Here is a 57,068-nt window from a genome sequence, read left to right on the forward strand (position 1 = left end):
TGGCGTTAGCGGAAAAGAGGGCGAAGTTTACGCCCAGCCCGTCCCAGGTCGCGCCCAGAGGCACCGGTAATCCTTCACGCACCCGCGTGGTGTGCCCGGAATCAAAGCTGCGGACAATTTCGCCCTCACTGTAGGGATGAATAATACGCACGCCAAATTCGTCTACGGCGATATCGACCTGTGTGTGGGATGGGATCGGATGAACGTCTTCCGTTTTTGCAGCGGGTTTACTTATTTTACCTGACCGGGCCTTTGCCATACTCGACTTTGCTCCATTTCAGTGAAATCTGACAAAAAATGCGAAAGCATGCTATCTGCGCAGCACAGACCATATCAACGAGTGTAGACCGGACTTGGGAACTTCACTCGGAAACCGCCGAAAAGCTGTACAAGCTGGGGGGCATCGCCGATAGTGAAAACGAAAAAAATTAGCCTGCAAGTTATTATGACTCTTCATCCAAAGGAACCCTCATGACCATCGCGTTACTCAGCCATGTTGAACTTGATGCTGGCTACCCTGACCGGTTAGAAGCCGCCGGGTATTCCCTGCATTTCGCCACCACGCCGGAACAACGTGTCAACCTTGATCCGCAAATCGCCCGGACAATTCGCGCCATCCTGACCATCGGCACAATCGGAGTGAGTGCAGCGGAAATCGCCGCATTGCCTGCGCTGGAAATCATCTGTGCGCAAGGGGTTGGCTTTGAACATATCGACACGGTGGCGGCAAAGCAGCGCGGTATTCAGGTGACGCACGGGCCGGGCACTAACAGCTCTTCGGTGGTGGATCATACGCTGGCATTGATGCTGGCGATTACCCGTCGAATTCCACAGTTTGATGCCGCCGTTCGTGCCGGAGAATGGAAAAAAACGCGCTGGAACGTGGACGGAATGTCAGGCAAACGGCTTGGGATTATCGGGCTGGGAAACATCGGTGCGCAGATTGCACGCCGCGCGGCTGGCGGGTTTGACATGGAAGTGGGGTATCACAACCGTCGTCCGCAGGAAAACAGCCCGTACCATTATTTCGACAGCGTTGCCGGGCTGGCCGCCTGGGCTGATTATCTTGTCGTCGCCACACCTGGCGGTGCTAATACCACGCGGCTGGTGAATGCGGAGGTTTTGAAAGCGCTGGGGGAAAGCGGTTATCTGATTAATATTTCGCGGGGCAGCGTGGTAGACAGCGATGCGCTGATCGCCAGCCTGCAACGTCGTGAAATCGCCGGTGCCGCATTGGACGTGGTGGACGGAGAACCGAAAGTCCCTGCAGAAATGCTGGCGCTGGATAATCTGGTGCTGACCCCGCATGTTGCCGGACGCTCGCCGGAGTCGGTGGAGAACATGATGACGCTGGTGTTATCAAACCTCGGGGCACACTTTTCCGGAAAACCGGTGATGACGCCGGTGCCTGAATAATTTTTTCGCTGATATTAATATGATGTTTTAAAACGCCACTCGCTGGCGTTTTTTTATGGTGGCGAAATGCAGAGCGCTTCCACCTATAGTCATAAAAAGCATAAGTAACCGTTTTTTCGTATTTGTCTGGCATAGCAACAGATCGTAACAATAGGGTTTTCGGTAAGCTAAGAGGCAGACAGCGGTGAACTTTCAACAACTCAAAATTATACGGGAATCAGCACGGTGCAATTATAACCTGACTGAAGTCTCGAACATGCTATTCACATCGCAGTCGGGCGTCAGCCGCCATATCCGTGAACTGGAAGATGAACTGGGCGTAGAGATCTTTATCCGCCGTGGAAAGCGCTTACTGGGGCTGACGGAGCCGGGTAAAGAGTTGCTGGCAGTTGCCGAGCGGATCCTCAATGAAGCGCAAAACATCCGTCGTCTGGCCGACGTTTTTTCAAAAGAAGACGCGGGTGTGCTGACTATTGCGACCACGCATACGCAGGCGCGTTACAGCCTGCCGAAAGTGATCAAAGCCTTCCGGGCGATTTATCCGGGCGTGCGGCTGGAACTTCATCAGGGCTCGCCCCAGGAAGTGCTGGCCATGCTGCTGAGCGGGCAGGCGGATGTGGGGATCGCCAGTGAAAAGCTGATGAATGATCCCTCTGTGGCTGCGTTTACATATTACCGGTGGCATCACGCAGTTGTCGTGCCACCGGGACACCCGCTGACGTTGCAACATCCGCTGACGTTGCAGCACCTCAGCGAACAGCCGCTGATCACCTATCGTCAGGGGATTACCGGGCGCTCGCGTCTGGATGATGCGTTCACCCGTGCGGCGCTCAACGCGGATATTGTTCTCAGCGCGCAGGATTCAGACGTGATTAAAACGTATGTAGAGCTGGGATTAGGCGTCGGGATCCTGGCGGATAAAGCCTATGATCCTGTCCGTGATACTGGCCTTCAGCTGATTAATGCCGAGCATTTATTTGAAGGTAATACGGTCTGGCTGGGGCTTAAAAAAGCGCAACTGCAGAGAAACTACGTGTGGCGATTTATCGAATTATGTAATCCGGGGTTATCCGTGAACGACATCAAGGAGAAGGTGTTTGCGGTGGGGGATGAGCCGGTGATCGACTATCAAATTTGAGTGTATGAGGCGTTATACGGACGCCTCATCACTTCAACTTTTCAGAGGTTACAACCGTTTTCACGGCACCAGTACGATTTTCCCGACGTTCAGGCCGTCTTCCATACGTTTATGCGCGGCTGCGGCGTCGGCGAGCGGGAATACGCTGTCGATAATGGGCGTCAGGCCATCTTCGCCGAAATGCGCTAACCAGCGTTCTTTAAAGCGGCGGGACATGTCGTGTTTGACCTCCTGCGTGCGGGATTTCATTACTGTGCCAATAATCTGCAAATGGCGGTACAGCAGGCGATCCAGCGGGATTTTTGCATTTTCTATGCCGCCCATAATCCCTATCTGAACCAGCCTGCCACCGAAGTTGAGCGCGTTAACGTTGCGTTCAAAGTACGGCGCCCCGATGAAGTCGAGAATAACGTCCACGCCGCGGCCACCGGTCAGGCGGGAAACTTCTTCTGCAAAATCTTCATTCACGTAATCAATCGCGTGGTCGGCACCCATACGGCGGACCAGTTCGTGGGCGGATGCCTGTGCGGTGGTGATCACCGTTGCACCAAGGGCGTGAGCGAGTTGTACCGCTGCGCCGCCTACACCTCCTGCTCCGGCGTGGATCAAAACGGTTTCGCCGGTTTGCAGTTTGCCCAGATGAATCAGCGCCTCATTGGCGGTGACAAAAACTTCAGTAACCGCGGCGGCATGAATGTAGTCCAGGCCTTCAGGAACGGGCATTGCCATACGGTAATCAATACGGGAAATTTCCGCGTAAGCACCACCGCCGACGATCCCCATCACGCGGTCTCCCACGGCGTAGCCCTGCACTTTTTCGCCGATGGCAATGACATCACCGGCAATTTCCAGACCCATGATCGTGGAATCCCCAAAGTCTGGCCGTCCGTAACCGCCTTTACGGTGCGTGAGGTCAGCGCGGTTAACGCCTGCCGCGCGGGTGCGGACGAGCAGGTCGTAAGGGCGAACTTCCGGTACGGGAGTTTCGCTGAGTTTCAGGACATCTGCTGCGCCGAACTGGTCAAAAGTGATCGCTTTCATACTGTGTTATCTCCAAAAAATTGAAAAAGGTCGCCGCCGGGCGTAATGCAAAAACCCGGCGGCGGGAAATCAGGCGGTCTGGTCGTCCGCAAGCGTGGCGTTGGCATAAGCGGACGCCGTGATTGCTGCCGGGAAACCGGCGTAAAACGCCAGATGCGTGATGACTTCGCTCAGTTCGGCCTGAGTCAGGCCATTCTCAATACCACGACGCAGATGAGCGGGCAGTTCGTTAGCATGATTCAGCGCAATCAGGCAGGCGATGGTGATCAGGCTGCGGTCACGCGGTGCCAGGCTGGCATCCGCCCAGACATCCGAATACAACGGCTGCTCGACAAAATCCGCCAGTTTTGGTGTGAAAGGGCGAGCCGCCGCGCGAGGGCTGGTGAAATCGATTGTTTTCATGATGTTTTCCTTTTTGTTATTAACTCAGATCTGGCTGATGAATTTGTTTGTCAGGTAATGACCAATGCCCTCGGTACCGCCTTCGGAGCCGTGGCCGCTCTCTTTCATGCCGCCGAACGGCAGTTCGGTGGCAATAATCCGGTACTGGTTGATGCCGATCATGCCCGCTTCCAGACGGTCGCCGACATCAATGGCGGTGCGTGCATCGCGGGTAAAGGCATAAGCGGAAAGGGCGTATGGCAGGCGGTTTGCCTCAGCGAGCCCGTCTTCTTGCGTGTCGAACGGGCGCATGACGGCTATCGGGCCAAACGGCTCTTCATGCATGATACGGGCAGTCATCGGGACGTCGGCAAGCACGGTGGGTTCGAAGAAAAAGCCCGGCCTGTCGATACGTTTGCCGCCGGTCAGCACTTTCGCGCCTTGTGCGACGGCATCGGCGACCAGCGACGCCATTTTGTCCAGCTGGCGCTGACTGGCTAACGGCCCGACCTGCGTCCCTTCTTCCAGACCGTCGCCGATGATTAATTTTTCGGTGGCCGCGACAAACAGCTCAACAAAGCGGTCATACGCGTCGCGCTGGATCAGGAAACGGGTGGATGAGATGCAAATCTGGCCCGTTCCGCGGAAACGGTTGGCTGCGCCGCCTGTCGCTGCTGCTTCGATGTCAGCATCTTCAAAGACCAGTACCGGGCCGTGGCCGCCGAGTTCGAGGGTGATCGGCTTGACGCCTGCGGCGGCGCGTTCTGAAAGCAGACGTCCGACGGGGATTGAACCGGTGAATGCGACTTTGCGGATAACCGGCGAGGCAATCAGTTTGGCGGAGACTTTATCCGGCACGCCGAAGACAATCTGAAGTACGCCTTTTGGCAGACCTGCGTCGTCGAGGCAGCGGGCAAGCGCCAGCGCGGTGGCCGGGCTTTCTTCACCGGGTTTGAGAATGACGCTGCAACCGGCGGCCAGCGCGGCAGAAAGTTTACGGGCCGGGGTGATCGCCGGGAAATTCCAAGGAGTAAATGCGGCGACCGGGCCGATGGCCTGTTTTTTTACCATCTGCAATACACCGGGGCGATTTGCCGGTACGACGCGACCGTTGATGCGACGTGCCTCCTCGGCGAACCATTCGAAGTATTCTGCGGCGCGCAGAACTTCATCGCGGCTTTCGGCCAGCGGTTTGCCTTCTTCGAGCGTCATTAATGTGGCGATGTGTTCAGCGCGTTCACGCATCAGTGCGGCGGCATTTTTCATTATCCGGGCGCGTTCAGCCGGAACCGTGTTACGCCAGATTTCAAAGCTGTCGCGTGCAACATCGAGCGCCAGATCCAAATCTGCGTCGGTTGCCAGCGGCAATCTGCCGAGCGTTGTGCCGTTAGCCGGGTTGATGACGGCCACGGTATCGCGGTCGCCAGCCGTCACATTTGTGCCATTGATGAACAGGTAAAGCGGGTCGTAAGTGAAAGTTTTCATGTTCTTCTTCTCCGGGTTAATCGTGTCTGTAGACTTGCTGTGAGAAGAATATTAGGGTGAGAGCGCATGGCTGATAAGACAGATTCTCCCCACAACCGCTATGCAAGGAATGCACAAATGCAATCAGAAAAATTCGCGGAGTTCCTGGGTGTTTTCGTTGATGTGGCGCGTGAGAACAGTTTCTCCGGTGCCGGACGGCGGCGGGGGCGCACGCCATCGTCCATCGGGCGTCAGATTGATGCGCTGGAGGATTATCTTGATACGCCGCTGTTTTTGCGTTCGACCCGGCATCTGACGCTGACCGACGCGGGCGAAGCGTTGCTGATCCGCGCCAGACAAATTCTTGATTCACTGGCCGATGCCCGGCAGGAGCTGGCGTCAATGAAAGGCGCCGTCACCGGTATTCTGCGCATTGCCTGTTACCCGACATTTGGCAAACGTTATGTATTACCGGCGATGGCGCAGCTTTCGCGTTTGCACCCGGAGTTACGGCTGGAGCTGGATCTGACCGAACGTCTGGCTGACCCGGTAGCTGAACGGCTGGATCTGGTGATCCGTATCGGGGATATAGCGGACAGCACGCTGATCGGCAGCCGCATTGCTGTACAAAAGCGGGTGTTATGCGCCAGCCCCGTATATCTGGAACAGGCAGGAGTGCCCGCTTCGCAGGCGGATATGGTCACACATCGTCTGATCGACAAGCTCCACGGTTCCGACTTGTTGGGTTGGTCGGATGTGCTCGGGCACCCGACCCGCGTCGCCAGCCTTCCGCCGGTATTTGGCTGTGATGATTTCGAAGGTATGCGGCAGGCCGCAGTGGAAGGATTCGGTATCGCGTGGCTCCCGGATTGGGTGGTCGGGCAGGATGTAAAAGCAGGGCTGTTGCGGCAGATTTCGCCGGTGTGGTCGTCGCAGGCGCAGGCCATGACCGATATTCACGCCCTGCGGGCGCTGAGGCATCCGCCCGCGAGAGTCACCGAGTTTCTCAATGTATTGAGGGGTTATATAGGGAACCCGGCGATATGGGAGGTTGAGTGATGGATGTCTTTTAAATTCAAGTTCAAGGTCGTGGGCGTCGGCCCACACCGACTTGGGGGGCGGCCTATCGCCGCCACCCCCCAAGACCCCCCGGGCTCTTTCACTGCGCGCTGCCGCTCGCTGGCTATGTTTCAGTTACGACCGCTATTGCCGCGAAAACTTGCCGCTGCGCGGTTCCTTCGTTTCGGTCTTCGAGCCCACGGTCTCGAAACTCTCACTCAGCAAGCTTTCTGAAAGCGGCTGGAGGCTTATTTAAATTCAACGGCATTTTTGACATTTTTGAATAACAATCAGCAGTGAGGTTTTGAACTAAAAAGCTCATGGCCGCTTTCAAAACGACGTCGAGTGAGTGGTGAGAAACAGCGAGAGTCTTTTTTCGAGCAGGTTCGAACCCGAGGCGAGAGAACCGCGAAGCGGCGGCGTTTGCGGCACTAGCGGGCGTTTCTGAAACATAGCCAGCGAGCGATAGCGCGCAGTTAAAGAGCCCGGGATTTTCAAGGGGTGCGGCGATAGGCGCCCCTTGAAGCCGGTTTGGGTGGCAACCCAAGGTTTTGACCTTAAAGTCCCCAAGGTTTTGACCTTAAAGCTCCCAAGGTTTTGACCTTAAAACCCCAAGGTCCTGACCTGAGCGATCACTGCAAGTGAAAAACCGCCAGATGTCCGGTCTGACATCAGATCCCCGCTAGATACCCTCCATCCACATATAACACCTGTCCGGTGATATACCGCGCCGCCTCGCTGCTTAAAAACACTGCCGCACCGGTCAGGTCGTCGAGTTCTCCGAAACGTCCGAGCGGGATTTTCCCCTGCATTTGCTGGCACCAGTCGGCGTTTTCGTAAAACTCAGCCGTCAGGTCGGTTTTGAAATACCCCGGGCCGATGCCGTTAACGCGGATGTTTTTCGCGGCCCATTCCGTTGCCAGCGTGCGGGTCAGACCGGCCATGGCGGACTTCGATGCGCCGTAAGCTGCGGCACCCGGAACGCCGACCTGGCTGGTGAGCGAGCAGAGGTTGAGGATACTGCCGCCGCCGTTTTCGGCCATCAGCCGTGCGGCGGCCTGCGCGCAGAAAAACGCGCCTTTGAGGTTGGTGGTGAGAATGGTGTCCCAGAGCGCTTCGTCAACGTCCATCGACGGGCAAAGGTGTTCAGTTCCGGCGTTGTTGACCAGCACATCAGGCGGTGCGGGCAGGGAAGCCAGCGCGGCGGCGAAGGTGGCGGGTTGCGTGACGTCGAGCACCAGCGGAAAAGCCTCCGCGCCAAGTTGACGGATTTCCCCGCAGACGGCGGTTATCGTGACGTTGTCACGCCCGCTGACGATCACGCTGGCACCGGCTTTTGCCATGCCGATCGCCAGCGCTTTACCGATGCCGCGTGAGCTGCCGGTGATCAGCACCCGTTTGCCTTGCAGCGAGAACTGATCAGTCATTAGCTTTCTCCGCCGGGCTGATCCCGGCCAGCCACTGGCTGAATTCGTCGAGATCTTCTACCGGCTGGCTGCCCAGCATGACGGACATCGCCAGACCGAGGGCGGAGCTGGTGGGGGTATGCCCGCTGAAACCGCCTGCGCGGAGATCCAGAACCAGCGTCGGGCAGCAGAACATGGCGAGGCGGAAAATCCGCTGCCAGTGCGGGGGCAGCCAGCCACGACGGGCGAGCTGGGCCAGTAACGGCTGCCAGTATTCCTCGCCTTTGTCGCGCAGGAAGGCGGCGCGCAGCGGCGTCAGCTGCCAGTTGTGATCGACATACAGCGTATCGCCGCGGCGCATCACCGTGACTTTGTACAGTTCGCCGCAGCGCGCGGGTTCGTACAACCACAGCGGATGCGCAAAAATGTTGTGAAAGGTGGCTTTGATTTCCGCCAGCAGCGCCGGAATGTTGCGCCCGGCGAACGCGGGGTCGAAACTTACCAGTTGCGGGATTTCATCGGACGTGTCGTACCAGACGTTGGCGTTGTGCGCGTCGCCGTGTGCGGTGATGACGCCGTGATCGGCCAGTGCGGCGGGCGCGAGGCGCGTTCCCGCTTCGGCGAATAATTGCCGCAAGCTGTGTTCATACGCCACACCGTTGATGACCCAGCGCAGGTTGCTCAGCGTTTGCCATTCCAGCTGTTCGTCTTCGAGCTGGAAGGTTTTACCGACGTAAAAACGCGCGACGCGGCCACCGAAACCGGCGGGGATCTCCGGGTTTTCCGGGGAAACCAGCCTGTGATGGAACAGCTGGTGAATGGGTTCTGCGGAAACGGCGTCGACCGAACCGGCTTTCAGCGTCGGTAACGTATAGGTGAGGATATCGCGGTCAGCGCGGCGCTGGGCTTCTTCGATTTCGGCTTCTTGATCCCACGCCTGCTGCTGTTCGATATCGCGGCAGACATCCGCCATGCGCCGGTCGTGGCGCAGGGTATACATCAGAATCTGCCGCCCCGGTTCGCCGCAGGCATACACCGGCACATCAACCCGAAAGCCGCTTTCACGCAGCAATTCGGCGTTGTAATACTCTTCGATGGTTTTATCTTCGCCTTCTTCATTGTGATATTTGAAGAACAGGGCGCGGCCATCGTCGAGCGTCACCGTACCGTTGAGGGAATTCAGGCTGTACTGGTCACGGTTGATGGTCAGCTGACCGGCCTTCACGCCGGTGACTTCGCCAATCAGCTGGCGCAGCGCATCCGCCGCTTTTTGCCATTTTCCCGCGTGGACTAACTGACGCGCCTGCGCGGCCAGCGGTTCACTGCCCGTCAAATTGCTCATCGTTATTGGCCTTTCTTGTTGAGGATCTCAGTGCGTAATGCCGATACCGCCAGCGCGTGGCCGGGGAAGCCCTCGTACAGTGCGAACGCGTGGGCTTTTTCAGCCAGCGGCGCGTAGCCTTCGCGGGTCACGTAGCCGACTGAAATGCGTTTCATGTAATCGAAAACGGACAGCGGGCCGACGGTTTTCGCCGCGCCGTTGGTGGGCAGGACGGCGTTCGGGCCGAGCACGAAATTCCCCAATGTGATCGGCGTGTAGTTGCCGAGCAGGATTTCTCCGGCGTTGCGGATTTTGCCCATCACGGCCATCGGTTCTTCGGCAAGGATTTCCAGATGTTCCGGCGCGTACTGGTTAACAAATTCAACCGCAGTGTCGAAATCGGGCGTCAGCACCACGCCGCCGTGCGTACCGCATAACACAGCCTGCGAGAAACCGGCGCGCTTTTCGCCGATTTGCGCCCAGTAGCCGGGCAAGGCGGCAATGGCTTCTTCGGCCACGCGGCGGCTGTTTGTTACCAGATAAGCCGAGGAATCCGGCCCGTGTTCGGATTCTATAATGAGATCTAAGGCCGCCAGCGCGCCGTCCACGCTGTCATCGGCCAGAATTAAGCTTTCGCTGGGCCCGGCGGGAATGCCCGGATCGATAAGGTTTGATAACTGGCGTTTAGCCGCCACAACCCAGGGGCTGCCCGGCCCGACGATTTTCAGGCATTTCGGCACGGTTTCGGTGCCGAATGCCACGGCCGCCACGCCCTGTGCGCCGCCGCATTTATACACTTCGGTGATGCCCACCAGCCTTGCGGCGACCAGCGTGGCGTCGTCGACTTTGCCGTCCGGCCCCGGCGGGGTGATGACAATGGCGCGTTTGACGCCAGCCACCACCGCCGGGATCGTGGTCATCAGAAAAACGCTGGGGAACGAGCCCTTGCCGCGCGGCACGTAGCAGGCGACGGAGTCAATTGGCACATGGCGGTCACCGGCAAATGCGCCGGGGCGGATTTCTTTCATCCACATGTCTTCGGGTTTCTGCGCTTCGTGGAATGCGCGGATGTTTTCAACCGAGAAACGGATGGATTCGATAACCTGCGGATCAAGACGTTCAAACGCCGTGGCGAACTCGGAATCTTCCGCCATGATGCTCATCTCCGGCGCGGTGACCGCGTCGAAATCGCGGGCAAAGCGTTGCAGGGCGGCGTCGCCTTCGGTGCGTACGGCGTCGATAATCGGTGCCACACGCTCAATGAAAAAGGATAAATCCGCTTCTGTGCGCTGGAATAATGCCGGTGGCAGGTCGGTCGAATCGCTCAGGTCATGAAAAGTCACAGCTTGAAAAGGTGCAGACATGGTAAATCTCCGGTGATCAGGCCAGCGCGGCGCGGGTGTGGCCGCTGCGGATAGTGTGGAGAACCTGACGTTGCAGGTCAGTGAATTCAGGGCTGGCGGTCAGCTCTTCGCGGCGCGGGCGCGGCAACGGCACATCAAACGTTGCCTGAATCGTGCCCGGTCCCATCACCACGATGCGGTCGGAAAGATAAACCGCTTCCTCGATATCGTGGGTGACGAACATCACCGTCAGCCGGTGCTGTTCCCAGATACCGGTGAGCAGTTCCTGCATCTGGTGGCGCGTCATGGCGTCGAGCGCGCCGAAAGGTTCATCCATCAGCAATATTTTCGGGCGATAGGACAACGCACGCGCAATCGCCACGCGTTGTTTCATGCCGCCGGAAAGCTCGGACGGCCAGGCGTCGGCAAACGCCGTCAGCTGAACCAGTTCGAGATGCTGATCGGCTTTTTCGCGGCATTCCGCCCGGCTGAATCCGGCGGCTTTCAGCGCAAATTCGATGTTCTGCCGTGCTGTCAGCCAGGGTAATAAAGTATAGGACTGAAACACCACGCCACGGTCGATGCCCGCACCGCGGATGGTTTGCCCGTCAACCTGCACGTCGCCGCTGTCGTAATCCTCAAGGCCTGCCGCGATGGACAGAAGGGTGCTTTTGCCGCAGCCCGACGTGCCGACGACCGAGACAAATTCGTTGTCCGCCAGCGTCAGGCTGATGTCGTGCAGAACTTCGCGCGTCTGCTTGCCGACCTGAAAACTTTTGTGCAAATGAGAGATGGTTAAAACCGACATCACGCACGCCTCTTGTTGTAGCGGAAAAGTACGCGCTCGGCGGCACGCATAATCTGGTCGCTGATTAACCCCAAAATCCCCAGCAGCAGGATGTAACCGATGATGGTGTCGGTCTGGAAGAAGCGCTGGGAAACGACGATGCGGTAACCCAGCCCGGAAGTGGAAGCGACCAGTTCGGCCAGCACCAGCCACGTCCACGCCCAGCCGAGGCTGATGCGCAGTGCGTCCCAGATGCCCGGCAGCGCGCCCGGTAAAACGATGCGAAAGAGGATTTTGCGATCCGGCATGCCGAGCGTGCGGCCTAAACCGACGAAATCACCCGGCACGCGTTTCACGGCGTCGATCACCATTAACACCTGCTGGAAGAAGGTGCCGATCCAGATAATCAGGAATTTCTGCACGTCGTCGGTGCCGGTCCATAAAATGGTCAGCGGCACGAACGCCACCACCGGCATGTAGCGAATGAAATCCACCAGCGGTTCGGTCAGGGCTTTGAAGAAACCGTAACAACCTGCCAGCACGCCAATCACAATCGACATCACCGAGGAAATGGCGAACGCAATACTGATGCGGTAGAGGCTGCTTTTAACGTCACTCCACAGCGTGCCGTCCTGCGCCAGTGACACCATTTTCAGCCACACGTCGGTGAGTTTTGGCAGAAAAATCGGCGGAATGGCGCCGCTGCGGGTCGCCAGCCCCCACGCCAGAAACAGGACAACGAACAGCGCTACGGCGATGCCGACGAACAATTTGCGCGACGGCAGGCGGCCAATCACCATCAGGTTGAGCGGTTTACGGCGCGAACTCATGGCAGGCTGTTCACAAAGCTGGCGTCAATCACCTGCGCGGCGGTGACTGGTTTTGGGATCAGCCCGGCGGCGGTGGCGGCTTTCAGCACATGCGCAAACGTCTGGTCGGAGAACGAATGGCTGAGCACCTGTTTGTTTTCGGCCAGTGAATAATATTTCACGCCGTCAAACGCTGATTCTAAATCAGCCGGTGTGGCACCCACGGCTTTGGCAATCAGGGCGCGGTCGGCGGTGGTGTTGGCCTGATAATGGGTCAGGGCGGCGTCCCAGCTTTTAATCAGCGCGGCAATCTGGCCCGGTTTTTCTTTCAATACGGAATCGCGAACCACCAGCACGTCGCCGATCAGGCCCGGATCGGAAGAGCCGCTGTAGAGCATTTTCAGCGACGGATCCTGTTTTCTGGCGGCAGAAATGTACGGCTCGTAAGTCACGGCGGCGGTGACGCGTTTGGCAATCAGCGCGCTGCCTGCGGAATCAGCAGGCATCGGCACCGGCGTGATATCACTCCATTTCAGCCCGGCAGAGTTGACGGCGCTGTGCAGCAGGATGTCGCTGGTGGTGCCTTCTTCGAACGCCACCTGTTTGCCTTTCAGGTCTTTCAGCGTGGCGATATCTTTACCGACCAGCAGCGCATCGGCGGTTTCACTCTGATCGAGCAGAAGGACGACTTTCACCGGTAATCCGGCGGAAACCATCGCCATCGCGGTGTGCGTGGCGATGTTTGCGCCGTCAATCTGCCCGCTGGCTAATGCGGCATTGATGTCTTTGTCTTCGGCGAAGTTAACGATATCGACCTTTTCCAGCCCCTGCTGTTTAAAAATGCCCTGACTTTGTGCGACGTGCCACTGGCCGTAGCCCAGCCAAGGTTCGATACCCATTTTGAAGGTACCGGCTTCCGGCGCTGTCGTTGCCGCGCCCGCACTCAGGCTGAACGTCGTGAGCGCGCCAAGGCAGCAGGCCAGCGCAACTTTGTTTTTTAAGGCGTTTAAGGTCTGAGTAGGTGACATGGTGATCCTCGCATGGTGTTGAAAGAGAGAAAGACGGCTAATAGAAATCCTAATGTGCAACCCTGTATAGACAAGTGAGTCAAGCAATTACTACGCCACAGTTGAAATCACGGAAGGAAATCAGGCAGGGCATTGATGTTATACATTTTTGGATAATTAATGAGAAGGAGGTAAACGAATTTATAATTAAAAGTGATAACCTGCACCACAATATGACTTTCATTGCTCTGCTGCGGTGCAGGAGATCCACAAAGTGAATATATCCGCTTAACCGGATCAGCTGGCTTTCGCTTCAGGGCGTGGAATAAGTGCCTGTTTGAGGGCACTGAAAAATAAATTCAGCACGGAGTTAAACGGTGCCCCTTTTTTTACCACCAGGCTGAAGGGGGTGGCGATTTCTATATTATCCGGCATCAGCGCTCTGAGTTTATTTCCGCCCATGAACGCGCTGGCATAATGTTCAGGTAAAAAACCGAGATAATTACCGGTCATCAGCAACATGGTGACAGCTTCAACCTGCACGGCAATGGCATGCGGAGTAGTGACGCCGGAGAAAATATTTTTCTTACTGTGATTGGCGTAAAAGTGATTCACCATTTGCGAAGATTTGATGTGTGACTCTTTAATTTCCTGCGCGGGTACAGAGAAGAACGGGTGTTTATCGCCGCAATAAAGATAGGCCATTTCGTGATACAGAAAAAAGTAATCGAATTCCGGTTTTTCCTGATACACCGGCATGATGCCGCAGGTAAAACGGCCATCAATGACACCGCGTTCGATCTCGTCGAGCTGGGTGGCGTGCAGGCGGATGTTGACCTTCGGCGCCTGGCGGTAAACCTCACCTAAGCCACAGATGACGGGTGATTGCGGATCGGTAATGGTGTTGTCGATAATGCCAATATTCAGCTCGCCGAACAGTTCATGGCGCGCATGATTGAGTTTGTCGCGAAAGAGATTGATGGAAGAAAATAAATCCAGACAGGCCTGATAGGCGACTTTGCCGTGCTCGGTTAAATAAAACCCCTCACGCCCGCGTGTGCACAGTTTCATTCCGAAGCGGATCTCCAGATCGGAGATTTGTTTACTGATTGCCGCCAGGCCAATATTCAGTTCATTACAGGCTGCGGTAAATCCACCGGCTTCGACCACGGTTTTAAAGACGCGCAAAAGTTTTAAATCTGCGACGCCAAGGCTGTGCTGGTTAATATCGCTTTTTGCGGGTGATGTGTTTCCTGATTTGGAAAGTGGACTTTCCATAATAAATATTTACCCCCGCTATAAAAATCTACAACATCAAATTCACTTAGCCTCACTCGTTATTACGCTGTAAGCCTCAGATTGTTCAGTGTCATTCGAAATACTGTCGGTAAGAGTTTATTTTTCGCCGTCAGACATTCCGCTGAATTCAGGTTTGCAACATCTATGCCATAAAAGGAAACGAACATGTCACAGCAGCCAGAACTTCTTTGGGGAGCCCGCTTCAAACACGGGCCAGCCGCGGCGTTGAGCGCTTTATCACGCAGCCCGGAATATTATTTCTCTCTTGCTGAATACGACCTGGAAGGCTGCCGGGCGCATGCTTATGAATTGCAACGCGCCGGTCTGCTTGATGAAAACGAAACCCTGCGGATGGTGGCGGCAATTAAACAGCTGGCGGCTGACTTTCGGGCAGGCAGCATCCAGCCCATTCAGGGCGACGAAGATGTTCATACGTTTATCGAACGCAGCCTGACAGAGCGCCTCGGCGAACTCGGTGGGAAATTGCGGGCGGGACGTTCACGTAACGATCAGACGGCCAACGATCTGCGTCTCTATTTGCGCGATAACGCCCGCAAAATTGTGGCCGCGCTGCTTGAGTTGCAGACCGCGCTGGTGAAACAGGCGCAGTTACATATCCACACGCTGGCACCCGGCTTTACCCACCTGCAACAGGCACAGCCGATTGTGTTTGGTCATCAGCTGATGGCGCACGCACAGTCGTTTTCCCGCGATGTTGAGCGTTTTCAGGACTGGGACAAACGCTGCGCACTTTCCCCGCTCGGCGCGGCGGCAATGGCCGGTTCTGCCATCGCAATGCACCCGGAATTATCCGCTAAAGATCTGGGCTACGACGGTGCCTGTGAAAACTCCATTGACGCCGTTGCCAGCCGTGACCACGTCGCTGAATTCCTGTTTGCCGGCAGCATGCTGAGCGTCAATTTGTCGCGCATCAGCGAAGAAGTCTGCCTGTGGGCATCACGCCAGTTCCGCTGGGTCAGCCTTGATGACGGCTATGCCACCGGCAGTTCCATCATGCCGCAGAAGAAAAACCCCGATATTGCCGAGCTGACGCGCGGCAAAAGCGGACGCCTGATCGGCAACGTGACCGCCATGTTAGCCACCATGAAAAGTCTGCCGCTTTCGTATAACCGTGACCTGATTGAAGACAAACGTAACGCGATGGACACCGTTGAACAGTTGCTGCTGGTGCTGCCAGCGATGGCCGGAATGATTGAAACCATGACGGTTAACGTTGAGCGTTTACGTGAGCAGGCACCGGAAGGTTTCACGCTGGCGACCGAAGTGGCCGACTGGCTGTCCCGTCGCGGCGTACCGTTTAAAGAAGCACACGAAATCACCGGCAAGCTGGTGCAGGTCTGTGAGCAACATAATGTGGCGCTGCACGAAGTCAGCGACGCGCAATTGCTGGAGGTCGACAGCCGTCTGAGCGCCGACGTTCGCGAATGTCTGACGCTGGAAGCGGCGATTAATGCCCGCAGCGGCTGGGGCGGAACCTCTCCGGTACGCGTAGCTGAACAGATTGAGCGGCTGAAAATCCGTCTCGAAGCGCAGGCCGTCTGGGTCGGCAGCTACACCGGCTTGTCTTTATAACTCTGCGGGGAAGGGCTTATGACCACTTATCAGAAAACGTCAGAAGGCGGAAAAAACGCTGAGATTGATCTGAGCGAATACCACTACGTGCCGCAGCGTTATTACGGCCGGATTTTTGCCTCGGTGGTGATCCTGGTGCTGCTGGCCTTGCTGGTGAATGCCTTTGCGCACGGCAAAATCGAATGGCAGTACGTGGCGCAGTTTCTGACCGCCAAAGCCATTTTGTTCGGGCTGGGCAACACCATTGTGATGTCGGTGCTGGCGATGGCGCTGGGGATTGTGTTCGGGGTGATTATCGCGGTGATGCGCATGTCGCAAAACCCGGTGCTGCGCAGCGTAGCGATGGGCTATACGTGGATTTTTCGCGGTACGCCGCTGATTTTGCAACTGTTGCTGTGGTTCAACCTGGCACTGATTTTCCCGACTATTTCTATTCCCGGCCTGTTCAGTATTCAGACCGTGGACATCATGACGCCATTCACCGCCGCTCTGCTCGGCCTGAGCATTAATCAGGGCGCGTACACCTCGGAAGTCGTGCGTGCCGGGCTGATTTCGGTGGATCTCGGGCAATACGAGGCAGCGAAATCCATCGGCATGACGCGTCTGCATGCGCTGCGGCGGATCATTTTGCCGCAGGCGATGCGGGTGATTATTCCGCCTATTGGCAACGAATTCATCAGCATGGTCAAAACCACCAGTTTGGCCAGCATGATCCAGTATTCCGAAGTGCTTTATAACGCGCAGACCATTTACTTCGCCAACGCGCGGGTGATGGAACTGCTGTTTGTTGCCGGTATCTGGTACCTGGTGGTGGTGACGGTGTTGTCGCTCGGGCAGAACCGTCTGGAACGCTATTTCGGCCGTGGCACCCGCCGCCGCACCAGCCACTGAGGAGCCTGACCATGAAAAGCATTATCAAAGCTGTCAACGTCAATAAGTACTTTGACCAGTTTCAGGCACTGAAAAACATCAATCTTGAGGTTAAACACGGCGAAGTAATGTGCATCATCGGGCCATCCGGCTCGGGGAAAAGTACGTTTCTGCGCTGTATTAATCAGCTTGAACGCATAGACAGCGGCGGCGTCTGGGTGGATGACGAACTGGTCGGTTACCGCATGGACGGCAAGAAACTTTACCCGCTCAATGACCGCCAGATTGCCCGCCAGCGGCTGAAAACCGGCATGGTTTTCCAGCGTTTCAATCTGTTCCCGGATAAAACCGCGCTGGAAAACATTATCGAAGGGCCGTGTCAGGTTCTGCTGCGGCCGGTGAAAGAGGCGACGCAGGAAGCCATGGCGCTGCTCGAGCGCGTCGGGCTGGCACATAAACGTGATGCTTATCCGCTTGAGCTTTCCGGCGGTCAGCAACAGCGCGTGGCGATTGCCCGCGCGCTGGCGATGAAACCCAAAGTGATGCTGTTTGATGAACCGACGTCGGCGCTCGATCCGGAAATGGTCGGCGAAGTGCTGGCGGTGATGCGCGGCCTGGCCGCAGAAGGGATGACCATGATTGTGGTCACGCATGAATTAGGTTTCGCGCGGGAAGTCGCTAACCGCGTGGTCTTCATGGATGAGGGCGGAATTATAGAAAGTGGTAATCCGGAAGACATTTTGCTTAATCCACAAAACCCCCGGACGCAGAACTTTATCTCTGCCGTCCTCATTTGACCCGTTTGCCGTTAACTTTTGACTATGGGAATGCCTTCATGAAAAAAACACTGTTGTCCCTCATTACTGCGGCTGTTCTGTTGCAGGGCACGGTTTCTGTCGCCAGCGCTGCTGAGCTGAAACAAAAAGACGAAATCAAAGTGGCGATGATGCCGAACTATCCTCCGCTGGAATTCAAAGACCCGGCCTCTGGTCAGCTGACCGGCATGGATTACGATCTGGGCATGGAACTCGGTAAGCGCCTGAACCGCAAAATCAGCTGGCAGGAAATCGGCTTCGAACAGATGGTGAACGCCGTCGCGACTAAGCGCGTGGACATGATCCTCTCCGGCATGACCGACACCAAACCCCGCCAGGATATCGCCACGTTTGTCGATTACTACAACAGCGGGCCGCAGTTCTATACCACCGTCGCGCACAAAGAAATCAACACCATGTTAGATCTCTGCGGCAAAAAAGTGGGCACCAGCCGCCGCACCACATTCCCGGCTGAAATCGCCGCCTGGAGCGAAGCGAACTGCGCTCCGGCAGGCAAACCGGCCATCGTGGTGATTGGCGCGGAAGGCACGGCGGATGCGCGTACCCAGCTGCGTCAGGGGCGAATTGAAGGCGTTGTGCAGGGCAGCGAAACCCTCCCGTACATCATGAATCTGGAAAAAGACACCTATAAACCGCTGGGCAAAGCCTTTGCATATCAGGTCACCGGCATGGGGATCAGCAAAGACGATCAGCCGCTGATTGATGCGGTGAAAGGCGCGCTGACCGGCATGATTGCCGACGGAACCTATCTGAAAATCCTCACCAAATGGGGCCTGCAGGATGGTGCAATTCAGGAAGTCACCATCAACAAAGGCAAATAACCTCAGGTAACGGACTGACTCATGACGATTTCAGCACAACACCCGGCCAGTTTATGGCCGGAAGGTAAACGCGGCTGCATGGCGCTGGCGTTTGATCTCGACGGCCCGACCGGCGATGCAATGCTTAACGGCACAATCTGGCAGAAAGCGGATTACTTTACCTTTGGCGCTTACGGCCCTTACCGGGCGCTGGGGCGGATCCTCGATTTGCTCAGTAAGCATCAACTTCCGGCAACGTTTTTCATTCCCGCGTGGGTGGTGGAAAACTGGCCGAAACAGTGTCAGGCGATTGCCGAACGCGGCCATGAAGTGGCCTATCACGGTTATCGTCATGAGTCTTTTTACGCCATCAGCGCCGAAAAACAGCGCTGGGTGATGGAGAAATCCCGCGAGATTTTCTGGCAGGTTTTAGGGATACGCGCCGAAGGTTTCCGCACGCCGTCCGGCGACTGGCACAAGGAAACACCGGCAATGCTGCTCGACGCGGGCGTGACGTATTCCAGCAGCATGCGCGGCGATGACCGGCCTTATCTGATTACCGTGCCCGGCCATGAACGGCCGCTGGTGGAAATCCCCGGCCGCTGGGAAATGGACGATTACGCGTCTCTGGCCTACACCCGCGAACCGAATTTCCCGTCGGGGCTGGATCGCACCGCCAGTTATGCGCTGACGCTCGACAACTGGTGCCGTGAATACGACGGCGCGATGAATGAAGGGCTGAGCCTGACCACGTTGTTCCATCCCAAAATCAGCGGAAAACCGGGGCGCATCATGCTGCTTGATCAATTTTTCAGCCACCTGAAAGCGCGTGATGACGTGTGGTTTGCGCGCTGCCGCGACGTGGCGCACTGGTGGATGCAGGAGCACGCCAATGACTAATCAAAACTGGCCGCAGGGCTATCGCTGCGCGGTGATTATCACCGTGGATTTCAACGATATTCACGGCATTCTCAGCCAGGTTCCCGCCGTGGCAGGGCGTGAAAAAACGCTGTCGGTCTGGCGATACGGCACGCTGCGCGGCATCGACCGTTTGCTGGCGATGCTGGATGAAAAAAACCTGCGCAGCGCCTGGTGTGTGCCGGGCATCGTGGCGGACGAAAACCCGGAGAAGATCCGCGAAATCGACCGCGCCGGTCACGAGCTGGCGACCTGTGGTTATGAATTTGCGCATTTTGACGGGCTGACGCTGGCGCAGCAAACTGACAGCCTGCAACGGGGCAAGGCGGCGTTAAAAGCCCTGACCGGCAAGGTGCCGCGCGGTTTTCGTCTGCCCGCCGGAAACTGGGCACCGGGTTTTGCCGATGTGCTGACGGATGAAGGTTTCAGCTGGACCTCCGGCTGGCGCGGCGATGATTTGCCGTATTTCCAGCCGATGCAGGATGGCTTGCCGTCGCGGCTGGTGGAACTGCCGCTGCACTATGAGATGGAGGACGAGCCGTATTTCGCCTTTAACCTCAGCCCGGCGGTGCCCCCGGCGCAGTCACGTATTGCGTCCTACAGCCAGACGCTGGGCAACATGAAGATGGATTTCGACGGTTTCTACCGCTTTGGCCTGTGCTATGTGCTTCGGCTACATCCGGAAGTGATCGGCACCGCCGGACGCATTGGCGTGCTGGCTGAACTGCTGGATTACATCACCTCAAAACCGGATGTCTGGGTCGCCAGCGCCAGCGAGGTGGCCGACTGGTGGTCACAGAACCAGCCGCAAAATGAGGCGTCGCATCCGGCGCAGGTCTGGATGCAACACACCGCGCCGGGAGTCAGCCATGAGTAATCTTTCGCAGCAGCAAATTCTGAGCGAATTTGTAGTGAATACCCATTTCGACGATTTGCCGCCACGGCTGGTAGAGCGCACCAAACGGCACATTCTCGATACGATTGGCGCGGGGCTGGTGGGTGCTACCAGCGACGTGGCCAAAGACGTGGCCGCGATGATCCTTGGCGAAGGCGCGCTGCCGCTTTCACCGGTCTGGGGCTACCGCGAGCTGACGTCTGCGCGCAACGCCGCGCTGCTCAACGGCGTGGCGGCGCACGCGCTGGAACTCGACGACACCGGCGGCTGCGATCATTCCGGCGCGGTGGTCATCCCCGCATTGCTGGCGGTGTTACCTCTGTGCCCGCAACCGGTCAGCGGCAAAGCGTTTATCACGGCAGTCGTAATTGGTTACGACGTGGCGCGCCGCGTGCTGGAAGCCTGCGGGGGCTATTCTCCGCACAACCGCGCGGGCTGGCATTCCACGTCAACCTGCGGCGTATTTGGCGCAGTGGCGGCCGCGGGGAAAATTCTCGGCCTGAGCACAGGGCAGATCAGCTCAGCACTGGGCATTTCCGGCAGTTTCAGCGGCGGCCTGTGGGCGTTTATCCATGACGGTTCGCAGAGCAAAAAGCTGCACGCAGGCCGCGCCGCAGAAGGCGGAGTACTCGCCGCGCTCAGCGCCCGGCAGGGTATCAGCGGGCCTGCGCAGTTATTTGAAGACAAGTGGGGCGGATTCCTCTCAACGCTGGCACCGCAAAGCGCAATGCCCGAGGCGCTGACGGCCAGCCTGGGTGAAATCTGGAAGCTGGAGCGTTGTTCCATCAAGCCTTACGCCTCGTGCCGTGGTACGCATTCCGCCATCGACGCGACCGGTATTTTGCTTGAGGAAATGCACGCGACCGCCGGTGATATTGAAAGAATCGTCGTCCGTTTGTGCCCGTTCCTCAACGGTATGTGTGGAGATAATGAAATCGCCACGCTGGCGGCGGCGCAGATGAGCCTGCGTTACGCCATCGCGGCGCGTGTCGTTTTCGGCCACGCCGGGCTGGATGCTTACGGCGCGGCGCAACGGCAGGATCCGGATTTGCTGGCGATGATCGCCCGGATCGTGCTGACGGAGGATGCCGCGATGAGCCCTGACGGCGAGCCGGATGTCACGATTTTCACCCGAACCGGCGAATCAAAAACTTTACGTGTGGATGTCGCGCTGGGCGCGCCGGGCAATCCGGTGTCGGATGAGCAACTTAAGGAGAAGTTTGTGTCGCTGGCGACCCGGGTGATTTCGGTGGCGGGTGCGCAGAGGATGTGGGTAAGCGGGATGGAGATGGAAACCTTGCCGGATGTACAGGGGGTGTTTGGGCGGTGAGGGTGGGGTGAAATTGGAAAATTTCGGATTCAAATTCAAATTCAAATTCAACTTCAAGACCTTGGGCTCGCCGCCCAAACTGGCCCAAAGGGCGCGTTAACGCGCGCGCCCTCTGGACTCCCGCGCTTTTTAACTGCGCGCTATCGCTAGTAAAGTATGTTTCAGATGCCGCAGCTATTGCCGCAAACGCCGCCGCTGCGCGGTTCTCTCGCCTCGGGTTTGAACCTGCTCGAAAAAAGACTCTCGCCGTTTCTCACCACTCACTCGACGTCGTTTTGATAGCGGCTGGAAACTGTCTAATTCACAACCTCACTGCTGCTGATCAAAAATGCAGCCTGATTTTATCTTTTTAGAAAGCCTCCAGCCGCTTTCAGAAAGCTTGCTGAGTGAGTGTTTCGAGACCGTGGGCTCGAAGACCGAAAAGAAGGAACCGCGAAGCGGCAAGTTTTCGCGGCAATAATTGTGGTACCTGAAACATTGCCAGCGAGCGGAGCGCGTGTTGTAAAAAGACGTGGAGATTCCAAAGAGGCCCCGTCCTGGGCCTCTTTGGTCGGTTTCGGCACGGTCAGTAAAGTGATCACAGTTATTGAGAAACCGAAACTTTCTCGATCCAGGTAAAACCCCGTTTGGGCGGGGAGCCCAAGGCCCTGTTGGCCCGAACCAAATTTTTACTTGTCCCGCTCTGTAAGCTGGTGTCAAATCAGGTGATTAGCGTCCTGACGGGCAAGACCGTTAAACAGAGGAAAATCACATGTCTCAGTCTCTCCGCGTTGGCCTTGTCGGTTATGGCTTCGCCAGTAAAACCTTTCATTCTCCGTTAATCGACGGTACGCCGGGCCTCGACCTGGCGGTGGTTTCCAGCAGTGATGCGGGTAAAGTTCACGCAGACTGGCCGAATGTCGCGGTAGTTGATTCACCGGAAAAACTCTTTGCCGATGCGTCAATTGATCTCGTCGTGATCCCCACGCCGAATACCACGCATTTCCCGCTGGCAAAGCTGGCGCTGGAAGCCGGTAAACATGTCATTGTCGATAAGCCTTTTACCGTCACACTGGCAGAAGCCCGTGAGCTGGACGCGCTGGCGCGTGCCAGAGGCAAAGTGCTTTCTGTGTTCCATAACCGGCGCTGGGATTCGGATTTCCTCACGGTGAAGGCGCTGATTAATGAAGGCTCACTCGGTGAGATCGTTTATTTTGAATCCCACTACGATCGCTATAAACCACAGGTGCAGGTTCGCTGGCGTGAAAGTGATGCGCCCGGCAGCGGCATCTGGTTTGATCTGGGTTCTCATCTGTTAGATCAGGCACTGCAACTGTTTGGCATGCCGGAGACTTTGCAGGCTGACCTCGCCGTACTGCGCCCGGGCGGTAAAGCCGTGGATTATTTCAATGCCGTGCTGACGTACCCGCGCCGCCGCGTGGTATTGCACAGTACCGTCTACGCCGCGGCGGAAACGGCGCGTTTTATCGTGCAGGGCGAAAACGGCAGCTACGTGAAGTTTGGGCTGGATCCGCAGGAAGATCGCCTGAAAGCCGGTGAGCGTTTGCCGCAGGCTGACTGGGGATACGACAAACGTGACGGCGTGATTACGCTGAGCCATGAAGGTCTGCTGGCAGAAAAATCCCTGCTGACCCTTCCGGGGAACTATCCTGCGTATTACTCCGGTGTACGTGATGCGATTAACGGGCAGGGCGAAAATCCGGTTCCGGCCTCAGACGCTATCCGCGTGATGGAAATGATCGAACTGGGTATGCAGTCATCAGAACAGCAGGCAACGCTGAAAGTCATCAGCCACTGATCTGTTGTCCGCGATTTTCAGTGTCACTGAGGTGACACTGCGTTGTTTCATCTGTTGTTCACTTTGCAAGGAAGGTTCATGTCCTGGTTAAAAATCGATAAATTTTTGCTGATTCTGGTTTGTGTCGTCGTGCTGGCTTCGTTCTTTCCTTGTGAAGGTATCTACAAGACGCTTTTCGGCTATCTGACCACCGCGGCTATCGCGCTGCTGTTTTTCATGCACGGCGCGAAGCTGTCGCGTGAGGCGATTATGGCGGGGATCGGCCACTGGCGTTTGCATGTTGTGGTTTTCCTCAGCACGTTTGCGCTGTTCCCGCTGCTGGGGCTGGGCATGAAATGGCTGGTGCCGGTCGGTATTCTGACACCAACGCTGTATTACGGTTTTCTGTATCTGTGTGCGCTGCCGGCTACCGTGCAGTCTGCGATTGCCTATACGTCGGTGGCGGGCGGAAATATCCCGGCGGCGATTTGCAGCGCGTCGGCGTCCAGTATTCTCGGCGTGTTTTTGTCGCCGGTGCTGGTTGGTTTGCTGATGCATACGCAGGGCGGCACCAGCGATACGCTGCACGCGATCGGTTCAATTGTTTTGCAACTGATGGTGCCGTTTATCATCGGGCATTTGTGTCGTCCTCTGATTGGCGGCTGGGTGCAGCGTCATAAGAAGATCGTGAATATTACAGACCGTTCATCGATTCTTCTGGTGGTGTACGTGGCGTTCAGCGCGGCAGTGGTGGAAGGTATCTGGCATCAGATTGATGGCTGGTCACTGCTGGCGGTGCTGGGTTGTTCGATTGTGCTGCTGACCATTGTGCTGATCATCAATACGTTTGTGGCGCGGCTGTTTGGTTTCAATACCAAAGACGAAATCACCATTGTCTTCTGTGGTTCTAAGAAGAGTCTGGCGAACGGTATTCCGATGGCGAACGTGCTGTTCCCGGCGGCAGCGGTGGGTGCGATGGTATTACCGCTGATGATTTTCCATCAGATCCAGCTGATGGTGTGCGCGGTTCTGGCGTCGCGTTACGCGAAACGTGTCGCGCGTGAAGAAGCCGCTAAGTTGGCCGTAAAAGAAGAAATCAAATCGGCATAACGGATTGATTGAAAAGAAAAGGGCGGGAATAAATCTCGCCCTTTTTTATTGCTCTCAGATTGCGGTTCTCAGAAAACGTTAAGCAGACACTTTGTCGCGGATCGCTTGTTTTTCTGCACCAGTCAGGAAGGCCATTGTCAGGCCGTTTTCCTGCGCTTTGCGGATTTCATTCTGAGTCAGACCGGCGGCAGGTGCGGCAACGTTGTATTCATTGGCAATTTCGATGCCCTGAACGGCCGGATCGTCGGTATTGATTGACGCCAGAACGCCATGACGCAGGAAGGTCGCCAGCGGATGTTGTTCAAACGAGGCGACGGTGCTGGTCTGAATATTCGACGTCAGACAAGATTCGATACCAATCTGATGTTTCGCCAGAAAATCCATCAGCGCCGGGTCTTGCGCGGCTTTCACGCCGTGACCAATACGCTCAGCCCCCAGCTCACGAATCGCCTGCCAGATGCTTTCCGGGCCAGCGGCTTCACCGGCGTGAACGGTGATGCGCCAGCCTGCGTCGCGCGCGCGGTTAAAGTGGCTGAGGAACAGGCTTCCCGGGAAACCAAGCTCATCACCGGCCAGATCCAGCGCGGTAATGCCGTCGCGGTGCGCCAGCAAACCTTCCAGCTCCTGCAGACACGCGTCTTCACCGAAAGTACGGCTCAGAATACCAATCAGACGCACGTCGATATCGTGATTTTTCTGGCCTTCACGGATGCCTTCGATCACGGCTTCCACCACGCCTGCGACCGGCAGTTTGTGGTTCATCGCCATGTAATAAGGGGAGAAACGCAGCTCGGTGTAGTGCAGACCGGCTCTGGCCGCGTCTTCAACGTTTTCTTTGGCAATGCGGCGGCAGGCATCGAGATCGCCCAGCACTTTGACGCCCCAGTCCAGTTTTTGCAAAAAACTCACCAGGTCGGGTTCTGTGTGCATAACCTGCACATGCGGGCGCAGGGCTTCAAGTTCACTGGCAGGCAACGTCAGGTTAAACTGGCGGCCTAAATCGAGAATCGTTTGAGCGCGGATGTTGCCATCAAGGTGGCGGTGAATGTCGGTCAGGGGAAGGCGTGTGTCGATCATGGTGTGCACTCGTTATTATTGAAATGTGCGGGGCATTATAACTGTATTTCGTTGCGCAACAAGAATGGTTTTATTTTTGCTCCCTCCCCTGCGAAGGGGAGGGTTGGGGTGGGGTATTAATGAAAAATCAAGGGGTTGAAGAATATTTAGATCTGATTCTCCTGCTAAACCCCCTCCCTGCCTCCCCCTTCGCAGGGGGAGGAGCTTACAGCAGGGTATTAATCGCCCGAATTAACGCCTGAACGCCAGCCTCCACTTTTGAACGCGGGCAACCGACGTTCAGACGCAGAAAACCTTCACCTTCCGTGCCGTAGGTATAGCCTGGCATGATCGCAACTTTTTGATGTTCGATCAGCTCTTTTTGCAGCAGTTTGTCGTCGATGTTTAAGGCACGCAAATCAATCCAGGCCAGATACGTTGATTGCGGCGGTTGCCAGTTCAGTTGCGGGAACGCGGCGTTCAGCTGTTCCGCCACATAGTGCAGATTCCCCTGCAAATATTCGCGTAACGCGTCCAGCCACGGTTCGCCAGCGTGATACGCCGCAACGTGCGCATGCACCGCCAGTACCGCCGGAGAAGATAAGCCGTCGCAGGCTTTCAGCTGATGCAGATACGCATCGCGCGGCGTTTTATGGCTGATAAAGCCGTAAGCGCCGGTCAGCGCGGGGATGTTGAAGCTTTTCGAGCCGGAGGTCAGCAGCGCCCATTCGCCGCGTGCCACCTCGTTCCACGGCGTATGTTTGTTCCCGCCCCAGACCATATCCATGTGGATTTCATCGCTGATCACCCGCACGCCGTGGCGCTCACAAAGCGCCGCAATCAGCGTCAGTTCTTCGCGCGTCCAGACCTTGCCGGTCGGATTGTGCGGGCTGCAAAGCAACAGCAGCGAACAGTCCGGTTGCGCCAGCAGGCTTTCCAGATTTTCGGCATCCAGCGACCAGTCGTTGCCGTGTTTAATCAGCGGGCAGGCCAGCAGGTTACGCTGATTGCCATCAACCACTTTAAAGAACGCGTCGTAGGCCGGGGTAAATGTCACCACGCCGTCACCCGGCTGGCTCCACTGGCGGATAAGCTGCGCCACCATGTAAATCACCGACGGGCCATACACCACCCAGTCGCGGTTGATATGGCTGTTAAATCGCTGCTGATACCAGTGTTCAACGACACCGAGAAAATCGTCATGATGCCAGCGGCTGTAGCCCAGTACGCCGTGTTGCAGGCGTTTTTGCAATGCGTCCAGAATGCACGGCGCGGTGGCGAAATCCATATCTGAAATAGTAAACGGCAGTAAATCAGCACTACCAAAACGGTCGGCGACGTAATCCCACTGAGTACACCAGGTTCCGTGACGATCAACGACGGTGGAGAAATCAAAAGAAGCTGAGGACATTTTCACTCCCTGAAGAAAGCAGAAAAGGGCGACACGACGTCGCCCTGTGGATTCAGTGTTTACACCATCGCCGGTTCGGGCGCGGGCTGATGAGCTGCCTCACGGATGAGGTAATCCAGCTCATCTTTCACCGACTGCACCTGAGGGCCGATCACCACTTGCAGGTTGTGTTCATTGAGATGAACCACGCCAATTGCACGGTTGGCTTTCAGCGTCGCATCGTCAACCAGCGACATATCTGCCACGGAAAGACGCAGACGGGTGATGCAGTTATCGAGTGAAACGATGTTACCGGCACCGCCCAGTGCGCTTAAGATCACCGGCACGTTGTAACCGGATTTGCTCGAAGACGGCACGGCGGCGGCTGGCATACTTTCAGATTCACGACCCGGTGTTTTGATATTAAAGCGCGTGATGGAGAAGCGGAAGATTGCGTAGTAAGCCGCGAACCAGATTGCTGCTACCAACGGCACCAGATACCACTTGGTGGCTGTGCCGTGCAGGATACCGAAGACCACGAAATCGATGATGTTACCGTCAGTATTCCCGATGGTGACGCCCAGTACCGACATAATGGTGAAGCCCAGACCGGTCAGAATTGCGTGGATCACATACAGAACCGGCGCAACGAACAGGAACAGGAATTCGATCGGTTCAGTGGTTCCGCCGACAACACAAGCGACCACGCCGGAAATCAGCAGGCCTTTAATTTTATGACGGTTTTCAGGTTTCGCGCAGTGGTACATCGCCAGCGCAGCACCCGGCAAACCGCCAAGGAATGCAGGCATTTTGCCCTGAGACAGGAACTGCGTCGCGCTTTCAGAGAAACCGTGCGTGGTCGGGCAGGAAAGTTGCGCCTGGAAGATGGTCAGCGCACCGCTGACTTCGCGGCCGCACACGTCCATTGTGCCACCGGCTTCGGTGAAGCGGATCAGCGCCACCAGAATGTGGTGCAGACCGAACGGTAACAGCAGACGTTCGCCGGAACCGAAAATCATCGGCCCGAATACGCCCGCGCCCTGAATCAGGCGGCCCAGACCGTTAATCCCGGCGGCGAAGAAGGGCCAGATTAACGGGATCAGCAGACCGACTAAACCGAGCACCACGGTGGTGACGATCGGCACAAAACGTGTGCCGCCGAAGAACGCCAGCGCATCCGGCAGGCGGATAGTGTTGTAACGCTCGTGCAGCATGTACACGATGATACCTACGATCACTGCGCCCAGAATACCGGTATCGATAGACTGGATACCGAGGATCATCTGGATGTTGTTGGCTTTCAGCACCAGAGGATCAACCGTTGGCAGGGTGCCGTTAGCGGTCAGGTAGAAGTTGATTGCCAGGTTCAGCACGGCAAAACCGACAAAACCGGAGAAGGCTGCAACGCCTTTGTTCTCACGCGCCATACCCAGCGGGATAGCGATGGCGAACATGACCGGCAGGAAGCTGAATGCAAATGAGCCGACTTTGCTCATCCACACGAAAATCAGCTGAAGAACAGGATTGCCGAGTGCAGGCAACAGCGTAACGACATCGTGGCTGCTTAAAGAGCTGCCGATGCCCAGCATAATGCCGCAAAACGACAACAACGCGACGGGCAACATGAAGGTTTTACCCAGGCTTTGGAAGAATTCCCAAAGTGTGACTTTTTGTTTTTTATTTGCAGGCATGACGGCTCCCTGAGTGGTTTGGTATTGGCTGTGTGGTAATGGCGGCTAAGATAAAACGTTTTACCAAAACAATACGTGTTGGAACTCACACTATTGAAAGGTGCCTGCACTATATAGGTGAAATGGAGGTTTAACGTTTTACTCAATAGTTGGAGTCGGGTATAACTGTTTGACCACACTGCAGATTTAAACGCTTTAGTCCGACGGGTGGGCCATAATCCTGCTTCATGGAGTCTGGAATGAACGACATAGCCTGATGAATCATAAAAAAATTACGATTATCGATGTTGCGCAGCACGCCGGTGTTTCGGTCACCACCGTTTCGCTGGTGCTCAGCGGCAAAGGGCGCATTTCCCTGAGCACTGCCGAACGGGTTAACCGTGCGGTGGATGAACTGGGGTTTGTGCGTAACCGGCAGGCCAGTACGCTGCGCGGCGGTGAGTCCGGCGTGGTGGGGCTGATTGTGCGTGATATCTGCGAACCGTTTTATGCGGAAATGACAGCCGGTCTCAGTGAGATGTTCGAGGCTCAGGGCAAAGTATTATTTCTGCTGCAAAGTGGCCCGTCAGGTAAAGGTCTGATGCGCTGTTTCGACACTTTGCTGACCCACGGCGTTGACGGCATTGTCATCGCGGGCGGTACTCACTCCATTTCCGGCCTGAAAGAAAAAGCCGATGAGCAGGGCGTCCCGCTGATTTGCGCCGCCCGTTCCGGCGGTATCGAAGGCGTCGACGTCGTCCGTCCGGACAATATGCTCGCCGCCAAAATGGCCACCGAATATCTTATCCGCCACGGCCACAAACAAATCGCTTACCTCGGCGGCCTCAGCAGTTCATTAACCCGCGCCGAACGTCTTGGCGGTTTCTGCGCGACCCTTGTGCAATATGGCCTGCCGTTTCGCAGCGAGTGGATTATCGAGTGTGATTACCAGCAGAAATGCGCTGCCGACGCTGCCGAAACGCTGCTGGCCCGTTACCCGAAAATCAGCGCCATCGTCTGCCATAAATCGTCCGTGGCGCTGGGGGCTTATTTCGGTGTATTGCGCACGGGTGCAGAAATCGGCGGCGGGGCGGTTGACAGCTTTTTCCAGCAGAAAGTGGCACTTATCGGCATGGAGGATGCACCGGAATCCGAGCTTACCGAACCGCCGCTGACGGCTATCGCCAACTCCGCGAGGGAGATCGGGCATGCGACGGCGAGACGGTTATTGCTGAGGATCGGGGGGCAGAATCTCGAGGCACAAAATATTATTGTTCCACCGGGGCTGGTAGAGAGAGAGTCGGCCTGAGAGCACCTTTGAGAAAGATGACAAGTTCAAGTTCAAGTTCAAAGTCGTGGGCGTCGGCCCACACCGACCAAAGACCCGGTAACGCGCGGGTCTCTGGACTCTGCGCTTTTTTAACTGCGCGCTGCCGCTCGCTGGCTATGTTTCAGAAATGCCTGCTAGTGCCGCAAACTCCGCCGCTGCGCGGTGCTCTCGTTTCGGATTCGAACCAGCGAGAAAAAAGACTCTCGCCGTTTCTCACCACTCACTCAACGTCGTTTTGAAAGCGGCCAGAGGCTATGTAATTCGAAAGATTGATGCTGGCTGGTTTTGATTTGCTCCTTCCCCTCTCACGAGGGGAAGGCTGGGATGGGGTGTTGGTTTTAGCGGCTCAGTGGCCTGCTAAACCCCCTCCCGGCCTCCCCCTTCGCAGGGGGAGGAGCAAACTAACCGCTCGTAAACGCTTGCAGAATGACATAGCCAGTGGCCGCTTTCAGAAAGCTTGCCGAGCGAAGTGTTTCGAGACCTATGGCTCGAAAACGAGTAAGGGAACCGCGCAGCGGCAAGTTTTCGCGGCAATCACTATTGTGTCTGAAACATAGCCAGCGAGCGGCAGCGCGCAGTTTAAGAGCCCGGGATTCTCAAGGGTGGTGGCGATAGACCACCCTTGAGGCCGGTTTGGGTGGCAACCCAAGGTCTTGATTTTGGCTTAAGGCCGGTTTGGGTGGCAACCCAAGGTCTTGACCTGGGTTGCGCGTTCACTGCAAGTGAAAAACCGAGACTTTCTCGATCAATTTAACCGTCCCGTGATATCCGGTCTGATATCACTGAGAATCCTGGCTTGTCCCCGTCTTAGGGCTCGACGCTGCCGAATCATCCGCACCCGTTGTCTTCGTGTAGATAATTTTCTGCGTATCATTCCCGCAATGCCCCACAACCTGACCACCGGCCTGATCAGCCTGATCGTTCGGGACGATATCCAGCTTAAAGCCTGATTCCGGCAAACCGTTGGCGACGATTTTCCGGGTGATATCCGCTTTCACGCTTTCGCAGGTAGCCGCCTGAACTGCCAGCGGCGCTAACATCATGACCGCAAGGCCAGCTAAGAGTGTCTTTTTCATCATTCATTCCTTTTATGAGAAACAGTGTATTAATTAGTTTAGCAGAGGGTGACAGCGGCAAAGCTTGCCGCTGTCTGGCAGGGAGGGGTGGAAAATTTTTATTACGGTGCCATCAGCTGACGGCCCGTGCGGCGGTCAAGGCAGCGCTGGGTGTTGTCTTCCCAGTAGGCGTTGATATTCTGGCTGGCGTTGCATTTATCGCGCAGATCGACAGAGTTATCGTATTTGGAATAATCCTTCTCGGCGCGTTGTGTTTTCATCGCGCGCAGACGCTGGGTTTCATTCCACTGTTCTTTGCTCTGACGGGCTTCTTCGTTAGACATGGCCTCATTGCCGCTTCCGCCAAAGACACAGGTTCCGCCCGCACAGTTGGTGGCCGCTTGAGCAGGAAGTTGCCAGGCTGCTGTCATTGCCAGCAAAGCGACAGGCAACATTCTGCGGGTCAGTCGGGTTATAAACGTTGTATTCATCAGCTAATCCTTTTAGTTTACACATCGCTCAGGCGAATCTTTTAAATTATAACATCCCTCTGATTGACGTCACCCTAAGCCTGCGTACTGGTTGATTTCTTATTGAACTACGGACTGTAAACCTGGCCCTTATTATGCTCAAAACGTCTTTACTGTTCTTTGCGACCGCGCTGGCGGAAATCATCGGCTGTTTTTTGCCCTATTTGTGGCTGCGCAAAGGCGGCAGTTTCTTGCTGTTGCTCCCCGCCGCGCTGAGCCTGGCGGCGTTTGTCTGGTTGCTGACATTGCATCCGGCTGCCAGCGGCAGGGTTTATGCGGCATATGGCGGAGTCTATGTGATGACCGCCATGCTGTGGCTGCGGTTTGTCGATGGCGTGAAACTCAGCACCACCGACTGGCTCGGAGCCTGCGTGGCGCTGGCCGGGATGCTGATCATCATTTCTGGCTGGAAAACGGCGTAAACGGTTACTGCGACAGTTTCTCCATCATCACGATCACTTTCTGGATAACAATCTGCGCGGCGCGGGACAGCTGGCGGCGCGGAGCCACGCAGAGTGCCAGGGTAAGCGGTTTGGCATTTCTCCCCTGTAAGGGGACAAACGCCAGCCGGTTTTCCTGCAAATCCGGCAATACATCGAGCAAGCTCAGCACCCCTACGCCAGCCCCTTTGCGGATAAGTTCGCGCATCATTCGCACGTCATTACAGACAATCGACGGCGTATCCAGCAGCTGATAGCGGTTATACAGGAGCTTTGCCCGGGCATTGACCATCAGCGGTTCAGAGGGAATGATCTGGCGATAGGCGGCAATATCGCTGAAAGACAGTGATTCCTGATATGAAAGCGTATGGCCTACCGGCATGGCGATACCAATGGGTAATTCTGCAAACGCCCGTACTTCAAGGCCAGTGTGCTCAACAGGGTCGAGCAATAAACCAAAATCCACTTCCGCAGAGCTGACTTGTTCACTGATATTCCTGCTGTCTTCGATGCGAATATCAAACGTCAGATAAGGGTGTTCTGCGCCCACTTCGGCAATCAGCTCCGCCACCATACCTTCACTGAGGGCTGCGATAATCGAAATCGTGACATGCCCGCGACGCAGCCCCTGGATTTCGTCGAAACGTTCGCGCGTTCGCGAAAATTCTTTGCGCCAGCGGCGGATGTCATCGAACAGAATTTCACCGGCAGACGTCAGCTTCAGGCCTGCCGGTAAGCGTTCAAATAACGGGGTTTCCAGCGTTTTTTCAGCCTGAAGGATTTGCCGGTTGATCGCTGAGGCCGAGACGTGCAGCACTTCCGCCGCTTTGCGCAGGCTGCCTGTTCGCGCGACTTCGGTAAAATATTGCGAGAAACGGGAGAATGGCGACATAGGTGTACTAATTTATGCAGTGAATAAGTGAGATATATATTATGGACTGCATCACTCATTTTTCCTAGATTGTGCGATGCCCCTTTGTAAAACAATCACCTCAGGTTGTTTTTCATGCAAAACGGGCGATGACAGGGTTCGTCAAAACACGTTTAAGCTCGTGTTCCGCTATCAACGGTAGAAAACGGGGCGAACTGTGGCATTCGCACCGCTGACACATGAGCGTGTTTTGAAAAACAACACTAATAACAAGCGTGCATTTTTTGAACATCCGGTCAGAAGTGATCACGCGACCAAGAGACACCTTCTCATGTTAGAAAAACTATTTAAGTTAAAAGCTCACCGTACTAACGTGCGGACGGAGATTGTGGCAGGACTCACTACATTTTTAGCAATGGCCTACATTCTGTTTGTTAACCCGTCTATTTTGGGCGCGACGGGGATGGATAAAGGCTCTGTTTTTGTGGCAACTTGTCTTGCTGCCGCAATCGGTTCCGCACTGATGGGCTTTATCGCTAACTACCCGATTGCACTGGCACCGGGCATGGGGTTAAACGCCTTCTTCACCTACACCGTTGTACTGCACATGGGGTATACCTGGCAGATCGCGTTGGGTGCTGTTTTCCTTTCCGCATGTATTTTCTTCGCGTTATCGATCTTCAAAATTCGTGAGTGGATTATCCGCAGCATTCCGCTGCCGCTGCGTTCGGCGATTGCGGCGGGTATCGGGCTATTCCTGGCTCTGATTGCGCTGGAAAACGCCGGTATTGTGGTTGCTAACCCGGCAACGCTGGTCGGTCTGGGTGACCTGACGAAGCCCGGGCCTCTGTTCGCAATGCTGGGCTTTATTGTGATCGTCGTGCTGGAAGCCCGTAAAGTAACGGGTGCGGTGCTGATTGGCGTGCTGGCCGTGACGGTTCTGGCGATTGCGCTGGGCTATTCACCGTTTGGCGGCGTGATGTCTATGCCTCCTTCCATCGCACCGACTTTCATGCAACTTGATATTAAAGGCGCATTCAACGTTTCGCTGATAAGCGTCGTGTTTGCCTTCCTGTTCGTGGATGTGTTCGATAACTCCGGCACCCTGATTGGCGTGACCAAACGCGCGGGTCTGGCAGACGAAGATGGCAACATCCCTAAAATGGGCCGTGCGCTGGTTGCTGACAGTGCGGCTGCGCTGTTCGGTTCCCTGCTGGGGACGTCAACTACTACCAGTTATATCGAATCGGCTGCGGGCGTGAGCGCCGGTGGCCGTACCGGTCTGACAGCCATCGTCGTCGCGATCCTGTTCCTGCTGAGCTTGTTCTTTGCACCACTGGCGGGCAGCGTTCCGGCATTTGCTACGGCTCCGGCTTTGCTGTTCATCGCGGTTCTGATGACTTCAGGCCTGGCTGAAATCGACTGGAAAGACATTACCGTTGCCGCACCGGTGACCGTGACTGCGCTGACCATGCCGTTCACGTATTCTATTGCCAACGGCATCGCGTTTGGTTTCATCACCTGGACGCTGGCAAAACTGCTGACTGGCCGTGCGCGTGAACTGAATGCGGCACTGGTAGTGTTGTCAATTCTGTTCGTGATTAAACTGGGCTGGCTGAGCGCGTAATTCGCGGGCTTTCAGATAAAAATAAGGCGCAGCATTTATGCTGCGCCTTTGTTTTTTACAGCGCGGTTATGCGTCGCGGTGAACCTGCAAACCGGCCAGCGACTGGCTGACAGGCATCATCTCGATGCTGTTGATATTCACGTGCGCCGGCAGGGTGGAAACCCAGAACACGGATTCGGCCACGTCCGCTGCCGTCAGCGGGTTAGTCTTGTCGTAGGTTTTGCTGGCTTTCTCGTCATCGCCTTTAAAGCGGATGTTGGAGAATTCCGTTCCGCCGCACAGGCCTGGCTCGATGTTGGTGACGCGAACGTGGGTGCCGTGCAGATCGGTGCGCAGGTTCAGGCTGAACTGACGGACGAAGGCTTTGGTGGCGCCATACACGTTGCCACCGGCATAAGGCCAGTTGCCTGCCGTTGAGCCGATGTTGATCACATGGCCGATATTACGCTCAACCATGCCCGGCAGTACCGCGCGGGTCATGTACACCAGACCTTTGGTGTTGGTGTCGATCATTTTGTCCCAATCTTCCAGCGACGCTTTATCCGCTTTTTCCAGGCCGAGCGCCAGACCGGCGTTATTGACCAGCACATCAATGTTGCTCCATTCGGCAGGCAGGCTGTCGATGGCATCTTTGATGGAGGCACGGTTAGTCACATCCAGCTCAACGGTATACAGCGCTTCACCCAGCTCCGCCTTCAGGTCGTCCAGACGCTCTTTGCGGCGGCCGGAGGCAATCACTTTATGGCCTTCTTTGACAAAGCGGCGCGCGATTTCAGCACCAAATCCGGCGGTCGCGCCGGTCACAAAAATAATCATCCCGGTATTCCTTTGTATTAAATGAAATAAAATCTAATCAAAAATGAACGCGTCTGCACGCGCGCGGCGTGCAGAAAAAGAAACTCTATAAGTATTAACACAAAAATAACCAGACCGGCAGCGGATGCAGGTCTGACTTGGTATCATTTTATTGCAGTCACTTTTTCAAATAAGGCGCAATCAGCGATAAATCTGCCGCAGAAAGCCGGTCCGGCGCGGTCTGCGCCTGATGCCAGTAAGGATACAGCAACGGCAACTGGCTGACTTTGTTAAGTCTTTCAATTTCTTCGCTATTCAGGGTTAAATCTGCCGCGAGCAGGTTGTCCTGCAACTGAGTGTCGTTACGCGCGCCGACAATCACTGACGTCACCTGCGGGCGCGCAATCAGCCACGCCAGCGCGATTTGCGCCGCGGAAACGCCGCGTTGCCCGGCGATATCCACCAGAACATCCACCACGTCATACAGCGCATTTTCGTCACGCACCGGCGGCTCGCCCCAGTCAGCCAGATGGCGTGTTCCTTCGGGCGCTGCCTGATTACGGCGATATTTACCGGAAAGCAACCCCCCGGCCAGCGGGCTCCAGACCAGCACGCCAAGGCCCTGATCCTGCGCCACCGGCAGGAGTTCGTATTCGGCTTCACGCGCCTGAAGCGTGTAATGGATTTGCTGACTGACCGGGCGGATATAGTGTTCTGCCTGCGCCACGCCCAGCGTTTTCATCACATGCCAGGCCGAAAAGTTGGAGACACCGACATAACGCACTTTGCCGCTGCTGACTAAATCGTCGAGCGCACGCAAGGTTTCTTCCAGAGGCGTCTGACCGTCCCATTCATGCAACTGATAGAGATCCAGATAATCCGTATTCAGACGCTTCAGGCTGGCTTCGCAGGCGCGCAGAATGTGGTGGCGGGATGAACCGCGATTATTCGAGCCATCGCCCATCGGGAAGCGCGCTTTACTGGCGACCAGTACATCGTGGCGCTTGCTGCCCAGCGCTTTACCGAGGATCACTTCAGATTCACCGCCCGAATAGACGTCGGCGGTATCAAACAGGTTGATCCCGGCATCAAGACACAAGCCAATCTGGCTTTGTGCGGCACCGACGTCAGTCTGGCCGGTTTTGGCGAATTTCCCCTGGCCACCAAACGTCATAGTGCCAAGGCTGAGAACTGAAACTTTCAGGCCGGAACGGCCAAGCAAACGGTATTCCATGGGTTATCTCCATTTTTCGGATACGTAATTTCAGTCTGGCTACGCGTCTATTTTTCCGACGTAGCCGGCGGGGGTACAGATTCTTTTTTGCGCCGCAATTCATCGCCTGCTGTTTTGTCCAGCGTCAGGCTGTCGAGCGTTCCGGCCAGAGAAAACAGGCCAATAATGATAAAGGCGATATGAAATGTGCTGATTTGTAAGGTGTCGCTGGCCGGTAAAAAGTGTCCGGCAATACGCAAGGAGAGCGCACCAATCGCAATGCCCAGGCCGGTAGAGAGCTGCTGAGCGGTGTTAAATAAGGTATTTGCACCGCCCATTTGTTCTGCCGGAACCTGCGAAAAGGCCAGCGTATTGAGTGCGGTAAATTGCATGGAACGGCTGAGGCCGCTGGCAAATAGCAGTAAAAACGTCACGAGCGTCGGGACTTGCGGCGTGAGCAGCGCACAGGCAAAAATGGTCGCTGAATTGAGCAGGCCGTTAACCAGCATAATCGACTTAAAGCGGAAGCGGTGCAAAATCGCTGAGGTAAAAGGCTTCATAGCCAGATTCCCGGCAAAAACTGACAGCACCAGCAAACCGGCGTTAAACGCGCTCATACCGTAACCGAGCTGGAACATCAGCGGCAGCAAAAATGGCAGGGCACCGATAGCCAAGCGAAACATTGAACCGCCGTAAATCGTGACTGCGTAACTTTTAATTTTCAACGCCACCAGCGGCAACAACGGGTGCGCGGCACGCTTTGAATGCCAGATGGCCAGCGTCCCGATGAGCAGCGCACCCCCAACCATCGCCACCGGCTTCCAGTTAACCGGCTCCTGATTAAACATATCCAGCCCGAAGATTAGCCCCAGACACGCCGCACCGGTCAGCACAAAACCGGCAACGTCAAAGGGGACTCCTTTTTGCCCCGGAACCTGCGGGATCAGCTTGCGGCTGAACATCAGTGCGATCACACCAAGCGGCAGATTGAGCAGAAATATCCAGTGCCAGGAAGCATACGTGGTGATAAATCCGCCCAGCGGCGGCCCGAGGATCGGCGCGACCAGTCCGGGCCAGGTAATGGTGGCGATGGCACGGATTAAATCTGATTTTTGCGTATTTTTCAGCACCACTAAACGCCCGACCGGCACCATCAGTGCCCCGGCAAACCCCTGCAACATGCGGGCGGCGGTAAATGTGCCGAGGCTGACGCTGGCGGAACATAACAGCGAGGCGAGGGTGAACAGGACCAGCGCCAGCGAAAAGACGTTACGCGTGCCAAACCGGTTAGCGATCCAACCGCTGGCCGGAATAAATACCGTGAGCGTCAGAATGTAGGCCGAAACGCCGATATTCATATCGACCGGATGCACGCCGAAATCTTTCGCCATCTGCGGCAGCGCGGTGACAATCACCGTGGCATCGAGGTTTTCCATAAAGAACGCGCCCGCGACCAGTAATGGCAGTGCGGAACCCGGCGGAAGTGAGAATTTTTTGTTTGCGAAGAAGCTCATAGAAAGTAAGCGCGCTAATGAAATAAGCAAAGCCTGAGCATAGCGCATCGGGGGAATGCGTCAACGACGGGATTTCACATCTCCCCCTGTGAAGGGGGAGATTTTACGCATTGATTCAGAATTCAGTTTCCGCCAGCCGTTCCCCGGACTGCGCATCAAACAGATGAATCGCTTCGCTGTTGGCTTCGAGGTACAACGGCTGATCGGTACTGACGCGGGCACGCCCGGCGAACTGGACATGCAGCGGGAAGCCGCTCCAGTCGATGTGCAGCAGGCTGCTTTCGCCGGTGACTTCCAGCAGACGCAGCGTGGCGGCGGGTTGCGCGCTGTGCTGAACCGGCCGGAGGTCATGCGGACGCAGGCCGAGCGTCACCGGTTCGCCTTCGGAATGTCGCGCCTGTAATGCCCATTTCTCCGGCAGGGCAAACCACAGTTGATTACAGGTCACGCCCGGTTTGCCGTCGATGCTCTGGAACACGCCGCTGAGTAAATTCATCGGCGGTGAACCGATAAACCGCGCCACAAAGGTATTCACCGGTTTGTCGTAAATCAACAGCGGATCGCCTTGCTGCACGATAAACCCATCTTTCATCACCACAATATTATCGGCCAGCGTCATGGCCTCGACCTGGTCGTGTGTGACGTAAACCGTGGTCGTGCGGAATTGCTGATGCAGTGATTTGATTTCTGCCCGCAGCTCCATGCGCAGTTGCGCGTCGAGGTTAGACAGCGGCTCATCAAACAGAAACACTTTCGGATTACGCACCAGTGCGCGTCCCATCGCGACACGCTGGCGCTGGCCGCCGGACAAATCTTTCGGCAGACGTTTCAGCAGATGATCAATGCCCAGCACTTTTGCCGCCTGCTGCACTTTGGCCTGTTGCTCGGCTTTCGGCACTTTCTTCACCTGCATGTGGAACGCCATATTCTCGGCGACGGTCAGGTGCGGATAAAGCGCGTAACTCTGGAAGACCATGGCGATATCACGATCTGCCGGGTCAAAATTATTGATTTGCTGTTTATCGAGCAGGATATCTCCGTCAGACAGTGACTCCAGCCCGGCCAGCAGGCGCAGCAATGTGGATTTTCCGCAGCCCGACGGGCCGACCAGTACGGTGAAACTGCCGTCTGCAATCGTCAGATCCAGCGGTTTGAGCACCTGCACTTTGCCATAATGTTTGGCGACTTTTACCAGTTCTACCAGAGCCATTTAGATTTTCTCCACAAGGCCAAAAAGCGATTGCCAGTCAGGATAACGGCGCGGGGAACTGCTGATTGCACAACCGGCAACGCGGACGCCCCATTGCAGCGCCGTGCCAGGCGGCAGGCCATAAATCATCGCGGATAAAAATCCGGCGTTAAAGCTGTCCCCGGCCCCGATGGTATCGACCACCTCGACCGGTTCGGCGTGCTGGTGCAGTGTCAGGTCTTTTGCCCACAGGCGTGCACCGTCCGGGCCGCATTTCGCCACGCAAAAAGCATTTTCTGCCATTTGAGTCAGCAACGTGCAAGCCGCGGCGTCCAGCGTGCCGGCACCGGCAAGCCCGAGGGTTTCGACTTCATTGAGCAGCAATGCGTCGCAGTATGGCAGCCATTGCGCGGCCTGTGCGCGCAGGGCGTCACTCCAGTCTTCCGGCGGCCAGCCGCTGTCGATACCCACCTTAAAACCCCGTGCTTTCAGCGCGGCCAGCAGTTGCGGATATCGGGCATAAAGCGCTGTACACAGCCAGGTGCCACACAGTAAAACCCAGTCGCCGGGCTGAGCCGTTTCCGGCAATTGCGCCAGCACATCCTGCATGGAAAGGCGGACGATGTGCCCCTGATTGCTGAAGAACGTCCGTTCGTGATCGGGGTGCGTTACGCCAAACGTCAGCGACGTTTCACACTCGCAGGTCGGCCAGTACTGTGCACTTTGTGGAAATAAACCCGCCAGCCAGCCGGTGAACTGATCGTTGCCCTGATTCGCCACCAGACGATGAGGAACGTCCAGCGCCGCCAGCGCCAGTGCACAGTTTCCCGCTGAACCGCCGGGGCGCAGGGAACTGCTTTCGAGCATCGCTTCGGTGCCTTTTTTTGGCCATTCATGCAGCGTGCTCATGATCAAATCCACGTTAATGTTGCCCACCACATACAGCGTGGCGCGGGTGTCAGGTTTGGTCGTCATGGATGAGGATTCTCTGGTGTTCATAATCAGCCTTTGCTGCCGCCAGCAGTTAACCCGCCGACCAGTGTTTTTTGCAGCCAAAGTGCAATAAAGAGCGGCGGAATGGCCGCAAGGATACCGACGGCGGCAATCAGCCCGTCATCGGTGGCGCGCCCGGCGGTGAAACCGGCAATGGTGACCGGCAAGGTCTGGGCGTCGATATTGTTGGTAAACAGCAGGGCATAGAAAAATTCATCCCAGGCCAGCAGCCAGCCAAACATGGCTGAAGCGCCGAGTGCCGGTTTTGCCAGTGGCAGCGTAATGCGTAACAGCACCTGCCAGTAACGTAACCCGTCGAGGCGTGAGGCTTGTTCGATATCGACCGGCAAAGCGTCAAACTGGTTTTTCAGCATCCAGGTCAGGAACGGCAGGATCATCGAGCAATACACCAGAATCAGCCCGAGATGCGTGTTGAGCAGGGTCATTTTTTCCAGGATGAAATAGAGCGGCAGGACGAAAGCCACCGGTGGCACCATATAAATGGCCAGGCTGCCAAACAGCCAGCCGTCGCGCCCCGGATAACGCGAGAAGCTGTACGCCGCCGGGATCGCCAGCAGCAGCGAAATCAGTGTGGCACCGCAGGCGACCAGCAGGCTGTTACCGAGTGCATGCAAAAACAGCGCGCCCGGTTGCCCGGCCTGAAGCGTCAGCAGGCTGGCGTAACGGCTGAAATCCCAGTGGCGCGGCAGCCACTCCAGCGGAATGCGGGTCAGGTCTTCCGCCGAGCTGACGCTCATCAGGAACATCCACACCAGCGGCGCAAGAATGGAGACTGCCAGGATCAGCGCCGCCAGATAGCGTAAAACGAGCCGGATTTTTTGTTTCATTCGGTGCTCCCTGAACGGCGCTGGCGCAATAACATCACCATATAAATCAAAATAAGCAGGGCACAAATCAGCGTCATGAGGATCGCGTAAGCGGCACCGCTGCCCGCGCGCAAATAGCTGAAGGACTCCTGATAGACGAAGAAGCTGACAGTTTTTGTGCTGTCGAGCGGGCCACCGCGGGTCATGACGTAAATGATGTCGAAGACCTTAAAGGCATCGATGGTGCGCAAAATGAGGGCGACGGCCAGCGGTGCGGCAATGGCCGGCAGAGTTATTTTGCGAAAGCGCCGAAACGCCGATGCGCCGTCGAGGCGCGCGGCCTCGAATAAATCTTCCGGGATGGTCTGCAGCGCCGCCAGCACCAGCAGAGTGATCAGCGGGTAGTTCTTCCAGATATCGGCAAACATCACGGCGTTAATGGCCGAAGACGGGCTGCCGAGCCAGCTGCGGTAGGTATCGATCAGGCCAAGCTGTGAAAGCAGGGCGTTGATGCTGCCGTAATCCGGGTTAAAGTTCAGCCGCCACATGGTCGCGTTGACGATGGTCGGCAGCGCCCACGGCAAAATCACCAGCACGCGTAAGGCGCTGCGTCCCCAAAATTGCTGGTTAAGCAGCAGCGCAACCAGCACGCCGATAAAACCTTCGAAGATCACCGAAACCACGGTGAAATACAGTGTGCGCCAGAGTGCTGCACGAAAATCAGGATCGGTCAGCGCATAAATAAAGTTGTCGCTGCCCACCCAGTTGGGCGCAGAACCGTCGCCGATTAAACCGGCGTCGGTGAAGCTGAGCCACAGCGTGCGGGCCAGCGGCCAGGCGGTCAGCAGAAACATCATCAGAAGCATCGGGGCCAGAAGCACCCATGCCTGACGGCGCTCGCGTTGGGGTAAAGTCAACATATTCAATTTCCGTGGTGTGGGTGCGCCCCGAATACCGGAATACCCGGGGCGTTGTGTTGGCTTTAAAAAATTAACGTAAACGGTCAGCGGCGGCGGTGGCGGCTTCCATACCGTCTTTCGCCGGGGTTTTACCCTGTAATACCGCCTGAATGTTCTGCTGCAAAATGTTCGACAGGCGTGAATAATCCGCCGTTACCGGGCGTGAGAGCATCACGTTCAGCGAGACTTTTGCTGCTGCAATCAGGGCTTCCTGATCTTTCTGCACTGCCGGATCGTCATACGAAGATTTCCAGATTGGCAGGCTCAGTTTGGCGTATTTATCCTGCACCGGTTGTGACGTCATATAGCTGATGTATTCCCACGCCTGATCCGGATGCGCGCTGGCTTTCGCGATGCCCAGGCCCATTGAGCCGTTGACGCCCGACGCGCCGCCTGCGGTTTCGCCCGGTGCCGGGATGACACCCACGTCACCCGCCACTTTGCTCTGTTTCGGATCGTTGGCCATGTTGTACATGTACGTCCAGTTCAGCGCGAAGGCCGCATCGCCGTTGGAGAAGGACTTACGCACGTCTTCTTCCAGATATTCGCGGGAGTTCGGGTTGGTCAGCCCTTTATCCAGCGTTTCTTTCATGTAATTGATGGCTTTCATCGCGCCGGAGTTGGTGAAGTTCAGCTTGCCGTCTTTGTAGAAATCGCCTTTAAACGCGGAAACCAGCGTGGTGTAGTCGCACAGCAAGGCTTCCGATTGTGACCAGCTCCAGACCAGCGGGTATTTCACGATGCCTTTTTCTTTCAGGATTTCAGACTGTTTCTCGACATCGGCCCAGGTTGCCGGCGGGGTAGTGATCCCGGCTTTTGCCAGCATGGCTTTGTTGTAATACAGATATTTGGTGTCGAGGATCCACGGCATGCCCCAGCGCTTGTCTTTGTAGGTCACGGTGGAAATCGCACCGTCGAAAACCTTGCTGCTTTCATCAGCGGGAATACGCGCCGTGACATCCTGCAACAAGCCGTATTTGTTGAATTCGGCAGGCCAGATCGCATCAAACAACACTACGTCATAACCTTTGTCACCGGCACCGCGCGCTGCCACGATTTTGTCGTGCAGGGCTTCGTAAGGGACAAATTCCAGATTCACTTTGATATCCGGATGCTGTTTGGTGAAATCAGCGGTCATCGCGCGGATATCCGCTTCGCTGTACGCCGCCTGGGTCATAAACAGAGCACTGAGGGTGGTTTCAGCCAGTGCGCTGGCGGAATATCCCAGAGTGAGGGCAGAGAGGGCGCACAGGGTGGCCGCAGGGGTAAATCGTAGGCTCATCGTCATTCTCCGAAACAGGGTTAGGTTTATTAAATCAATTTGATTGCTTTAATCGGTTAAAAAAAGTGGGATGACCATTTCTGGTAACCCCTGCGTCCCTGCCGGATGATTACTTTGCTACTGGGGCTCAATATGAATCTTAAAAACAGCTGAAAACGAATAGTGACTGGCAATTATTATTAACATACCAATAACATTCAAAGCTGTGATGGCACCGTCAAATCCATATCATCGTATTAATAAAATCAATTTGATTGCTGTAATCACTCTCCGCATACTGCCCTCAGGGTTTTCTCAGCGGGGATGTACGTGATAACAACTTCTGGCACCAATCTTGAGCACGCCCGTGCTCACAATCGTCGGGTGGTGATTGAAGCCATTCGCCTCAATGGTGAACTCACCCGTGCCGAAATTGCCCGGCTCACCTCACTCACGCCACAAACTGTTTCCAACATTGCGACCGAACTTGAGCAGGCTGGCATTCTTTCCTCCCACCTGCCGCGTCGTGCGGGAGGGCGCGGTCAACCAGCAACGCCACTGACACTCAATCCTGACAGCGCCTATTCCATCGGCATCCATCTTGATCATCAGTCGCTGCTGATTGTGCTGGTTGATCTCACCGGGACAGTTCGCTTTCGCAAACTCATCTCCGTGCAGAAACCACAGCCAGAGCCCACGCTGGCCCTTATCAGTCAGGTACTGCAAGAAATGCGCCAACAGGTAAAGATCGACTGGCGCAAGATTTTAGGCGTTGGCGTGGTGATGCCGGGGCCGTTTGGCGTCGAGGGGATTTCCTCACAAGGCCCCACCACGCTGCACGGCTGGGATGATGTGGATATTGAGGCGCGGCTGAGCGCGGCGACAGGCTGGCCGGTGCGGCTGGAAAATGACGCAACGGTGGCGGCTATTGGCGAACGTTTTCACGGCGTCGCTAAGCAATTATCATCATTTGTCTATCTGTATATTGGCACCGGGCTGGGTGCGGGTATCTTCACCGACGGGCGAATTTATACCGGTCATGCACACAATGCGGGCGAAGTCGGCCACATTGTGGTGCAACCGGGCGGACGCGAATGCTATTGCGGTAACAAGGGGTGTCTGGAACGCTATGTTTCGTTACAGGCGGCTTACGAAGCTTGCGGTCTGGATCCGATGTCGGCGAAACCGGAAGACCTGCTGAACGTTGATGAAGCGCTGTTCGATAAATGGCTGGATACCGCTGTCGAACCGGCACTTCAGGCCATCAACATTATGGAATGCGTGTTCGATGCCCAGAGCGTGATTATTGGCGGCACAATGCCGAAACTGCTGGTGGAAAAGTTGATTAAACGGCTGACGCCGCTGTACAGTTCGGTACGAAGCCGCTATGCGCAAACGGCGAGAATTCGCCTGGGCATGTCCGGCAGTGATACCCCGGCACTGGGTGCGGCGGCGCTGCCCATCTTTGATGAATTCAATCCGCAATATGAGGTGTTGCTGAAGTAATCTGAAAAAGCATCCGGATGGTCTGACCGTTTGGTCAGATTTGGCATAAGCTTTGCAAACATTCTGTTATCAATCGTGAATGAGAATGTTGCAGAGAAGGTAAATGCCATGAGTCAGATTATCACCCGCGCAGTCCGTGGAAATTTCTTCGATATCCGAGAGCCGGTGTTACGGCCGGAAGATCTCGATGCGCAGGTGCGTTATATCGAAGACGGGCTGATGTTGCTCAGCGGGGGTCATATCGTCTGGCTGGGCGAATGGCAGGAGGGCGAGGAAAAACTGGCCTGCGCACGCAAAACGGCCGATCTGAAAATTGATGATTACCGCGATAAACTGATTGTCCCCGGCTTTATCGATACGCATATTCACTACCCGCAAACCGAAATGATCGGTGCGTACGGCGAGCAACTGCTTGAGTGGCTGACGCGCTACACTTTCCCGACCGAACAGCAATATCACTGCGCTGATTACGCGAAGCGCATGTCGAAATTCTTCATTAATCAGTTACTGCTCAACGGCACCACTACCGCGCTGGTGTTTGGCACCGTGCACCCGCAGTCGGTCGATGCGCTGTTTAAAGAGGCCTCGGACATCAATATGCGGCTGGTGGCGGGTAAAGTCATGATGGACAAAAATGCCCCCGACGCACTGCTGGAAACGCCCGAACAAAGTGAAACCGATACGCGGCAGCTCATTAAGCGCTGGCATAACCGTCAGCGTCTGAGTTATGCGCTGACACCACGTTTTGCGCCGACATCTTCGCCTGAGCTGCTGCAAAAAGTCCGCCTGCTTAAACAGGAGTTTCCGGACGTGTATCTGCATACCCATCTCAGCGAAAACGTGGCGGAACTGTCGTGGGTAAAGGAGATGCATCCTGAGCATCAGCACTATCTCGACGTTTACCATCAGTACGGCCTGACCGGTGAACGCTGTGTGTTCGCGCACTGTCTGCATCTTGATGACAGTGAGTGGGACTGTCTGCACGACACCGACTCCACGATTGCCTTTTGCCCGACGTCCAATCTGTTTCTCGGCAGTGGCCTGTTTAATCTGCAAAAATCCTGGCAAAAACAGGTGCGGGTTGGCATGGGCACTGATGTGGGAGCTGGCACCACGTTCAACATGCTGGAAACACTTCTGGAAGCCTACAAGGTCGGACAGTTACAGCGCTACCGGCTGTCTGCTTTCGAAGCTTTTTATCACGCGACGCTGGGCGGTGCCCGGTCGCTACATCTTGATGACAAAATCGGTAATTTCAACACCGGCAAAGAGGCTGATTTCGTGGTGCTCGAGCCGGGCGTCAGCGCGTTACAGAAACTCCGTGCGTCAAACAGCAAAACACTGGCCGAGAAGCTGTTTGTGCTGATGACACTCGGTGACGATCGCAATGTTTACTGCACGTATATCGATGGCGAGCTGGCCTGTGAACGGGACGCTCAGCAAGGGGATTTGCCAGCATGATGAACAATGATACGGGCGGTAAGGTCCGCATAGCGCGCGAACGCACGCTGGAAAATATCCACGCAGCAGCGATCGCCGAGTTCAGTGAGAAAGGTTTTCAGGGGGCGACCACGCAGGCGATTGCGCAGCGTGCGGGGATCAAAAAGGCCCAGCTACATTACTACATCGCCGGGAAAGAGGAGCTCTACGAAGAGTTGCTGCAAAAAGTGCTTAAGGTCTGGGGCGATATCATTCAGTTTGACCCGTCTCTCAGCGAACCCGAAGACGTACTCCGCCGCTATATCCGCAATAAACTGAATTTTTCATTCGACCAGCCGGAGCTTTCGCGCATTTTCACCAGCGAAGTGCTTGGCGGGGGGCACTATTTACATAAGTACTGGCCGCAGGCAACGCAAAATATCATTGGCAAAGAAAACCTGATCCATCAGTGGATTGTGCAGGGGAAAATTCGTCCGCTGGATGCGCGTCTGTTCATCATGCATATCTGGGCCGTGACACAGTATTACGCGGATTTTGCGGTACAGGTAAAACACATGTATGGCAATTTCGACGGCGATACGCAGGCGCGGGAACACATTATTGATGAAGTCACGACACTGATTCTGAACGGGTGTAAGACAGGAGACGGCGTATGATCCAATTTTTGATGAACGGCAGGATCCACACCGAAACGGATCTGCCCGCCGACACCACGGTTTTACAATACCTGCGCCGTGACGCCGGGCGTTGCGGAACGAAAGAGGGCTGTGCTTCCGGTGATTGCGGCGCCTGTACCGTTGTACTGGCTGAACCGGAAGGCGATACGCTGAAGTATCGCACCGTCAATGCCTGCCTGACTTTTATGCCCGCCATCCAGGGTAAGCAGCTGATCACGGTAGAAGATCTCAGGCATCGCGGCGAGCTGCATCACGTCCAGCAGGCCATGGTCGATCATCACGCCTCACAGTGCGGCTTTTGTACGCCAGGTTTTGTGATGTCCCTTTTTGCACTGGAAAAGCAAAAAAATGCGTTTGATGTGACGCATACGCAGCACGCGCTTTCCGGTAATCTCTGCCGCTGCACCGGCTACAGGCCGATCATGGCCGCCGCTCAGGCAATTTGCGAAGCGCCGCAGCCCGATCAGTTTGATGCCGATACGCAGCGTACGCTGGAAAAACTCCGGTCGATTTCTACATCGGAACAACCTGTCACTGTTGAGCAACTTGCAGAGCGCTACCTTGCTGAGCCAGATTCCCGTCTGGTGGCGGGCGGAACCGATCTGGCGCTCGAGGTCACACAACGTTATCAGCGGCTCCCGAAACTGATTTCACTCAGCCATATTGCCGGGCTGAAAGAAATTACGCTGACCGGTCAGGCTATTCATATCGGCGCAGCGGCACCGCTCAGCGAATGCCTGCCGGTGTTACACCGTGAATTCCCGGAGTTTGGCGAACTGCTGGAACGCTTCGCCTCGCAGCAAATCCGTAATCAGGGCACATTTGGCGGTAACATTGCTAACGCTTCCCCAATCGGCGATGGCGGGCCGGTATTGCTGGCGCTCGGAGCATCACTGCTGCTGCGCTGCGGGACACAACAGCGCAAATTGCCGCTCGATCAGTTCTTCCTCGGCTACCGCAAAACGGCCTTGCAGCCCGGCGAATTTATCGAACAAATCCGCATCCCGCGCGTCACTGCTGCGGCCCGCCAATTGCGGGTTTATAAAGTCTCGAAACGGCTGGAGGACGATATTTCTGCCGTCTGCGCTGCCATACAGATCGAAATCCAAAATGGTGTGGTGGCCCATGTGCGCATTGCCTTTGGCGGCATGGCTGAAGTGGCGAAACGTGCGGCCTGCTGCGAGGCACAACTCCTAGGAAAACCCTGGCAGACCGCAACGGTTGAGCTGGCCTGTCAGGCGCTGGAACTGGATTTCACGCCAATCAGCGATTTTCGCGCCAGCCGTGAATACCGTATGCAGGTAGCGAAAAATCTGCTGCGCCGCTGTCATATCGAAATGACATCTCCGGAAACACTGATGCGGGTAACTCACTATGTCTGAATCCAAACCGGCTCTCTCGCAACAGGAAATGGAGGCGTTGTTCTGTGCAGGGCTGCAGAGCGGCGTGGGGAAAAGCCAGAAACATGAAAGCGCGGACAAGCACGTCAGCGGCGAAGCTGTGTATATCGATGACCGGCTGGAGTTTCCTAATCAGCTACATCTGGTGCCGCTGCTCAGCCCGCATGCACACGCCGATATTATGCAGATCGATACCGAACCTTGTTACACCGTGCCGGGCGTTGTGCGGGTGATGACCGCTGAAGATGTGCCCGGAAATCTGGACATAGCGCCGCTGACCCACGGTGACCCGCTGATGGCGCAGGGCGTGGTGGAATACGTCGGGCAGATTGTGCTGGTGGTTGCCGCGACTTCACCGGAGGCTGCCCGCGCCGGAGTGGCCGCAGCCAAAGTGGAATATCAGTTACGCGACGCCGTCCTGACTGTGAAACAGGCACTGGCGCTGGAACATTACGTAGAAGAGCCGCACCAGCATAAACGCGGCGATGCAGAAACGGCGCTGGCCTGTGCGCCACACCGTTTGCAGGGCGAGCTTGAAATTGGCGGTCAGGAGCATTTTTATCTGGAAACCCAGATAGCCGCGGTCATGCCCGGGGAAGATGGCGCCATGCTGGTTTACAGTTCGACGCAGCACCCGACGGAAGTCCAGAAACTGGTGGCGTCGGTGCTGGATTTACCGATGCATAAAGTGGTCGTCGATATGCGCCGTATGGGCGGTGGCTTCGGCGGCAAGGAAACGCAGGCAGCCGGTGCGGCGTGTCTTGCAGCCCTGGCGGCGCATCTGACCGGGCGCCCGGCGAAAATGCGCCTCGCGCGTCAGGATGACATGTTGATCACCGGCAAGCGCCATCCGTTTAATGTCAGCTACGACGTCGGGTTTACCGATGACGGCGTGATCCACGGCATTGACATTAAACTGGCCGCCAACTGCGGTTATTCACTGGATCTTTCCGGTTCGATTGTCGACCGCGCGATGTTCCATTCCGATAACGCTTATTACCTTGGTGATGCCCTGATTACCGGTTACCGCTGTAAAACCAATATGGCGTCAAACACGGCTTACCGGGGGTTCGGCGGGCCGCAGGGAATTGTCGCCATCGAGCATATCGTCGATCACATTGCCCGCGAACGGGGTATGGATCCGCTGACGGTGCGCAAGAATAACTATTACGGGCAGGAAAGCCGCAACGTTACGCATTATCACCAGAATATCGGGCAGAACCTGTTGCAGGAGATGACACAGCAGTTAGAAGAAAGTGCGGAATATGCCGCAAGGCGTGACGCTGTCACGGAATTTAACCGTGCAAACCCCTACCTGAAAAAAGGGCTGGCGCTGACGCCGGTAAAATTTGGTATCTCATTTACCGCCAGTTTTCTTAATCAGGCAGGCGCGCTGGTGCTGGTCTACACCGATGGCAGTATTCAGCTTAATCATGGCGGCACGGAAATGGGCCAGGGGCTGAATACCAAAGTGGCGCAGGTGGTGGCGGAAGTTTTTCAGGTGGACATCAGCCGGATTCAGATAACTGCCACAGATACCGGTAAAGTGCCCAATACATCGCCTACAGCGGCTTCATCTGGCGCTGACCTTAACGGCAAAGCGGCTCAAAATGCGGCGGAAATCATCAAAGGCCGCATGATTGAAATGCTGATGCGCACGCACAGTGCAAAGGAAAACGAAATCACGTTCAGCAATGGTCAGGTGAAGGTTAAAGACCAGTATTTCAGCTTTGGGCAGATTGCCACGCAGTGCTGGCTGAATCAGGTGCCGCTCTCCAGTACCGGTTACTATAAAACGCCAAAGATTTTCTACGACCGTAGCAAAGCCGCCGGGCATCCGTTCTATTACTTTTCTTACGGTGCGGCCTGCGCGGAAGTCCTGGTTGATACGCTGACCGGCGAATACAAACTGCTGCGCGCAGATATCCTCCATGACGTCGGCGATTCGCTGAATCCGGCGATAGACATCGGCCAGGTGGAAGGCGGATTTGTGCAGGGCATGGGCTGGCTCACGACCGAAGAACTGGTGTGGAACGACAAAGGGCGGCTGATGACCAGTGGCCCGGCGGCGTACAAAATCCCGGCGATTGGCGATATTCCGCAAGACCTGCGCGTGAAACTGGTGGAGAACCGTAAAAACCCGGAAGACACGGTATTCCATTCCAAAGCCGTCGGAGAGCCGCCGTTTATGCTGGGAATATCCGTCTGGTGTGCAATTAAAGACGCGGTCGCGAGCCTCGCGGGTTATCGCGTACATCCTCAGATTGACGCGCCTGCTACGCCGGAAAGGGTGCTTAACGGTGTGAATCTGTTGCAGTTTTCAGGTGACGCTGTCACGTATTCAGTTGAAAAAGTGTCCGGATAACGGAGGTTCTTATGCGCACTGATGATTGGGTGACCTGTTTACATAATTTGCAGCGCCGTGGAGAGCCTTGTGTCGTTGCGACGCTGGTGGATAACCAGGGATCCACGCCACGGGATGCCGGGAGCAAAATGCTGATCACCGCCGACCGGCTGTTTTACACGCTTGGCGGCGGCAATCTTGAGTTTCAGGTCACAGCGATTGCCCGTGAGATGTTGCTTGAGGGCGCGAAGACCAGCCGTTTGGAGCGTTTTTCGCTGGGGGCGAGGCTGGGGCAATGTTGCGGCGGTATGGCGTCTGTTCTGCTTGAACCGCTCGGACAACCGCAGCCCCAGGTGGTGGTATACGGCGCGGGCCATGTCGGACGGGCGCTGGTGAATATCCTCAGTACCTTACCGTGCCGGATTACCTGGGTGGACGCACGCGCCAGTGAGTTTCCTGCACAGGTTGACCCGCAGATTACCTGTGTGGTGGATGACGAACCAGAAGGTACCGTGGCGCAGATGCCCGCAGGCAGTTATTTCATGGTGTTAACGCACGATCATCAGCTGGATTTGGCCCTCAGCGAAAAAATTCTGAAACGCGGGGATTTCCGCTACTTCGGGCTGATCGGCTCCGAGACGAAGCGAAAACGCTTTGACTACCGTTTATCCGGCAAAGGGATCTCCGGTGAACAATTGGCGAGAATGCGCTGCCCGGTCGGCCTGTCGGATGTGCGGGGTAAACTCCCCGCAGAAATCGCGGTGGCGATTGCGGGGGAATTTATTGCGGCATACGCGGCGCAAAACCTCGCAGTTAACTGACGGGCTTTCTGTGAGCGTGCGATGAACTAGCCGTGCAGCTTTTTGAACTCAAAGGTGCCGCCAAGCGCGACCGCATAGCGGCTGACGGTATTGAGCGTGGGGGATGCAGCACCGTTTTCAAACCGGCTGATATTTTGCTTTTTCATCCCGGTGCGCTGTGCGATGTCTTCCTGCGTCAGGGATTCTGCCAGCCGTGCCGCTTTGAGTTCAGCGACCATTTTCTTATGCACCTGAATCGCCTCATAAGCGGCGGCGAACTCAGGGTTTTGCATCATCTCTTCCATGACTGCGTTGAGAGGAATTAATGTATTGTCATCGTAATCTTTCATGTTGGTCCCTTTTGATGTTTTTCATACGTTGCAATGCCAGCTCCAAATCCTGATAAGGCGTTTTAGCCGTTTTTTTATGCAAAATATGCACGACATAAATACGCCGGCCATACATAAAAAAATAAAACGCTCTTCCCAAACCTTCTTCGCTGGTTACACGAATCTCACGTATTCCGTTTCCGACATACCGTACCTGCGGATCTTGTAAAGCGGCCCCGTGGATCTCAAGCTCCTTCAAAGCATCAACGACGCTTGCACTCAGTGCGGGAGGAAGCTTACGAAGCTCCTTCAGGGCGGCGGGCAATACGTTCACGTCATACACAGTGGCTTTCCTTGAGGTGAAGTATGATTACGTTTTGTGCAAAGTGGAAGTAATCATTTATGATTATTTTTAAACGGGAACGGGGTTCACATTCTTTTCCGCGCCCGAAGCGTTATGCCGTGGTACCTGCGCATCCTGGCGGGTATTCTGAGGAAATTCAGAAGGGCGATCTTTTCCTCCGCGATGTCTCGCAAAAAATAACTCTCTGAAACATAAGACAAACCAAACCTTCTCAACCCGTTCATAAAACAGTCACAAAACCGCCGTAATTTGTTTTCTCATTGAACAGGCCATCGCCGCTTTGAGGAAAACACTGACGCATGTCTGCCATCCAGATTTCCCACCTGAGCAAATCCTTCGCTACACAACCGGTGCTTAATGATGTCTCCCTGCATATCCGGCCGGGGGAATTTGTCGCCGTTCTTGGCCCGTCAGGCTGCGGGAAAACCACGCTGCTGCGCACCGTGGCCGGTTTTGAACCGGTGAACAGCGGCACGATTACTGTCGGCGACCGTCTGTTTTCTTCGCCTGACGTGCATGTGCAGCCGGAAAAACGCGATCTGGGGATCGTGTTCCAGAATTACGCGCTGTGGCCGCATATGTCAGTGGAAGAGAACGTGGCGTACAGCCTGAAAGTCGTGGGGATGGATCGCAATGCGCGCCGTCTGCGGACACAGGAAGCGCTGGCGCTGGTCGGGCTACGTGAATTCGCCACCCGACGGCCATCTGATTTATCCGGGGGGCAGCGTCAGCGGGTTGCGCTGGCGCGTTGTCTGGTCACACGTCCCGGCGTGGTGTTGCTTGATGAACCGCTGGCAAACCTGGATGTTCACCTGCGGGCGGCGATGGAAGAAGAGTTCAGCCGCTTTCATAAACATACCGGCGCGACATTGTTATATATCACCCATGACCAGCAGGAAGCGATGTCGCTGGCGGACCGCGTGGTGGTGATGAGCGAAGGGCGCGTGATGCAGTTCGCCACGCCGCAGGTTTTATATCGCGAACCGGCCAATGAAATGGTCGCCACGTTTATTGATGACGGGCGGGTGATCCCGGTGACGGATGTACAACCAGATGGCAACGGTCACGCACAGGTGGTGGTTTTCGGCACCCCCGTCAGGCTGCGTGCGCCGGTTTCACTGCTTTGCACGGCAAAAGCGCAGGCGTGCGTTCACGCGGCGGATTTACGTTTTGCCGGGCCGGGCGAAGCGGGGATTGCAGCCCGGGTTTCCCGGCAAATTTATCGCGGTGGTTATTGCCAGACTGACATCACCCCGCACGCCGCGCCGGAACTCAGATTATCCATTCATTCTAAAAAAGAGGTTCAGCCGGGTGACGATGTCACTTTTCTCATTACGGACGGCTGGGTACTTCCTCAATGATCCCTTTTCATCACTCTTTATTCTCAAAAGGACAGGGCTATGCACATTTCTAACACCATCAGATTGAGTTTTTGCGCACTGTCACTGGCCTCCGTGCTGATGACTTCTGCGAATGCCGCAGAAACGGCTTCCGGGAAGCTGGTGGTTTATACCTCGCAGGCACCGGAAATTGCACAACAGACGATCGATGCCTTTAAAACGGCATATCCGGGCGTTCAGGTGGAATGGACGCGTAACGGCACCACGCAACTGATGAATGTGCTGCAGACAGAAATGATGGCCGGAGATGTGAAAGCTGATGTGCTGCTGGTAGCGGATTCAATCAATCTTGGGGCGCTGAAAAAGGACGGTAAACTGGTGCCGTATACTGATGCGCCGGTCGGGAATATCAGCCCGAATTTTTATGATAAAGATAAAACCTGGTTCGGTACCAAAATCATCGCCACGGTTATTGCCTATAACACCAAAAATGCGAAGCCGGTTGATAGCTGGATGGCGCTGACTGATCCGCAAAATAAAGGTCAGGTTGCTGTGCCAAGCCCGTTGTATTCCGGCGCGGCGCTGTATCACCTGCACACGGCCATTAATACGCCAGATATCGGTTGGGCGTTTTATCAGAAACTGGCGGCGAACGGGATTACGCCGGAAGGCGGAAACGGCCCTGCGCTGAAAGCGGTTGCCAGCGGGATGGCGAAATACGGCGTGATTACGGATGCCGATATTATTCGTGCGAAAAAACAAGGGTCACCGATTGATCTGGTGTATCCGAAAGAGGGTGTATCGTTTGTGACTGAGCCTGTGGCTATTCTTGCTGGTGCGCACAATGTACCGGCTGCAAAGGCTTTTGTTGATTTCATGCTCTCGCCGCAGGGGCAGCAACTGGTGGCAAAACAAGGCAATCGCCCCATTGATGCCAGCGTAGCGGCTCCGGAAGGTTTTGCACCGGTGAATACCATCAGGCTGCTGACCCTTGATTCGGACAAAGCCGTCGCTGACGATAAACAGGTACGTGCGAAATTCACTGAAATTTTCGGTGGCTGATGGCGCAAGGGAAAGGCACATGAGCGTCATGAGTGAGATTCAGCGCCGTATCACACCTTCGCGCCGCATCTGGCCGGGCAGTGAGAAAACTGTCCTTTGGGCGCTGACGCTGCTGATCGGGACGCTGTCGATAGCCCCGCTTGCACGGCTGGTGTGGGCGGCGCTCGCCCCGGAAGGTGTGCCGGATATCACCCGGCTCAGTCATTTACTGGGTACCCGCAAGGTCGCGACTGCCACGCTCAATACGCTGTCAATTGCCGTTGCCTCGACGCTGCTGGCCGTGCTGCTGGGCACCGTTGCGGCGTTACTGATCGCGCTGACCAATGTGCGCGGCAAACAGGCCTGGGTGTTTACCTTTATTCTGCCGCTGATGATCCCGCCCCAGGTGACTGCGCTGGCGTGGATCCAGGCGCTTTCGCCCTCAGGCCCGATATTGCCACTATTGGGATTGAGCCTGCCTTCAGGTTCACCTTCACCGCTGTATTCGCTGGGAGGAATAGTTGTGTTGCTGGGGCTGCACAATGCACCGCTGGTTTTCCTGATGGTCCGGGCCGGTCTGCGCAGGCTGCCGGCTGAACTGGTGGAAGCCGCGCGCAGCGGCGGGGCACGGCCTTGGCGGGTTCTGTTTACGATCATTTTGCCGCTGGTGCGACCGGCCATTTTTGCCGGTGCAGCGCTCTCATTTGTAACAGCGGCAGGCAATTTTGGTATTCAGGCGATGTTGGGGATCCCGGGGCGAGTCCCGACACTGATCACCCTGGTTTATCAGCAGCTTAACAGCGTCGGCACATCGGCGCTGGCGGATATGGCGGTGCTTTCGTTGCTGATTGCTGCCATTACGCTGGCCGGGCTGATGCTTAGCCGCTGGCTGGGCGGGCGTCAGGATGTACGCGTTACCGGCACGCCGCGTGCGCTACATCAGCCGCTTGGCCGCTGGCGTTTGCCCGTTGAAATAACGGTCTGGCTGTGGATGGTTCTGACGTTGTTATTGCCACTTTCTGCACTCTTCACGACATCCCTGACGCTGGGGTTCGGCCAGGCACTGACGCTAAGCAGCCTGACGCTGAGCAATTACGCCAATGCGCTGTTCGGATATCCGGCGATTCGCTACGCCTTTCTGACCAGCCTGGGGCTGACGGTTATGACGGCGCTGATACTGACACTTTCTTCGTTGTTTCTGGCGTACTTCCTGAGCTGGCAGCGAACGCGGCTGGTACGCATCCTGCAATTATCCACTGAACTGGCCTATGCGCTGCCGGGGATTGTCACCGGGATTGCGGCCATCTTATTTTTCCTCAAGCCGTTGCCGCTGATCCACGTCAGCCTGTATGGCACAATCTGGATTATTCTCGCTGCTTATCTTTCAAATTTTATGGCGCTGGTACTGCGGCCTACGATGGCAGGATTTGCGCAAATAGAACGCTCGCTCGACGAAGCCGCGCAAATCTTTGGTGCTGGGTTCCTGCGCCGGATGCGCGATATTCTGATGCCGCTGGCCGCACCTTCGGCGATGGCAGGAACTATCCTGGTATTTCTCACGGCATTGAATGAAATCCAGGTATCGATTTTACTGGTTACGTCCGGCACACAAACGCTGGGGCCGATGATTGTTTTCCTCGATGAAGGGGGTTCTTCTACGCTGGCTGCGGCGACAGGGTGCCTGATGATTGGCGTGGTGCTGGTCTTTATGTTGCTGGCCTCGTTGTTTGCACGTCGTCTGCCGGAGGGCGTTTTGCCCTGGAGGGTATAGCGGCAAATTGCTGTTTTCCCCTCAGGCGTCATTTACTAATGACGGGAGCCGACCTGTGGTGGTAGTTTGCATGGAAAACTGCCAGTAAGAGGCCATTCAGCACTCCATGAGTAATCAAACTACAACCGTCAAGCAGCTGGAAGTTCAGCGTATTGCCGATGTTCTGTCTAAAGCTATCGCCCAGCAACGCCTGCGCCCCGGTACCCGCCTGGTTGAATCGCAGCTCGTAGAAGCCCTGGGTGCCAACCGAAATCATGTTCAGGTCGCTCTGCAACGCCTGGCTCTGCAACGTATTGTGACCATCGAGCCCAATCGCGGGGCGATGGTGGCGCAACCCGCAGCGAAAGAAGCGCGGGAAGTCTTTATTGCCCGCCGCGCCATTGAGCGCGCGATTGTGGAATGCATCGGTCCGGAGGTGATCCGCCGTCATCGCCATCGAATCCATACCCATTTGCGCAGTGAGCGTGAAGCCGCGCAGTCGGAAGACCGTCGCGCCATTGTGCGTGAACTCAGTGAGTTCCATCTTATCCTGGGTGAGATTTCCGGGAATGACGTCCTGAGTGAAATCCTGGCAAATCTGATGGTGCGCAGCTCACTGATTGTCGCGTTATACCAGCGTAATGAAGTGCCGTCATGCCAGTGTGACGAACATCAGGCCATTATTGACGCGCTGGAAGCCGGAGACAGCGCACAGGCGGCCGAGATTATGCAGGAGCATCTGGACTCGCTGGAAGGG

General features: G+C 56.0%; 52 protein-coding genes (2 of these 52 cut by a window edge). 25 read left to right on the forward strand and 27 right to left on the reverse strand.

Translation table 11 applies throughout. From position 1 onward, the window contains the following. Nucleotides 1-259 carry the 5' end (the start) of a glycogen debranching protein GlgX gene (glgX, locus tag CWS43_RS24065; RefSeq protein WP_101079684.1) on the reverse strand. 2,024 nt of this gene lie to the left of the window's left edge, so only the first 259 of its 2,283 coding nucleotides appear in the window; it begins with the start codon at nt 257-259; its stop codon lies off the left edge, out of view. A 212-nt stretch (nt 260-471) separates the two neighbouring features. Between glgX and CWS43_RS24070 the strand changes: the two genes are divergently transcribed. Both CWS43_RS24070 and cbl read left to right on the forward strand, forming a co-directional pair. Next, on the forward strand, nt 472-1,416 hold the full coding sequence (locus tag CWS43_RS24070; RefSeq protein WP_101079685.1) for a 2-hydroxyacid dehydrogenase: 945 nt from the start codon (nt 472-474) through the stop codon (nt 1,414-1,416). A 184-nt stretch (nt 1,417-1,600) separates the two neighbouring features. Then, on the forward strand, nt 1,601-2,554 hold the full coding sequence (cbl, locus tag CWS43_RS24075) for an HTH-type transcriptional regulator Cbl (protein WP_101079686.1): 954 nt from the start codon (nt 1,601-1,603) through the stop codon (nt 2,552-2,554). A 60-nt stretch (nt 2,555-2,614) separates the two neighbouring features. Here the strand turns inward: cbl and CWS43_RS24080 are convergent, their stop codons facing one another. The 3 genes from CWS43_RS24080 to CWS43_RS24090 all read right to left on the reverse strand — a co-directional run bounded on the left by CWS43_RS24080 (nt 2,615) and on the right by CWS43_RS24090 (nt 5,461). Further along, nucleotides 2,615-3,595 (reverse strand): NAD(P)H-quinone oxidoreductase, encoded by a 981-nt coding sequence (locus CWS43_RS24080; protein WP_101079687.1) that lies wholly within the window; start codon nt 3,593-3,595, stop codon nt 2,615-2,617. Between the two features lie 69 nt (nt 3,596-3,664). Then, nucleotides 3,665-3,997, reverse strand: a complete 333-nt coding sequence (locus tag CWS43_RS24085) for a carboxymuconolactone decarboxylase family protein (protein ID WP_101079688.1) — start codon at nt 3,995-3,997, stop codon at nt 3,665-3,667. Nucleotides 3,998-4,021: 24 nt separating this feature from the next. Further along, nucleotides 4,022-5,461: an NAD-dependent succinate-semialdehyde dehydrogenase gene (locus tag CWS43_RS24090; protein WP_101079689.1), complete on the reverse strand. Its 1,440-nt coding sequence runs from the start codon at nt 5,459-5,461 to the stop codon at nt 4,022-4,024. Nucleotides 5,462-5,578: 117 nt separating this feature from the next. Between CWS43_RS24090 and CWS43_RS24095 the strand changes: the two genes are divergently transcribed. Beyond that, nucleotides 5,579-6,499 (forward strand): LysR family transcriptional regulator, encoded by a 921-nt coding sequence (locus CWS43_RS24095; protein ID WP_101079690.1) that lies wholly within the window; start codon nt 5,579-5,581, stop codon nt 6,497-6,499. 671 nt (nt 6,500-7,170) lie between these two features. On the opposite strand, the gene CWS43_RS24100 is transcribed toward CWS43_RS24095, so the two are convergent. From CWS43_RS24100 to CWS43_RS24130, 7 genes are all read right to left on the reverse strand, one after another. Then, nucleotides 7,171-7,926 carry an SDR family NAD(P)-dependent oxidoreductase gene (locus CWS43_RS24100; RefSeq protein WP_101079691.1) on the reverse strand — a complete coding sequence of 252 codons (756 nt, stop codon included), beginning with the start codon at nt 7,924-7,926 and terminating at the stop codon, nt 7,171-7,173. Next, the gene (locus CWS43_RS24105; RefSeq protein WP_101079692.1) at nt 7,919-9,247 is read right to left on the reverse strand and encodes a hypothetical protein; all 1,329 of its coding nucleotides are present in this window, start codon (nt 9,245-9,247) and stop codon (nt 7,919-7,921) included. The genes CWS43_RS24100 and CWS43_RS24105 overlap by 8 nt, the downstream gene beginning before the upstream one ends. Before the next feature lie 2 nt (nt 9,248-9,249). Further along, a complete protein-coding gene (gene hisD / locus CWS43_RS24110; protein ID WP_101079693.1) occupies nt 9,250-10,590 on the reverse strand; it encodes a histidinol dehydrogenase in 1,341 nt (446 codons plus the stop codon). 16 nt (nt 10,591-10,606) lie between these two features. After that, on the reverse strand, nt 10,607-11,377 hold the full coding sequence (locus CWS43_RS24115; RefSeq protein WP_101079694.1) for an ABC transporter ATP-binding protein: 771 nt from the start codon (nt 11,375-11,377) through the stop codon (nt 10,607-10,609). Then, nucleotides 11,377-12,186, reverse strand: coding sequence for an ABC transporter permease (locus tag CWS43_RS24120; RefSeq protein WP_101079695.1), 810 nt, complete (start codon nt 12,184-12,186; stop codon nt 11,377-11,379). Before CWS43_RS24120 ends, CWS43_RS24115 begins: the two co-directional genes overlap by 1 nt. Then, nucleotides 12,183-13,193: an ABC transporter substrate-binding protein gene (locus tag CWS43_RS24125; RefSeq protein ID WP_101079696.1), complete on the reverse strand. Its 1,011-nt coding sequence runs from the start codon at nt 13,191-13,193 to the stop codon at nt 12,183-12,185. Before CWS43_RS24125 ends, CWS43_RS24120 begins: the two co-directional genes overlap by 4 nt. Nucleotides 13,194-13,469: 276 nt before the next feature. Further along, the gene (locus tag CWS43_RS24130) at nt 13,470-14,450 is read right to left on the reverse strand and encodes a LysR family transcriptional regulator (RefSeq protein WP_101079697.1); all 981 of its coding nucleotides are present in this window, start codon (nt 14,448-14,450) and stop codon (nt 13,470-13,472) included. Nucleotides 14,451-14,636: 186 nt separating this feature from the next. Between CWS43_RS24130 and argH the strand changes: the two genes are divergently transcribed. From argH to CWS43_RS24175, 9 genes are all read left to right on the forward strand, one after another. After that, nucleotides 14,637-16,064, forward strand: a complete 1,428-nt coding sequence (argH, locus tag CWS43_RS24135; protein ID WP_101079698.1) for an argininosuccinate lyase — start codon at nt 14,637-14,639, stop codon at nt 16,062-16,064. A gap of 18 nt (nt 16,065-16,082) precedes the next feature. After that, nucleotides 16,083-16,955, forward strand: a complete 873-nt coding sequence (locus CWS43_RS24140; RefSeq protein WP_101079699.1) for an amino acid ABC transporter permease — start codon at nt 16,083-16,085, stop codon at nt 16,953-16,955. 11 nt (nt 16,956-16,966) lie between these two features. After that, nucleotides 16,967-17,731, forward strand: a complete 765-nt coding sequence (locus CWS43_RS24145; protein WP_101079700.1) for an amino acid ABC transporter ATP-binding protein — start codon at nt 16,967-16,969, stop codon at nt 17,729-17,731. Nucleotides 17,732-17,769: 38 nt separating this feature from the next. Further along, nucleotides 17,770-18,591 carry an ABC transporter substrate-binding protein gene (locus tag CWS43_RS24150; RefSeq protein WP_101079701.1) on the forward strand — a complete coding sequence of 274 codons (822 nt, stop codon included), beginning with the start codon at nt 17,770-17,772 and terminating at the stop codon, nt 18,589-18,591. A gap of 21 nt (nt 18,592-18,612) precedes the next feature. Next, a complete protein-coding gene (locus CWS43_RS24155) occupies nt 18,613-19,470 on the forward strand; it encodes a polysaccharide deacetylase (protein ID WP_101079702.1) in 858 nt (285 codons plus the stop codon). Continuing rightward, nucleotides 19,463-20,365 (forward strand): polysaccharide deacetylase, encoded by a 903-nt coding sequence (locus CWS43_RS24160; protein ID WP_101079703.1) that lies wholly within the window; start codon nt 19,463-19,465, stop codon nt 20,363-20,365. The genes CWS43_RS24155 and CWS43_RS24160 overlap by 8 nt, the downstream gene beginning before the upstream one ends. After that, on the forward strand, nt 20,358-21,713 hold the full coding sequence (locus CWS43_RS24165; RefSeq protein WP_101079704.1) for an MmgE/PrpD family protein: 1,356 nt from the start codon (nt 20,358-20,360) through the stop codon (nt 21,711-21,713). The genes CWS43_RS24160 and CWS43_RS24165 overlap by 8 nt, the downstream gene beginning before the upstream one ends. Nucleotides 21,714-22,464: 751 nt before the next feature. Further along, entirely contained in the window at nt 22,465-23,511 is a 1,047-nt protein-coding gene (locus CWS43_RS24170; RefSeq protein ID WP_101079705.1) for an oxidoreductase, read from the forward strand. 78 nt (nt 23,512-23,589) lie between these two features. After that, nucleotides 23,590-24,600, forward strand: a complete 1,011-nt coding sequence (locus CWS43_RS24175) for a bile acid:sodium symporter family protein (RefSeq protein WP_101079706.1) — start codon at nt 23,590-23,592, stop codon at nt 24,598-24,600. A 78-nt stretch (nt 24,601-24,678) separates the two neighbouring features. Here CWS43_RS24175 and add read toward each other — a convergent pair whose 3' ends face one another. The 3 genes from add to malX all read right to left on the reverse strand — a co-directional run bounded on the left by add (nt 24,679) and on the right by malX (nt 28,737). Further along, complete coding sequence (gene add, locus CWS43_RS24180) at nt 24,679-25,677, reverse strand: adenosine deaminase (RefSeq protein WP_101079707.1); 999 nt, start codon at nt 25,675-25,677, stop codon at nt 24,679-24,681. A gap of 205 nt (nt 25,678-25,882) precedes the next feature. Continuing rightward, entirely contained in the window at nt 25,883-27,067 is a 1,185-nt protein-coding gene (locus CWS43_RS24185) for a MalY/PatB family protein (RefSeq protein ID WP_101079708.1), read from the reverse strand. Nucleotides 27,068-27,126: 59 nt separating this feature from the next. After that, a complete protein-coding gene (gene malX, locus CWS43_RS24190) occupies nt 27,127-28,737 on the reverse strand; it encodes a maltose/glucose-specific PTS transporter subunit IIBC (protein ID WP_101079709.1) in 1,611 nt (536 codons plus the stop codon). Between the two features lie 256 nt (nt 28,738-28,993). Between malX and malI the strand changes: the two genes are divergently transcribed. Next, nucleotides 28,994-30,025, forward strand: a complete 1,032-nt coding sequence (malI, locus tag CWS43_RS24195) for a Mal regulon transcriptional regulator MalI (RefSeq protein WP_101079710.1) — start codon at nt 28,994-28,996, stop codon at nt 30,023-30,025. Between the two features lie 800 nt (nt 30,026-30,825). Here malI and CWS43_RS24205 read toward each other — a convergent pair. Continuing rightward, nucleotides 30,826-31,122 (reverse strand): DUF1161 domain-containing protein, encoded by a 297-nt coding sequence (locus tag CWS43_RS24205; protein ID WP_101079712.1) that lies wholly within the window; start codon nt 31,120-31,122, stop codon nt 30,826-30,828. A gap of 101 nt (nt 31,123-31,223) precedes the next feature. Continuing rightward, nucleotides 31,224-31,592, reverse strand: coding sequence for a DUF1283 family protein (locus CWS43_RS24210; protein ID WP_101079713.1), 369 nt, complete (start codon nt 31,590-31,592; stop codon nt 31,224-31,226). 134 nt (nt 31,593-31,726) lie between these two features. Here CWS43_RS24210 and CWS43_RS24215 point away from each other — a divergent pair, with 134 nt between their 5' ends. Beyond that, nucleotides 31,727-32,053, forward strand: coding sequence for a YnfA family protein (locus CWS43_RS24215; RefSeq protein ID WP_101079714.1), 327 nt, complete (start codon nt 31,727-31,729; stop codon nt 32,051-32,053). A 4-nt stretch (nt 32,054-32,057) separates the two neighbouring features. Here CWS43_RS24215 and CWS43_RS24220 read toward each other — a convergent pair whose 3' ends face one another. Further along, on the reverse strand, nt 32,058-32,963 hold the full coding sequence (locus tag CWS43_RS24220; RefSeq protein ID WP_101079715.1) for a LysR family transcriptional regulator: 906 nt from the start codon (nt 32,961-32,963) through the stop codon (nt 32,058-32,060). A gap of 310 nt (nt 32,964-33,273) precedes the next feature. On the opposite strand from CWS43_RS24220, the gene CWS43_RS24225 reads away from it, so the two are divergent. Continuing rightward, nucleotides 33,274-34,569, forward strand: coding sequence for an NCS2 family permease (locus CWS43_RS24225; RefSeq protein WP_101079751.1), 1,296 nt, complete (start codon nt 33,274-33,276; stop codon nt 34,567-34,569). Nucleotides 34,570-34,635: 66 nt separating this feature from the next. Here the strand turns inward: CWS43_RS24225 and ydfG are convergent, their stop codons facing one another. The 8 genes from ydfG to CWS43_RS24265 form a co-directional block, all read right to left on the reverse strand. Continuing rightward, the gene (gene ydfG / locus CWS43_RS24230; RefSeq protein ID WP_101079716.1) at nt 34,636-35,385 is read right to left on the reverse strand and encodes a bifunctional NADP-dependent 3-hydroxy acid dehydrogenase/3-hydroxypropionate dehydrogenase YdfG; all 750 of its coding nucleotides are present in this window, start codon (nt 35,383-35,385) and stop codon (nt 34,636-34,638) included. Nucleotides 35,386-35,542: 157 nt separating this feature from the next. Beyond that, nucleotides 35,543-36,598 (reverse strand): aldo/keto reductase, encoded by a 1,056-nt coding sequence (locus CWS43_RS24235; protein WP_101079717.1) that lies wholly within the window; start codon nt 36,596-36,598, stop codon nt 35,543-35,545. A gap of 47 nt (nt 36,599-36,645) precedes the next feature. Next, complete coding sequence (locus CWS43_RS24240) at nt 36,646-38,091, reverse strand: MFS transporter (protein ID WP_232777185.1); 1,446 nt, start codon at nt 38,089-38,091, stop codon at nt 36,646-36,648. 115 nt (nt 38,092-38,206) lie between these two features. Next, complete coding sequence (locus CWS43_RS24245; protein WP_101079719.1) at nt 38,207-39,301, reverse strand: ABC transporter ATP-binding protein; 1,095 nt, start codon at nt 39,299-39,301, stop codon at nt 38,207-38,209. Further along, a complete protein-coding gene (locus CWS43_RS24250) occupies nt 39,302-40,255 on the reverse strand; it encodes a carbohydrate kinase family protein (protein WP_101079752.1) in 954 nt (317 codons plus the stop codon). It lies immediately after the preceding gene. A 26-nt stretch (nt 40,256-40,281) separates the two neighbouring features. Further along, nucleotides 40,282-41,121 (reverse strand): carbohydrate ABC transporter permease, encoded by an 840-nt coding sequence (locus tag CWS43_RS24255; RefSeq protein ID WP_101079720.1) that lies wholly within the window; start codon nt 41,119-41,121, stop codon nt 40,282-40,284. Continuing rightward, nucleotides 41,118-42,020 carry a carbohydrate ABC transporter permease gene (locus CWS43_RS24260; RefSeq protein ID WP_101079721.1) on the reverse strand — a complete coding sequence of 301 codons (903 nt, stop codon included), beginning with the start codon at nt 42,018-42,020 and terminating at the stop codon, nt 41,118-41,120. The genes CWS43_RS24255 and CWS43_RS24260 overlap by 4 nt, the downstream gene beginning before the upstream one ends. Before the next feature lie 70 nt (nt 42,021-42,090). Further along, nucleotides 42,091-43,341, reverse strand: coding sequence for an extracellular solute-binding protein (locus tag CWS43_RS24265; RefSeq protein WP_101079722.1), 1,251 nt, complete (start codon nt 43,339-43,341; stop codon nt 42,091-42,093). Nucleotides 43,342-43,653: 312 nt separating this feature from the next. On the opposite strand from CWS43_RS24265, the gene CWS43_RS24270 reads away from it, so the two are divergent. From CWS43_RS24270 to xdhC, 6 genes are all read left to right on the forward strand, one after another. Continuing rightward, nucleotides 43,654-44,826: an ROK family transcriptional regulator gene (locus CWS43_RS24270; RefSeq protein WP_198555922.1), complete on the forward strand. Its 1,173-nt coding sequence runs from the start codon at nt 43,654-43,656 to the stop codon at nt 44,824-44,826. 108 nt (nt 44,827-44,934) lie between these two features. Continuing rightward, complete coding sequence (gene guaD, locus CWS43_RS24275) at nt 44,935-46,287, forward strand: guanine deaminase (RefSeq protein WP_101079723.1); 1,353 nt, start codon at nt 44,935-44,937, stop codon at nt 46,285-46,287. Beyond that, nucleotides 46,284-46,922 (forward strand): TetR family transcriptional regulator C-terminal domain-containing protein, encoded by a 639-nt coding sequence (locus CWS43_RS24280; RefSeq protein WP_101079724.1) that lies wholly within the window; start codon nt 46,284-46,286, stop codon nt 46,920-46,922. The genes guaD and CWS43_RS24280 overlap by 4 nt, the downstream gene beginning before the upstream one ends. Continuing rightward, nucleotides 46,919-48,325 carry a xanthine dehydrogenase small subunit gene (gene xdhA, locus CWS43_RS24285; protein WP_101079725.1) on the forward strand — a complete coding sequence of 469 codons (1,407 nt, stop codon included), beginning with the start codon at nt 46,919-46,921 and terminating at the stop codon, nt 48,323-48,325. The genes CWS43_RS24280 and xdhA overlap by 4 nt, the downstream gene beginning before the upstream one ends. Continuing rightward, nucleotides 48,318-50,708: a xanthine dehydrogenase molybdopterin binding subunit gene (xdhB, locus tag CWS43_RS24290; protein WP_101079726.1), complete on the forward strand. Its 2,391-nt coding sequence runs from the start codon at nt 48,318-48,320 to the stop codon at nt 50,706-50,708. The genes xdhA and xdhB overlap by 8 nt, the downstream gene beginning before the upstream one ends. Nucleotides 50,709-50,719: 11 nt before the next feature. Further along, on the forward strand, nt 50,720-51,508 hold the full coding sequence (gene xdhC / locus CWS43_RS24295; protein WP_101079727.1) for a xanthine dehydrogenase accessory protein XdhC: 789 nt from the start codon (nt 50,720-50,722) through the stop codon (nt 51,506-51,508). Nucleotides 51,509-51,534: 26 nt separating this feature from the next. Here the strand turns inward: xdhC and CWS43_RS24300 are convergent, their stop codons facing one another. Together CWS43_RS24300 and CWS43_RS24305 are read right to left on the reverse strand one after the other, a co-directional pair. Next, the gene (locus CWS43_RS24300; RefSeq protein WP_101079728.1) at nt 51,535-51,837 is read right to left on the reverse strand and encodes a helix-turn-helix transcriptional regulator; all 303 of its coding nucleotides are present in this window, start codon (nt 51,835-51,837) and stop codon (nt 51,535-51,537) included. Further along, nucleotides 51,821-52,159: a type II toxin-antitoxin system RelE/ParE family toxin gene (locus CWS43_RS24305; RefSeq protein ID WP_101079729.1), complete on the reverse strand. Its 339-nt coding sequence runs from the start codon at nt 52,157-52,159 to the stop codon at nt 51,821-51,823. The genes CWS43_RS24300 and CWS43_RS24305 overlap by 17 nt, the downstream gene beginning before the upstream one ends. Nucleotides 52,160-52,479: 320 nt before the next feature. Here CWS43_RS24305 and CWS43_RS24310 point away from each other — a divergent pair, with 320 nt between their 5' ends. The 4 genes from CWS43_RS24310 to CWS43_RS24325 form a co-directional block, all read left to right on the forward strand. Then, nucleotides 52,480-53,541, forward strand: a complete 1,062-nt coding sequence (locus CWS43_RS24310) for an ABC transporter ATP-binding protein (RefSeq protein ID WP_101079730.1) — start codon at nt 52,480-52,482, stop codon at nt 53,539-53,541. Between the two features lie 99 nt (nt 53,542-53,640). After that, a complete protein-coding gene (locus CWS43_RS24315; protein ID WP_232777194.1) occupies nt 53,641-54,582 on the forward strand; it encodes an ABC transporter substrate-binding protein in 942 nt (313 codons plus the stop codon). A gap of 19 nt (nt 54,583-54,601) precedes the next feature. After that, entirely contained in the window at nt 54,602-56,332 is a 1,731-nt protein-coding gene (locus CWS43_RS24320; protein ID WP_101079732.1) for an iron ABC transporter permease, read from the forward strand. Nucleotides 56,333-56,438: 106 nt separating this feature from the next. After that, nucleotides 56,439-57,068 carry the 5' portion of a GntR family transcriptional regulator gene (locus tag CWS43_RS24325; RefSeq protein ID WP_101079733.1) on the forward strand. It continues 66 nt past the right edge of the window, so the window shows 630 of its 696 coding nt (coding positions 1-630); the start codon lies at nt 56,439-56,441; its stop codon lies beyond the right edge, outside the window.

Origin of the sequence: Rahnella sp. AA (genome assembly GCF_002834385.1) — a bacterium.
Lineage (GTDB): Bacteria > Pseudomonadota > Gammaproteobacteria > Enterobacterales > Enterobacteriaceae > Rahnella.

What these genes read in the sequence shown, in the direction of transcription:
- xdhC (WP_101079727.1), top strand. Translation starts at nt 50,720, where the DNA reads ATGCGCACTGATGATTGGGTGACCTGTTTACATAATTTGCAGCGCCGT.
- CWS43_RS24185 (WP_101079708.1), bottom strand. Translation starts at nt 27,067, where the DNA reads ATGTCCTCAGCTTCTTTTGATTTCTCCACCGTCGTTGATCGTCACGGA.
- CWS43_RS24070 (WP_101079685.1), top strand. Translation starts at nt 472, where the DNA reads ATGACCATCGCGTTACTCAGCCATGTTGAACTTGATGCTGGCTACCCT.
- CWS43_RS24265 (WP_101079722.1), bottom strand. Translation starts at nt 43,341, where the DNA reads ATGAGCCTACGATTTACCCCTGCGGCCACCCTGTGCGCCCTCTCTGCC.
- hisD (WP_101079693.1), bottom strand. Translation starts at nt 10,590, where the DNA reads ATGTCTGCACCTTTTCAAGCTGTGACTTTTCATGACCTGAGCGATTCG.
- CWS43_RS24210 (WP_101079713.1), bottom strand. Translation starts at nt 31,592, where the DNA reads ATGAATACAACGTTTATAACCCGACTGACCCGCAGAATGTTGCCTGTC.
- guaD (WP_101079723.1), top strand. Translation starts at nt 44,935, where the DNA reads ATGAGTCAGATTATCACCCGCGCAGTCCGTGGAAATTTCTTCGATATC.
- CWS43_RS24150 (WP_101079701.1), top strand. Translation starts at nt 17,770, where the DNA reads ATGAAAAAAACACTGTTGTCCCTCATTACTGCGGCTGTTCTGTTGCAG.
- CWS43_RS24320 (WP_101079732.1), top strand. Translation starts at nt 54,602, where the DNA reads ATGAGCGTCATGAGTGAGATTCAGCGCCGTATCACACCTTCGCGCCGC.
- CWS43_RS24120 (WP_101079695.1), bottom strand. Translation starts at nt 12,186, where the DNA reads ATGAGTTCGCGCCGTAAACCGCTCAACCTGATGGTGATTGGCCGCCTG.
- argH (WP_101079698.1), top strand. Translation starts at nt 14,637, where the DNA reads ATGTCACAGCAGCCAGAACTTCTTTGGGGAGCCCGCTTCAAACACGGG.
- CWS43_RS24170 (WP_101079705.1), top strand. Translation starts at nt 22,465, where the DNA reads ATGTCTCAGTCTCTCCGCGTTGGCCTTGTCGGTTATGGCTTCGCCAGT.
- CWS43_RS24260 (WP_101079721.1), bottom strand. Translation starts at nt 42,020, where the DNA reads ATGTTGACTTTACCCCAACGCGAGCGCCGTCAGGCATGGGTGCTTCTG.
- CWS43_RS24280 (WP_101079724.1), top strand. Translation starts at nt 46,284, where the DNA reads ATGATGAACAATGATACGGGCGGTAAGGTCCGCATAGCGCGCGAACGC.
- add (WP_101079707.1), bottom strand. Translation starts at nt 25,677, where the DNA reads ATGATCGACACACGCCTTCCCCTGACCGACATTCACCGCCACCTTGAT.
- CWS43_RS24240 (WP_232777185.1), bottom strand. Translation starts at nt 38,091, where the DNA reads ATGAGCTTCTTCGCAAACAAAAAATTCTCACTTCCGCCGGGTTCCGCA.
- CWS43_RS24315 (WP_232777194.1), top strand. Translation starts at nt 53,641, where the DNA reads ATGACTTCTGCGAATGCCGCAGAAACGGCTTCCGGGAAGCTGGTGGTT.
- malX (WP_101079709.1), bottom strand. Translation starts at nt 28,737, where the DNA reads ATGCCTGCAAATAAAAAACAAAAAGTCACACTTTGGGAATTCTTCCAA.
- CWS43_RS24080 (WP_101079687.1), bottom strand. Translation starts at nt 3,595, where the DNA reads ATGAAAGCGATCACTTTTGACCAGTTCGGCGCAGCAGATGTCCTGAAA.
- CWS43_RS24115 (WP_101079694.1), bottom strand. Translation starts at nt 11,377, where the DNA reads ATGTCGGTTTTAACCATCTCTCATTTGCACAAAAGTTTTCAGGTCGGC.
- CWS43_RS24205 (WP_101079712.1), bottom strand. Translation starts at nt 31,122, where the DNA reads ATGAAAAAGACACTCTTAGCTGGCCTTGCGGTCATGATGTTAGCGCCG.
- CWS43_RS24145 (WP_101079700.1), top strand. Translation starts at nt 16,967, where the DNA reads ATGAAAAGCATTATCAAAGCTGTCAACGTCAATAAGTACTTTGACCAG.
- CWS43_RS24090 (WP_101079689.1), bottom strand. Translation starts at nt 5,461, where the DNA reads ATGAAAACTTTCACTTACGACCCGCTTTACCTGTTCATCAATGGCACA.
- xdhA (WP_101079725.1), top strand. Translation starts at nt 46,919, where the DNA reads ATGATCCAATTTTTGATGAACGGCAGGATCCACACCGAAACGGATCTG.
- CWS43_RS24175 (WP_101079706.1), top strand. Translation starts at nt 23,590, where the DNA reads ATGTCCTGGTTAAAAATCGATAAATTTTTGCTGATTCTGGTTTGTGTC.
- CWS43_RS24140 (WP_101079699.1), top strand. Translation starts at nt 16,083, where the DNA reads ATGACCACTTATCAGAAAACGTCAGAAGGCGGAAAAAACGCTGAGATT.
- CWS43_RS24220 (WP_101079715.1), bottom strand. Translation starts at nt 32,963, where the DNA reads ATGTCGCCATTCTCCCGTTTCTCGCAATATTTTACCGAAGTCGCGCGA.
- CWS43_RS24245 (WP_101079719.1), bottom strand. Translation starts at nt 39,301, where the DNA reads ATGGCTCTGGTAGAACTGGTAAAAGTCGCCAAACATTATGGCAAAGTG.
- CWS43_RS24165 (WP_101079704.1), top strand. Translation starts at nt 20,358, where the DNA reads ATGAGTAATCTTTCGCAGCAGCAAATTCTGAGCGAATTTGTAGTGAAT.
- CWS43_RS24300 (WP_101079728.1), bottom strand. Translation starts at nt 51,837, where the DNA reads ATGAAAGATTACGATGACAATACATTAATTCCTCTCAACGCAGTCATG.
- CWS43_RS24215 (WP_101079714.1), top strand. Translation starts at nt 31,727, where the DNA reads ATGCTCAAAACGTCTTTACTGTTCTTTGCGACCGCGCTGGCGGAAATC.
- CWS43_RS24235 (WP_101079717.1), bottom strand. Translation starts at nt 36,598, where the DNA reads ATGGAATACCGTTTGCTTGGCCGTTCCGGCCTGAAAGTTTCAGTTCTC.
- malI (WP_101079710.1), top strand. Translation starts at nt 28,994, where the DNA reads ATGAATCATAAAAAAATTACGATTATCGATGTTGCGCAGCACGCCGGT.
- CWS43_RS24250 (WP_101079752.1), bottom strand. Translation starts at nt 40,255, where the DNA reads ATGACGACCAAACCTGACACCCGCGCCACGCTGTATGTGGTGGGCAAC.
- ydfG (WP_101079716.1), bottom strand. Translation starts at nt 35,385, where the DNA reads ATGATTATTTTTGTGACCGGCGCGACCGCCGGATTTGGTGCTGAAATC.
- CWS43_RS24095 (WP_101079690.1), top strand. Translation starts at nt 5,579, where the DNA reads ATGCAATCAGAAAAATTCGCGGAGTTCCTGGGTGTTTTCGTTGATGTG.
- CWS43_RS24155 (WP_101079702.1), top strand. Translation starts at nt 18,613, where the DNA reads ATGACGATTTCAGCACAACACCCGGCCAGTTTATGGCCGGAAGGTAAA.
- CWS43_RS24160 (WP_101079703.1), top strand. Translation starts at nt 19,463, where the DNA reads ATGACTAATCAAAACTGGCCGCAGGGCTATCGCTGCGCGGTGATTATC.
- CWS43_RS24225 (WP_101079751.1), top strand. Translation starts at nt 33,274, where the DNA reads ATGTTAGAAAAACTATTTAAGTTAAAAGCTCACCGTACTAACGTGCGG.
- CWS43_RS24255 (WP_101079720.1), bottom strand. Translation starts at nt 41,121, where the DNA reads ATGAAACAAAAAATCCGGCTCGTTTTACGCTATCTGGCGGCGCTGATC.
- xdhB (WP_101079726.1), top strand. Translation starts at nt 48,318, where the DNA reads ATGTCTGAATCCAAACCGGCTCTCTCGCAACAGGAAATGGAGGCGTTG.
- CWS43_RS24100 (WP_101079691.1), bottom strand. Translation starts at nt 7,926, where the DNA reads ATGACTGATCAGTTCTCGCTGCAAGGCAAACGGGTGCTGATCACCGGC.
- CWS43_RS24310 (WP_101079730.1), top strand. Translation starts at nt 52,480, where the DNA reads ATGTCTGCCATCCAGATTTCCCACCTGAGCAAATCCTTCGCTACACAA.
- CWS43_RS24105 (WP_101079692.1), bottom strand. Translation starts at nt 9,247, where the DNA reads ATGAGCAATTTGACGGGCAGTGAACCGCTGGCCGCGCAGGCGCGTCAG.
- CWS43_RS24085 (WP_101079688.1), bottom strand. Translation starts at nt 3,997, where the DNA reads ATGAAAACAATCGATTTCACCAGCCCTCGCGCGGCGGCTCGCCCTTTC.
- CWS43_RS24125 (WP_101079696.1), bottom strand. Translation starts at nt 13,193, where the DNA reads ATGTCACCTACTCAGACCTTAAACGCCTTAAAAAACAAAGTTGCGCTG.
- CWS43_RS24130 (WP_101079697.1), bottom strand. Translation starts at nt 14,450, where the DNA reads ATGGAAAGTCCACTTTCCAAATCAGGAAACACATCACCCGCAAAAAGC.